Consider the following 57,671-nt stretch of genomic DNA (forward strand, 5'->3'; position numbering starts at 1 on the left):
AGAATTCCTATTTATTTATTCCAGATCACGATATATGTGAAGAAGATACTTATAAGATTAAAAAAGTCATTGAAAAGATCCAATGTATATTTTATGAAACATTTGGAATATCTATATCGTTTATTATCGGTAAAGGTGCTACATTACCAATTGAAATTAAGAATCAAATGATTAAACTAATGGAGTCTAAAGTTCAAAAATTTTATCTGAAACCAAAGAGTATAGTGAACTTACAAGAATTACCTATATCACAAGAAAATATTTTTAGTTGGTATAATGAAGCATCTAGGGAATTCAAAGAAACCATCGTGCTAAATAATGTGGAAATGGAACAAAAAGTAGCAATGATAAAAAAATGGATCCAATTTATTATAGACCATCAATTTTCACCAGACTCGGTTAAAGACTGGATGTTGAAGATATTACTTGATATTAAAGTAAAAATTCAAGCGTTGACAAATTTTAAATTGTATGGAGTACCTGAAAATCTATATGATACGATTTCACAAATCAACGGAATTTTTGAAATGGAAAATTGGCTAATCGAGTTCTTTAATAAAAGTAGTAATCAAGCAATCTATGAATCAATATCAAACGTAGAAATTGCAAATGCTTGCAGGTACATTTCTGAAAATATTCATAGGAAAATAACACAGGATGAAGTAGCGAGTTACTTACACCTTAATTCTAGTTATTTTAGCCGCTTGTTTAAAAAAGAAGTAGGGGAAAATTTCGTTAAGTACATTGTAAATTTGAAAATGAAACGTGCGAAAGAATTATTGGATCAAACGAATTATACAGTAATCGAAATTAGTGAACTGTTGGGTTATGAAAATCAGAGTTATTTTAACAAAACTTTTAAAGCGTTTGCAGGGATTGCTCCTATAGAATATAGAAAGGGAGATTATGCAAAATAGGACATGGGGTTAAAACGGCTACCTTTTACCATGAAGGGGTCATTCTGTAGCAGGCTACATTCACCTAATCACAATGATGGCGGTTGGAGACCGGATTTTGCAGTAATTTCTTAAAAAGTACATATATTTTCTAAATAGTTTGGCTAGAAACTTCTGATCTACGAACTGGATAAGGACAAGTTGCAAGACTAGATTGATTGGTATGTCTGAGATTTCTAACAGCTTTTAAGTTGTAAGGAAATGGGACAGGCGCAGAAAATTTAATGCAGCAATCCACTTTCATCAGGTGATACTGTTTGAGATCCAGGACCATTTTCAACGAATGAATCAGGTCTTGTTCGTCAATGGCTAGATACAGTCAAAGCGATCGCAGAAGATCAGGAACTTCCTGAACCGATTATCAAAACAAGAAACCTAGAAAAATATGAACTTTCATATAAAGCAATTGGCCTTCATCTTTTATTTTTATATCGTTTAGATAAAAGGACAGAAGGTATTTATTAGGAACGTGTCCTTGAAGAAATCAGCGATGGTGTACTGGATCATTTAAAAGATGAAGTAATCAATTATCAAAAAAATGCAAGCGTTGCGGCAAAAAACTGCCTGACGACTTAAAATTTCCAATTTGTGAATCTTGTTACCAAAATGGGAAAAGAAGAATATTCCGATCTAATAATCGTCGGTAGTAATATAGATTTAGACTTAAAGTCTGGATTCTCAATATAGTTAGGAGATATCTTTTTATCAGATTAATTTACATAGATTATTCAGCTAAAACCACTAATTGGAGAATGAAATAACCTTCAGTAGGAAATAAAAGCCTCACTGATGGTTATTTTATTTTTTTTAAATATTTAATGAAAGTTGTGCGCAATAGTATAAAAAATTTTATTAAGAATGAATTTTGGTTGTTGAATTTTCAGAAACAAATGACTATAATAAAATATATTATTCCGATTGATTTACATTGGATAAACAATTGTTATGAATGGAAGGGGGCAGAAGCATGCGAGGAATCATACATAATAGTGAAATTTTAGCATCTATATATAGTGATCTTGATAATAGCTTCGAGCAAATTAAGAACTGGAGAAGATATTTGCACCAACATCCTGAACTTTCTTTTCAAGAAATACAGACTGCTGAATTTATTGCTGAAACTTTGAAAAGCTTTGGTCTAGAAGTTAGGACGCAAGTTGGTGGGAATGGAGTTATTGGGATATTACAAGGAGAAAAAGAGGGGAAAACGATTGCATTAAGAGCTGATTTCGATGCCCTTCCAATTTTGGATGAGAAGGACGTCGTGTTCAAATCACTTAATCCGGGCGTTATGCATGCGTGTGGTCATGATGGTCATACATCCGCTTTATTAGGTGTAGCCCAAACATTAAATAAATTTCGCCATAACATAAATGGGAAAATTTTGTTTGTTTTTCAACATGCTGAAGAACTTCCACCTGGTGGTGCGCAAGCAATGGTTGCTGAAGGAATTTTAGATGAAGTAGACTATGTATTTGCAGCTCATTTGGCAACAGAACTTCCTTTAGGAAAAATCGCTGTAGGCGAAGGTTATAAAATGGCAGCGGTTGATAAATTTGCAATTACGATACAAGGAAAAGGGGGCCACGGGGCAAAACCGGAAGAGTCCATTGATTCGATTGTAATTGGGAGTGAAATCGTTAGTTCCTTACAAAAAATCGTAAGTCGAAGAATTAGTCCTTTACAATCAGCAGTTGTGACGATAGGCGTTTTTCAAGCGGGAACAGCGTTTAATATTATCGCTGATTCTTGTAAATTAGAAGGGACAGTACGTACATTTAATCGTCAAGTAAGAGACCAGGTTGAAAGTGAGATCAATGCGATAGTTAACGGAATTACATCTGGTTTTCATGCTACTTCTAAAATCGATTATCTAAGAGGTTATCCTGCTTTATATAATCACAAGGTGGAATCTGAAACAGTAAGGGAAATTTTATCTGAAACCTTTTCAAATGATGCAGTAATTGAATTAGAGACGTCTATGGGAGCAGAAGATTTTTCTTATTTTTTACAAGAAAAACCGGGGACATATTTCAAAGTTGGTGCTCGAACGGATGAAGAGTACACACAATTCCCACATCATCATCCACGTTTTGATTTTGATGAAAGAGCATTGTTAATGATTGAAAAGAGTTTCGTGAAAATTATTTCGCATTATTTATTTTAGTAAGAGAAGGAGGAGACGTCATGGCGTTTATTTTTGACCACTTAGTTCATTTTGTTGAAGATCCGAAAGTAGCAATTGAAGAATTAGAATCTTATGGGATCCATGCAGTTGAAGGTGGGGTACATGAAAAGCGAGGAACATACAATACTCTTAGTTATTTTGATTTAAGTTATATAGAGTTTCTTGGTACATATGATCGAACTTTAGTTGAACAAACGGAGCATCTTCCAAATAGCCTGCAGGAGACAATCGTTTTAGACCGATTTGCAGAAGGGTTCTCTCGGTTTGCAGTACGGACTACAAATATAAATAAAGATGCAGAAAAATTTCGTGAAAAAGGATTGAAGGTCAATGGCCCTGTTCCTTATAGTAGAAAAAGACCTGATGGCAGTTTAATAGAGTGGCAATTATTATTTGTAGGAGATGATCAGAACGAATTACAATTACCGTTTATCATTCAATGGCATGATAGTGATGAGGTAAGACGAAATGAACAAATTAAAAAAGGGGTAATTGTAGAACACCCAGCTGGGATTGCTTTTTCCCACGTCATGTTTGCCGTTAAAGATGTAGATTATGCGATTGAAAAATGGTCGAATTTATTAGAGTTGAAAGCTGGCGATGTTTATATCGATGATAAACTGCAAGCTAAATGTCAAACATTAGAACTTGAAGGCGGTAATTTAGTGTTCTGTAGTCCGATAGGTGATGGGATTGTTTCTGAAACATTAGAGAAAAGAGGCGAAAAGCCATTTCAAGTAAACTTTTCAGGTGGAAGCAGTAATCTAACCTTTGAGTTATTAGGTGGAGTATATAACATTATCAATTCATAAAAATAGCTATATTGCTAATATGATAGGAATGTTGGTTACAGTGTAGCTAATCACTTCTTATTAGGGACTGTTGAGCATTTCAATTGAAATATTTCTTTAACTATAAAACCAAGTAAACAGATATAAATAAATAGTATAGGAGTTTAGAAAATGAAAATTAAAAGAAATTTGTTTTCCTTCATTAGTTTGATGATCGTATTGGCTGTCGCGTTAGCTGGCTGTGGTTCTTCACCTAATTCTGATAAAACTTCAGGACAAAACGAAAATGGTAGCTCAGATAAAATAATTCGTATGGGCTACCAAAAAGGAAATACGATCAATATATTAAAAGAAAGTGGCATATTAGAGGAAAAATTGAAAGAAAAAGGCTATACAGTTGAATGGAAAGAATTTGTCCATGGAAATGCAGTAGTAGAGGGACTCGTTACAAAAAATATTGATTTTGGTCATGCAGCTGATGGAGCAGGTATTTATGCTCAAGCAGGTAATAAACCATTGGTTTATGTTGGGGCTGATTTACCGAACCCTGAAGGTGTTGGTGTATTAGTTCACAAAGATTCTGGTCTTACATCGATCAAAGATTTAAAAGGCAAAAAGATTGGTGTATTACAAGGTGGAAACCATCATTATTTAGCAGTTCTTGCCCTAGAAGAGGCAGGGATCAGTGCTGAGGATGTGGAGTGGGTGTACTTAAATGATGCAGCTCAAGGTCGTACAGCATTTGAAACGAATAAAATTGACGTACTTGCTTCATACGATCCATTTTTAGCGGGGACGGAAATAGACTTAGAAACGATTAATTTGACAGAAGGAAAAGATTACGGTTATCCAAATCGAACATTTTATTATACGAACGAAGAGTTCAATCAAGAACATCCTGAATTAGTAGAGCTAATCTTAGCAGCGACAGATGAATCTGATAAATGGGCTAATGAAAATAAACCAGAAGTAGTGAAGTTAGTATCTAAAATGTTAGGAATTGATGAAGCTATTATCGCTAAGGCTATAGAACGTCGTGAATATGGTGTCAATAAAATAAATGAAGAAATTATTGCTGCCCAACAAAAACAAGCAGATGTTTACTATGAACTTGGTTTAATTCCAGCAAAAATAGATGTTGCTGAATATATGCCGATTAATTAAGCTAGGAGAATATAATGAATAAAAAAATGGTACTCAAGATTATCCCATGGATTATCCCAATTGGAACAATTCTCATATGGCAACTTATTGCCTCGAATGAATGGATATCGACTCGACTTGTACCAGCACCTTTTACCGTATTAACGAGTTTTTATCAATTAGTCATGTCGGGTGAATTATTTTATCATATGGAAATGAGCTTAACGAGAGCTCTCATAGGATTGCTCATTGGTGGGGGTATAGGTTTTATACTTGGGATTGCAAATGGTCTGTCTAAATTTTCATACTTGTTTACAGATACATCTTTACAAATGATTCGAAATATACCGAACTTAGCGCTTATGCCGCTTGTCATCATTTGGTTCGGCATTGATGAAGGGGCAAAAATCTTTCTAGTTGCTATTGGTGTAATGTTCCCCATTTATATTAATACACTTCATGGTATTAAAAATATTGATGCTGGGTTTATTGAAATGGGAAAAATGTACGGATTGAAAGGGTGGGCATTATTTAAAGAAATCTTATTACCAGGGGCATTACCATCTATTTTCGTTGGCTTGCGCTATGCTTTAGGTATAATGTGGATTACTTTAATTGTCGCTGAAACGATAGCTACCTCAAGAGGTGTTGGATACTTAGCTATGACCGCTCAACAATTTATGCAGTCAGACATTATCCTAATTACGATTATCTTATATGCCGTATTCGGAAAAGTAGCCGATTTAATTGCTCAATGGGGAGAAAGAAAAGCACTGCGATGGCATAAAAGCTACATTAAGTAATGTCTGGAGGGATCAATTATGGGTGTGCCATCTTTAGCAGAGAGATCTACACATCAAAAAAAGGCTGTACAAATTCTTCTACAGCAGATTGATAAATCATTTGGAGATAAAACGGTATTAAAAAATCTTAATTTAGAAATTGAATCAGGAGAATTTGTTGTCATCGTTGGTAAAAGTGGAAGTGGAAAAAGTACTCTTTTACGTTTAGTGGCTGGTTTAGAGGAACCAACATCAGGACAAATTACCTTTAATGATCAATCGATTAAAGACTCTAAATTAAGCGCTACTATGATGTATCAAGATTCTCGTCTTTTACCTTGGAAAACAGTTATAAATAATGTAGGTTTAGGGTTAAAAGGGGACTGGAAGGAAAAAGCAGAAAAAACATTAGATTTGGTTGGCTTGTATTCTTTTAAAGATCAATGGCCATCGACGCTGTCTGGTGGACAACAGCAGCGGGTTGCACTTGCTAGAGCATTAGTGCACAAGCCATCCCTATTATTATTGGATGAACCATTAAGTGCATTAGATGCGCTAACTCGCATGGATATGCAAAATTTAATAGAAAAGCTTTGGCTAAATCAAGGTTTTACAGCATTACTCGTCACACATGATGTTCGTGAAGCTGTGAAATTAGCAGATCGAATTATCTTAATTGAGGATGGAGATATCACTTTAAATATCAAAAATACAGTAAAGAGACCGCGTGATTTTTCTGATGTGATGTTAGCGCAAATGGAGAAGAAGATTCTTGAGAAAATTATGGAATCGTAAAATGGAACTTTGAATCATATGGTCTGTTAAAGAAGAGAGCAAACATTGCTCTCTTTTTTATAGTTTTTCTAACAGGTCTATGGTCAAAGAAAGAAAGGTCGTCCCCGTTACGAATAATGTTCTCTCTGTTGTAAAACAGTACCACGTTTGCAACTCCATCTCTTTCATGCAAATCTATATGTATCTGCCCACTTCCATGTGAACGATACTCCAATAGACAAATAAATAGCTCCATAATTCACGCACAATTTTGTCATGCACCTAATCTTTTGTTATCTTATAAATATAGGAGATGATTTATTTGAAAATTACAGCGATTAATGCAGCGAATATTGATGAGTTATGTATCGCATTTGAAGGATGCCTTATAGAACATGATATATCATTTACATATACTGATATGATAGAAGAAAACGGCATTATATCGTTTATTTTTTGTAACGATCTTGAGAAGGCTAGATCTGTAGAATTTGATGGACAGCATTGTATTGGTTTGGACTCAGATTACATTGCTAAGGAAGTATTGGAGCCCGTTCTTCCAAGATTAAAGGCTTACGCAAGAGTAAAACCGTTTTAATCAGTTATTTGATTTCTAACAAATTACCACAGAGTATTTTCGTAGTTGTAATTTATAAATACCTTGTTAAAGAAACAGGGGCGATATGAAAGGTTTTATGAAATTAATTATAGGAGTGTTATTCTCTTTTTCATTAACAGGTTGCTTAGGAGAAGATTATGATTTTACTCCTCCTACTGTTACACTTTTGAATACTGATTCAACATTCAAAGACGTAATAGAAGAAAATTGAAGGAAATTCTTGTACATGGTAAATACAGCAACTTATAATTTTACAAAAAAGGAAATAAGACTATTCCATTAGGAGAAAAGTCTTATTTCCTTTTTTTCATGGGAGTAAAACCTCCGCTGTTTGAAGTTTCATTTTATATCTTGGTTTTTTTAATAAAATTACATTTCACTGATTCCAAAGTTGAATTGCCAACCAATGCCAAATTTGTCTGTTAATTGGCCGTAGCATTTACTCCAAAATGTTTCTTGAAGTTCCATACCAACGGTGCCGCCCTCTTTTAGTTTATCAAATTGAGATTTAATTTCATCGATGTTCTCGCTTACTATTGAGAGACTAATGTTGTTACCTTCAATAAAAGGCATACCAGGAAAAACATCAGAAAACATAACATTACTACCACTAATGTTAAGGCGTGTATGCATGATTAAATTTTTTGCTTCTTCTGGAAGAGGATATTCTGGATTAGGCGGCATCTCTCCAAAAGTCATAATTTTGGGATTTTCTGTTTCAAAAACCTGTGCGTAGAATTCTACCGCTTCACGACAGTTTCCATTAAAATTAAGATAAACATCAACAGACATTTCCTTCACTCCTAAATGTTTACTTGTTAATCACTGAAAAATGATTACATTTTATATTGTATCATTTACCAGTTCAATAGCAAAAATACTTACCCAGAAAAAATCGCTTTTCCAATGTTGATTAAAGCAGCGATTCCTGGAGTACTGGCCGGTGTGTTAAATATTCAAGGAATATCTTATAGTGCTGGTTTCGGTTTATCTGGCCCGTAATTTATATCAAATAGCTGAAGGTGGATGGACATCTAAAAATGTTTCAAATTATGCTAAGCGAATTCTTTATCCTGCCGATTGTATTGAATCTTGGTCTGATTTATGTTTTTTCTAGAAAAAAATGATTAAAGTGGAAGATTATCAACTACATTTTGGTTATCACACAAACGATCCACAAATTGAATAGTTAATAGCTGTTTATGGTGTTTTTTATTGGGAACGTGTAAAGTATAGTAAACAAATTTGAATTAATAATTTCTACTATATTAGAGATCTATGTGAAAAATAGTCATCATCTCATAAATCGAAATTTTAAAAAAACTACTAGAAGTAGGATGTCGAAATATGTATAATTAAGTCTTACTAATGATTTTGTGTTCGTTATAAAGATAAATGGATAATCAAAGTACAAAATGGAAGATGTTATCAAAGAGTCTGGTCTTCTCATTAAGAGGAGGCTTTACATACATATATACTTTTGCTCTTGGTGCTTGACTAATTCAATAAGATATACTGTAAATGGTGGGATAATAAGAAGTTTTTTTAATAATTAGTGGTAGCGATTACATCGATTTGGGGGAAATTATGTTTAAATTTAGCAAAAATAAAGAACTTGCTCAGGGGAATTATTCCGAAAATCAATTGATTGTTGAATTAGAAAGAATTTACGAAATGAATGCAAACTATGAATTATCTGGTGATGCATACTTACAAGGGAATAATGAAGTAGAAATCATGATTAATAAAATACTAGAATTAAAAAATACTCAAGTTAGAGAACAGTTTTTACTAAATAGTGAATTGATTGAATTTGTTACTCAAATGGACTATGTGAAAGATATGGTAGACCATATTTCTATTCAAAAAGAATCCGTGGAGGAGGTAGCAGCTAGTAGTGAAGAAATGAGTCATGCGATTGAAGAAGTAGCAAATCATGTTCAAACTTCATTAATCACAACTAAAGAAGCGGTTTCGATCTCAACAAATTCTCTTGAAACGATTAATCAATCATTTACATATATTAATGAATCTTTCGAACAAATTAATCAAGTACAGGATAAAATGCAACTTGTAGTAGAAGACACAAAAGAGATTGATACAGTTGTTAATATAATTAATGATGTAGCAGAACGAACAAATCTCTTATCTTTAAACGCAAGTATTGAAGCAGCTAGATCAGGAGAAGCAGGTAGAGGTTTTGCGGTAGTTGCAAATGAAATTAAAAAATTAGCGGAAAATACGAAAAATTCCGCGAATTATATAAAAGAAATGGTAAAGAAGCTAAGAACAGAAATTGGTGTTTCCGAACAAGCAATTTCTGAAGCCGTCGGTGTATTTTCAAAAGGGAAAGATCATATTAATCAAGCGGTAGAATCTATGGATAAGATGGAAGTGTCATTAGAGGGAATTAGTTCAGTCTTTGAAAATATATCAGCCAATGTAGAGGAACAATCTGCTACTACTCAAGAGGTCACAGCAAGATTAAGTGAAATTAATCATCAGACTCAAATGCTTAGTGACATATGTATGAGAACAGGCCAGGGTATTTATACAATTAGTACGATGGCAGAAAACCTGAGAAACACAGCACTTCCTTATTTTAAGGATTTTAAGGGAAATCAACATTTTAAACCTGTTGCGGCCGAACATCTCTTATGGAAATGGAAAGCTTATAATGCAGTATGTGGTTTTGTAAAACTTGATGAAAATAGTATAGGGGATCATACTTCGTGTACACTTGGAAAACACTTAGAAAATACGAAACAATCTAATCCTTTTGATGATATGGTCGTCAAAATGTATGAACCGCATAAAAAAGTACATACTCTTTCAAAAGAAGTAATTCGTGCAGTAAATAGTGGGAATAGAACTAATATTGCAAGTTATTTAAGAGAGCTAGATGAAGCCACAGGCGAATTAATGAATGGTTTGAAATAATAAAGATTTAAGTGGTATATCATTTATAGTAGAAGGAGAACAAATATGGAATACAATGAAAAAGAATATGAAATATTAATTGAAAAAGCCATCGAGTTTACCCCAATTTGGTTGAAACAGGATATTGAAAGCATTATACAAAAAAAAGATGAGACAACTAGAATAAGTTATGTCATTAGCGAGCTTTATAAAAAATATACGTTTAATGCTACACATATTTTAGCTGCTATGGGGCAAAATCCAGAATGGACAGTTGTTTCTCGTGAAAGATTGAATTTTATTGATAATAATATCGACTTAATCCAAGCAATGTTAAAGAGAATTTGGTAAATAACGAATGAAGAACTAAAGAGGGTGTCCATAAAAGGGGGACTTCATACTCCTATATATCGTTTATCGTGTGATGTATACATCGTATAAACGATATATAGAAGAGATGAGGTCTGACTCTTTCATATTGGACATCCTCTTTAATTTTTATTGAGATATCGCAAACCAAGAGTAGTTAAAAAGGTAGTGGGAAGGGAAATAATAATCTCTGCTTACTTAGGTTGTCATCTATTCTGGATGATCATTGTTGAATTTTCAATATTATGAATGTATTTCTTAAGACTTTCCGATTGCGTTTATGTATTCAGAGTCTAGAGCTAATATAAATGGGTGATAAGAATCTCTACTTCAAAACTAGGAGAAAACATTATAGAAACAAGTTCTTTTGGAATAATACATGAGGAAGATATAAATAGCATACAAAGCGAGGGAGTTTTATGAAAAAAGTTATAGTGATATTTTTGTTTCTACTTATCTTATTTCTTCCATCACAAATTTTTGCAGAGCGGAAAGTTCCTATCTTAGTTTATCATTCAATCGACGAGTATAAAGGCATAGGTACTAAAGATTTATATGTAACTCCGAAGAATTTTGAAAAACAAATGATGTATTTACGAGATCAAGGCTATACATTAGTAACTTTTGATCGGTGGCAAGATATATCTAAAGTAAATAAACCCATTTTTATTACCTTTGATGACGGATACAAAAATAACCTTCATGCATTCGAGATATTTCGTAAACTAGAAAATGAACAATTTAAACCTACCGGTACCATTTTTGTTATTTCTGACTTTATCGGTCGGACTCATCGATTAACGAAATCGGATTTAAAAATGTTGACTGATTCTGGTATATTTTCAATTCAATCTCATACTGCTACTCATCCTGATTTAACGAAAATAAAAAATTATGAATATGAATTGAAAGAATCTAAAGATAAAATTCAAAAAATAACAGGAAAACCTGTTATTGCTCTTGCGTATCCGTACGGAAATTCCAATGAAAAGGTCGTAGCAGAAACGAAAAAGTACTATTCGTTTGGTCTAACGACAACTCCTGCATTATATTCTGGAGTTGGTTTAAAAGACGAACTTTTTCTCTTACCCCGAATTTATGTTAAGTATTCAACGTCTATTAAAGAATTTGCCGAGTTGCTTGACGGATAAGGAAAGGTCAAAAGTTAATAGCTTCTGAAAATGCAAAGTAGTACAAGAAAGAAAAGTATTAGGTGAATGTTAACAGTTGAACAACAGGGAAACATAGTGGCTAGGTGCTGATTGAGATGGTGATATACGGAAGAAATAGATATGGATATGAGCTAGATGCCAAGGTAGTAAAATTGAATTTAAGAAGTGATCCGTAACAGAAGGATTTTAATAGTTGAAGATAAAAATGAAAACCAAATATTTAATTTAACACGATGGTGGGTTAAAAGGGATACTATTATGTCTAGAGAGAGAAATAAACAAATAGAGAAGAGGACAGCGACCACCCGATCACACTCGGTGGTCGCTTATTTAGTTAAGTTGATTCTCTTTCCTAATTTTCACAAGTAATTCTCTGCAACCGTCCATGATAAGGTCATATGTTTCCTGAAAATCACCTGTGTAATATGGATCTGGCACATCCGCTTTATGTGTTGTTAAGTCAAGAAGTCGGATAATCTTCGGATGAATAGGCTGTCCAGTCATTTCATAAATGTTTTTAATATTGCTACTATCCATACCAACAATGAAATCAAACTTCTCAAAGTCTTCTTTAATTAACTGACGTCCAGCAAGACCTTTTGATGAGATATTGTATTCTTCTAAGATTGAGAGTGTACCTTTATGCGGTGGCGCTCCAATATGCCATGAACTAGTAGCTGCGGAATCGACACTAACTTTTTCAAGTAGATTTTCTTTTCCGAGTAAATCACGGAATAATGCTTCAGCCATCGGCGAACGACAAATGTTTCCTAGGCAGACGAATAAGACTTTAATCATATATATGACTCCTTTTTTCATTTAATAAAAATGAGGATGGTTTTTAAGAAGCAATCATCGTCTAAAATAACTTTTTGTTCAGAATATTATACCATAATTTGAAAAAATAAGATATTAATCGACATCTAACTAAAAATTGATAATGATTATCAATTTCAATACAGTGAGTTTTGTGCTTTAAGTAAAAATAATACAAGGGAGTGAGATTAATTGAAAAAGTATGGGCTATTGGTGCACCTTCTTTATTAGCATTTGCTTTAGCAGGTTGTGGAGACAAGAAAAGACATCGAAGGAAACTAAAGAGAAAGTAGTTTAAGAAACAAGCGAAGAAAGCAAAGCAGCTGAGAAAAAAGCGGCTATAGAACAATCTATTACATATCTAGGTAATGAATAATGTCTTACCAGCAAAAGTTGAATACATTGTAGTTGCAAGATTAGAATCGATGGAAGATGCTGTTATTAAAATATAATTATGGTCCAGTAGCTGAATGGGAAATAGTAATGCAAGATGATGTAGCAATTGTGAATGGTAAAAGGTAAACGAATATTCCTGTAGTTTATGGAGCAGGAGATTTCATTGATCATAATAGCAAGGTAAGGTTGATTTCAAGGGTCCTTTCAGATGGCGTACTATTGAATAGCGAAAAGCTATATATTGAGCCAGATGCACCGATAGTGGCGTACGTATCTTCACATAATATCCTGTTTACGGAGCGAAACAAAAAGTTTCGGTTAGATGACGATAATTATAGAGAAGTGAAAAGATAATCGTAAATCAAGCTGGAGTGCGAATCGAACGTGTCGACACATAATATCTTCATAACAAATATTTTTCCCGAACAACTTTAATGTACTACTGTCTCAAAAAATTTTTCTTTACTAGTTACCAAGAAGAGAAAAATAAAGAGTGTTTCGATCATCAATGTTATAATGTTGAAGTGAAATTGAAATAAGTGACTAAACTGGGTTGGTAATACTAAATGGAGGTAGCTATGAAATACGAAATCATATTGTTCGATGTTGATGATACATTGTTCGACTTTAGTATGTCGGAAAAAAGGGCATTACATAATACTTTTGTAGAATTTGGATTACCTACAGGATTTTCGGATTATGGAGTCAACTACAAAGAAATAAGTAACATATTATGGAGTGAATTGGAACAGGGGATAACCACTTTATCAGAACTACGAGTTGAGAGATTTAGGAGGTTGTTCCTTGCCTATGATCTTGAAATCGATGCAGATACGTTTAGCAGTGCATATCTTGGGTATTTGGGAAAAGAAGTGCATCTGGTATCAGGAGCTGAAGAATTATGTGGAAATCTTGTCAGTTGTCGGTTAGCTATTATTACAAACGGATTCAAAGATGTGCAGACAGCAAGAATCGAAAGTTCTCCTCTCTGTAATACTTTTGAACATATTATTATTTCTGAAGAAACAGGATTTCAGAAACCCGAAAAGGGGATTTTCGATTATGCATTTTCTAAGCTACAGATATCAGATAAAGCTAAAGTGTTAATCGTGGGCGATTCTTTAACCTCTGATATTCAAGGGGGGATAAATTACGGGATTGACACCTGTTGGTATAACCCACATCTTAAGGAAAATAATATAGGAATTCAGCCAACCTATGAAATCCGTGAGCTGATGGATCTTATAGAAATTGTAGGCGTAGGGGAGAAGATGGGGTAAAACAAAAAACAATTCTTCCAAGCTAGGAATAAATGAAATTGCTGTACTGAAAGCGATCCCTTCAAACTAAAAGGTGAGCAAGTACCAAAGTACCTTGCTCACCAAATCGTAAAATAGACTATTCTAAATTCAATTAATTTCAAAATGATTTAGAATTATTAATATACTTTATCACCGTTAAATATTGAATTCTTAACTACGACATAATCCACATTGCGAATTGCATCTAACTTATTTCCACCAGCATAAGAAATAGAGGATTGAAGATCTTGTTCCATTTCTTTTAGCGTATCTTCTAAAGCACCCTTGTGCTCCATTAACATTTTCTTGCCTTCTACATTTTTCTTTTCGCCTTTTTGAAATTCCGAAGCGGAACCAAAGTACTCTTTATAAAGCTTTCCGTCTTTTTCAATTGTTTTTCCTGGCGATTCTTCATGTCCAGCAAATAATGAGCCAATCATGACCATTGATGCACCAAATCTTACTGATTTAGCTATATCACCATGTGTACGAATTCCTCCGTCAGCAATAATCGGCTTGCTTGCTGCCTTTGCACACCAACGTAGTGCAGCTAATTGCCACCCACCAGTTCCAAATCCAGTTTTAATCTTAGTAATACATACTTTCCCAGGTCCAATTCCAACTTTTGTCGCATCTGCACCAGCATTTTCTAGTTCTCTTACTGCTTCTGGAGTTCCAACATTTCCTGCAATAACAAAACTTTGAGGTAAGTGTTTCTTAATATGTTGAATCATCTCAATCACTGCATTGGAATGACCGTGTGCAATATCAATGGTAATATATTCCGGTGAAAGCTGTTCATCTGATAGTTGTTGGATGAAATCATATTCTTCATCTTTAATTCCAACACTTATAGATGCGAATAATCCACGTGATTTCATATCTTTAATAAAAGATAGTCGTTTTTCTGGTTCAAAACGATGCATTACATAGAAATAATCATTTTCTGCTAAATAAATGGCGATTTTTTCGTCTATAATAGTTTGCATATTTGCAGGAACAACAGGTAACTTAAATGTATGTCCGCCTAATGTTACAGAAGTATCACATTCAGAACGGCTATTTACTATACATTTTGCAGGAATTAATTGAATATCTTCATAATCAAATACATTTTCCATGGTTTACACCCCTAAATCCGAATATTGAAGTTTGGATAATTTAAAATTATTCGTCCAAATGGTAATGTACCTTATTTTTATCATTATGTCAAAGGTTTAATACCATATTATGTACATGGCATATAGAAATTTAATAAACTTCATGTAAAGAATGATTTCCTATTGAGATCTAGAGTAAAAATCTTAATAATGTAAAACTTAACTTAGTAGGTATTATGAAGGAAAAGGTGATGGCATGGAACTGGATAACGAAAACCGTACGTATAATGCTGGTGATATTGTATATGTTTTTTATCGGAACCCGCACACACAGGATGTAACAAATATTCAGGAAGCAGCGGTAGTAATGAACCCTGAGAATCCACAAGAGTTAGCTTTGTTTCTCTATGAAACATACTATCCATTATCAAATGAATTAGCTGTTTATACTTCAATCGAACAAGCTGAACAAGACTATCAGTATTATTTCGGAGATGTTTCAGAGGGGCCGTTGGAATGAAGCCGTTTACACCCAAGCTCATCTATTTTGAACCGAAGGCACTGGACTATCCATTAGGAAAAGAACTTAAAGAGAAATTTGAAAAAATGGATGTTGAGATTCGCTATACGACTTCCCATAATCAAGTAAGAAATCTTCCTGGTGAAAATGATTTTCAAAGATACCGTGTAGCAAAATCCACACTAGTCGTTGGAATTAGAAAAACGCTTAAATTTGACACATCAAAACCATCTGCAGAGTATGCCATTCCTTTTGCAACAGGTTGTATGGGTCATTGTCATTATTGCTATTTGCAAACAACAATGGGGAGCAAACCATATATTCGTACATATGTAAATGTAGATGAAATTTTGGAAGCTGCTGATAAATATATGGAGGAAAGAGCACCTGAGATAACGAGGTTTGAAGCAGCTTGTACATCCGATATTGTTGGTATCGATCACTTGACTCATTCATTAAAACGAGCCATTGAACATTTTGGCGAATCGGAGTATGGAAAATTGAGATTTGTTACGAAATTTCACCATGTAGATCATTTACTGGATGCAAAGCATAACGGAAAAACGAGATTTCGTTTCAGTATTAACGCAGATTATGTTATTAAAAATTTCGAACCAGGCACTTCTCCATTAGAAAAACGTTTAGAGGCGGCAGGGAAAGTAGCAAGAGCTGGGTACCCACTTGGGTTTATAGTTGCCCCGATATATCTTCATGAAGGATGGCAGGAGGGGTATTATCATATGTTTGAGCGTCTTGAAGCGGAACTGCCATTAGAAGCTAAAAAAGATTTAACTTTTGAATTCATTCAACATCGATTTACAAAGCCTGCCAAGAAAGTAATCGAAAAAAATTACCCCATGACAAAATTAGAATTAGATGAAGAAAAGCGAAGATATAAGTGGGGGAAATATGGAATCGGAAAATACATCTATCAAAAAGAGGAAGAAGAGGATATAAAAAATCATCTTTATACTTATATGGAAAAATTTTTTCCGAATGCCAAATTGGAATATTTCACCTAACAAATGATTTTTCCTCTGATTTTAGTTTACTAAATAGAATATAGTAAATTCCCTCAGAACAAGTTAATTAACATTTTACGTGGAAAACGTACAGAACTTTTGTTTTGAGGGTATTTTTGTTCCGAATATCATTTTAAAAGGATGTTCTCTTTTCTTGCAGGTATTACGCTATCAGAAAACATTCATGATAGGCTCGCTTGTCTGATGAAACCACTACTTTAGCCATTTAAGACAAATTGTACCCACAGAGGCTCCAAGTCAAGGTTTTAAACGCTTATCAATGGATACAAATAAACAAAGATAAAAGGTCCACTATCCCAAAAATTCGCTGGCGATGCTGTATATAGTCAGTTTTAAGTTCAATAAAAGAAAAGTTATTGACAAAAAAAATGATAAGTATTATTATTATCTCATATTCAAGATAATTTAATTCGAGATTCTAGGGGGAGGTTCAATTAATGGAGGTTAACTGCGATAATTTGCCTTTTCTGATATTAATGCAAACATCTAAAGCAATTCATGATCGTATAAAGGAAGAAAAGGCAAAAAAATATGCTTGGTATTACAGAATTTTCTGATTTCCTATTTTAGAGGTACTTTATCAAAAAGGAAACAAACAATTCGACAAATTGGAAATGGCATACCGATCTCAAGTGGTTCGATGACCTATGTTATAGATAAGCTAGAACAAAAGGGTGTATTAAGCCAAAATGCCTTTACAGTTGACCGCAGTAAGATACATGTTAGATTAACTGATGATGGAAATGAATTGATGAATGAAATCATGCCGAAATATCATGAGTTAGTTGATAATATGTTTGATTCATTAAATTCTGATGAGGCAGAGACATTGGTGAATCTTTTGAAAAAAGTAAGGAATAAAGTTAAAAATGCTTTTTGGTATCTCGAATTCAAGATAAAATATTTTAGGAGGATTTTAATATGATAAACATTGGTTTATTAATAATTCGTTTGGTAATTGGCGTATTGTTCATCGGGCACGGTGCTCAAAAATTGTTTGGTTGGTTCGGTGGTTATGGGTTGAAAGGAACCGGTGGATGGTTTGAATCCATTGGCATGAAACCAGGAGTAACAATGGCTCTTTTCGCAGGGTTAGCAGAACTTATTGGAGGACTTTTGTTTGCTTTAGGACTATTAACGCCACTTGCAGGAATTATGATTGCAGGAACTATGTTAATGGCTATCGTAAAAGTGCATGCCCCAAATGGATTATGGGCAACAGTTAATGGATATGAATACAACTTAACTTTGCTTGCAGTTGCTATTGGTATAGCTTTGGTTGGTCCCGGTCAATATGCTTTAGATGCACTCTTATAATAAAATATCTCAAATTAAAGATTATATACATGTAAAATGAAAATACTCGACATGTGTTAGGCAATTTCAAATGGGCAAAATAAGGTAGATAGGTTAACTGGAACAAATATTTTACCTTTTGTAGTTAGTCTTTGTGAGGAGAGTATCTTCTTTGTTTTGAAAGGGGAAAAAATAATGAAACATATATTTCAAAAATGGACGAATCCATTAAAACCTACTTTTTTATTGCTTCATGGTACTGGCGGAAATGAGCTAGACCTCTTACCTATTGCAGGAAAAATTGATAAGGAAGCTTCAATATTAAGTGTCCGTGGGAATGTATTGGAAAATGGAATGCCTCGTTTCTTCCGAAGATTAGCAGAGGGAGTATTTGATGAAGAGGATCTGAAATTTCGAACAAAAGAATTAAATGAGTTTCTTGACGAAACAGCACAAAAATATAATTTTGACCGAAATAATATTTTTGCAATCGGCTACTCAAATGGTGCAAATATCGCCGCTAGTTTATTATTTCACTATCAAAATGCTTTAAAGGGTGCTATTCTTCATCATCCGATGGTACCGATAAAAGGCATGGACCTTCCTGATTTATCAGGAAAATCAGTATTTATTACAGCAGGAACCAACGATCCATTAATTTCACCATTGGAATCAGTTGAACTGCAATCGTTATTAGAAAAAGCTGAGGCAAGCGTAGAGCTTCATTGGGAAAATAGGGGACATCAATTGACCATTGAAGAAGTAGAATCCGCAGCTGAATGGTATACAAAGATTGTGACAGGAGTGAAATGAGATGGAACTTTTAGGACTACATCATGTATCAATATTGACAGGAAAAGCGGAAAAAAATTATGAATTTTATACAAAAATTTTAGGAATGAGATTGGTAAAGAAAACAGTTAACCAAGATAATACAGAATCCTATCATCTTTTCTATGCTGACGCGGAAGGAACCCCAGGAACTGAAGTTACGTTCTTTGACATTCCTCATCTTGCACAAACATACAGAGGAACTTCAGATATTTCTACTGTATCATTAAGGGTTAGAAATTCAGATTCATTGTTATTTTGGAAAGAACGTTTTAAAAAATTTGGGGTTGAACATGATGATATTCAAAAAAGAGCAAATCGTGATACATTGGCTTTTAGAGATTTCGAGGGGACACGCTTAATACTGGTAGCCGATAACGGTGAAAAAGGTGTGAGAGCTGGGATCCCTTGGAAAAAAGATGACATTGCACAGGAAGATGCCATTATTGGTTTAGGGCCTGTAACCCTCACAGTCGCAATTGCAGAACCAACTATCGGTGTTTTAACAGAAGTTATGGGTTTTCGATTTGCCGGTTCTTATCCTTCACTTGAAGGGGAATATCCAGATATATTGATTTATGTAACTGGAGAAGGCGGCAGCGGTGCGGAAGTTCATATTGAAACAAGACCCGATTTGCCAAGAGTCCGCTTAGGTCGTGGAGGTGTTCACCATGTTGCCTTCCGTGTTCCGAATGAGGAAGAATATGATCAATGGGCAGAGCGTTTGAAAGAATACAGGTTACCGAATTCAGGGAAAGTGGAACGGTATTACTTCAAGGCATTATATTTCAGGGAACCCAATGGCATCTTATTTGAATTATCAACGGATACACCAGGATTTGCGACAGATGAACCAATGGAAACAATGGGGGAAAAACTGGCACTTCCACCATTTTTGGAACCAAATCGAAAAGAGATAGAGGAAAAATTACGACCATTATTCTTAAAATAAATTTTGGAGGAATATATAATGAACCATCTAAAAGGAATACACCATGTAACAGCTATTACAAGTAGTGCAGAAAAGAACTATGAATTTTTCACTTATGTTTTAGGTATGCGTTTGGTTAAAAAAACGGTAAATCAAGATGATATTCAAACTTATCATTTATTCTTTGCAGATGATAAAGGTAGCGCAGGCACAGACATGACTTTCTTTGACTTTCCCGGCATACCTAAAGGCGTACATGGTACAAATGAGATTTCAAAGTCATCTTTCCGTGTACCGAGTGATGAAGCATTAGACTATTGGGTAAAACGTTTTGATCGTTTAGAAGTGAAACATACTGGAATCAAAGAGCAATTTGGCAAGAAAACACTCTCTTTCATTGATTTTGATGAACAGCAATATCAATTGATTTCAGATGAATTCAACCAAGGTGTGAAATCTGGCACACCATGGCAAAAAGGTCCAATCCCACTGAAATATGCAATTACTGGTTTAGGACCTATATTTGTCCGTATTTCGAACTTTGATTACTTTAAAGGAATGATGGAAAAAGTCCTATTATTTAAAGAGACAGATAAAGAAGGGTCATTCCATTTATTTGAAGTAGGGGAAGGCGGGAATGGTGCCTCGATCATTGTAGAATATAATGCCATTCTTCCTGAAGCCCGGCAAGGTTTTGGTACGGTGCACCATGCCGCATTACGTGTAGAGGATCGCTCTGTTTTAGAAGAATGGATTGAACGAATGAGTAGTTTTGGAATCCATACATCCGGATATGTAAATCGTCACTTTTTTGAGTCATTATACGCAAGAGTTGCACCGCAAATTTTATTTGAGTTTGCTACAGATGGTCCTGGTTTTATGGGAGATGAACCTTATGAAACGCTTGGGGAAAAATTATCTCTACCTCCATTCTTAGAGCCTAAACGTGCAGAAATAGAAAAATTAGTTCGCCCAATTGATACAGTGAGAAGTACAAAGGAATTCATCAAAGAATAAAAGGAAAAATATTAAACCAAGCAGATATTTACGAAGAAAAGTGGAAACCTTAAGTAGGAAATCCGTACATGAATATGGAAAGAATAAATTTAATCCCTTTTAAAACCATTATCAACGATTTAGTTACGGTAGCTGCACCTGTAACTATTATCCAGACTTTAGCGAAACTATTACTGTTAACATTAGCGTTCGCTATGCTTTCATTAGGAATTATAGTAAACAAATATAGAGTAGTTTTAACCATTTTTCTAACAACATTATTCATCGAAACATATCAACTTCTCGATAATTTCATCGTTTCAGGATATGTGTATTCTGAGGGAGGTTCTCGTGCTATTGATATCGATGAGATTTTATTGAATACAATGGCTGGATTAATTGGAATCGTATTGTTTATCATTTATAAAAAGTTGTTTTTACAAAATTCTTTATTAAAAAATTAGGCCCACCAAAAACCAGTAATGCAATTATGGAACAAGAAGTAAAAGAGTGATACATATTATACATGACTAATATGTATCGCTCTTTATTTTTAATGACTTTTCACAATTTAGGTCTTGATAATTATAAAACCAATATAAAGATAATTGGTGGAGTTAGGTTAAGAAGCACCACTAAAAATGATCAATCTTTTTTCAAAATGGATTCTCTTTGTTTGCCATCAAACATAGATTCAAACCATGTTTATAAAAAAGTTGCACCGTTTTACCTCTTTGGATATGGTTATCTAAAGGGGTGTTTTTTATAGTACATCTGAATTGAAAGGTGGATTAAGGAACTGTTGAATACAATAGAGTTGTTCCGTTAATTGGCCATTTAATTGAATATCAGTGATTGAATAAATATATAATTGTTTGTACATGAAGTGGGGAGTATATATGAACTTATACCTGAGTTTTCAGATTTGACCGATTATTTAAAGGAGTTAAATGTGGTTGACTATACACATGCCTTAATTCAAACAAAGGTCGATGAACTCTATGGAAACAAACCTTCAGAAATAGAAAAGGTTAAAGTAGTTTTTGAGATTGTATGAGATAATGTATGTTTTACTTTATATTGCTTTTGTATTTATCCTAGAATTTAATGAAGCGAACTACATTGCATTACATGAAAAAGGAAACTTTCATTCAAATGATTATAGAACAAGGCCTTTTGTCATTGGTATTTACAATAATACCAAGCGCCGTTTATCAACGTTAAGGCATTTTTCCGTATGGTGAGCTTCAAACATGTCAATAATTTCAAGGAAAGGTCTGGCTTCCCGAAAAACATGATCTGCTAATAAGAGGTGGATAATACTTTTTATCCTGTATTCATCAATTAAACTCCGTGTTTTTTTTGAAGTCTCTAAAAGAAACTACAGACCCATGATTCTGATCTAGAAATTAATCCAGAAGAGGAACAGTCTGAGAATGTGGCTTCATTCCCTCAAAATCTCTAGCTTGAAAAAGCAATTCATCAAAATTGTTGTTAAAGTCTCGTACCATATCTACAAGCTTTCTTTCGGATGGATCAAGAAGGTGAACGATAAATTTCGCATGATCGGCCATAATTCTTAAAAAGAAAACATTCTCTTTGATGATTGAATCAGCAAAGGGTTTCAATTTTTCTTCGTATAATTAAAATAAACGTTTTCTAAAATAATTGGCTTCCCTACTAATATAATCGATTAAGGGGGGAATTATTTGCACCAGGCAACTGGCATGAAAGAATTAATCCTAATGCTTTTCGTTTTACGCGTATTAGATCTTCTCATTTGTTTAGGATCTGTTTGATTTGTCAATGAATTAGATCGTTGTTCAATCTTTTCGAATTCATGATCAAAATGATTCGCTTCATCTATTAAATGTGTATCTCCGCACCTAAATCCTAATCTAAGGAATAAGAAATGTTCCTTCATTATTCTCGAACAAAACCTAATTACCTCTAAGGAATGTGTCACAAACATTACAGTATCTATTCGATTATTGGGATCTTGTGAATTTTCATTCCATGTTTTTAAACAGGGCGCTATAATCTTAATTGAGTATGTTTCTCCCTGAAAAAAACTTCTATTTCAATGTATTCAAAGAGAAGTAGTCCTCATTTCAAATATTTATTAATAGGATCTAACCATAAAAATCAGAATCAATAGTTATTACTTTTTAGGGTGGTTCAGTTCCTTCTATTCCATAATCATATCTTTCTGCATTTTTACTTGTATGTCCTGAAAGGTATCTTTTCCAATGAAAGTATGAGCTTTTTTCTCTAATCTATTTAAAATGATATCATTTTCCTTTAACATCTCCCTAATCCGTTGTATCAATTGAAGAGCGCTTGATCCAGTGACTTGTTTGGCTATACGTTCGAGAAGAACTTTCGCATCACCGGAGAATTTAGGGATGAAGCTAATACACATTACCATATTGATCTTAAGGGCATCGCCATATTCCTTTGTAAATGCACGGCGGACACCACCTCGAACACCTGCATAACCATAGGATATCTCGGAGATAGCTCGGTAAAAAAGAATCATTCCATCTGCATGACTTGATTCCGGATTTAACCGAAGTTCACTCACTAAAGATATTAACCGATGGACTACTGGTTTGGCCGATTCCATTGTTTGCCACCATTCCAACAATCGATGCTGGTCCTCCTCACTTAAATTCAAATGTCGTGTGTTTGGCATTGTTACTTTCCTCCTTAGTTTGCCTATGCATGGGTAAATGAAGCAAAAAGAATAATTTTATTAATATAAACCAATTAGTAAAATCTCTTTTGTCCTTATATACTATTTTTAAATTATCCATTACATGTTATTTGGCATGTATTTTTTTAAGATGACTATGGAATTCCAATTTATCCTGAGTATAACACTCATCCCTATTCATTTAATTTCATAGTTTCTACTTTACTCACAGACGTGGAATTGCTTGTATATTCTCGATTCGTGTACGTATGGTATCCCAATCAGGTCCAAGTAGGGCCTTACCAAGACTTATTGCTTCCTTGATTCTTTCCGAAATTTGATAATTTAAATGGCGACTTTGCTCTATCAGATAAAAAACATCAGGGTTTGCTTTTCTTACAGCGAGTTCAAAGTTAGGGCATAGTTGTTTTACACTGATACCAAGTGTATCAAGATCAAACACCAGCATTTCCTTTACTAGAGAAAAGGATTCACCTTGACGGATTCGATTAATCGTTCCTTGTACTGCATCGAATCCATAGCCGATATCTGCAACAGAAGCATGATAGGGATTCAAACCAGGTGCAACGCGCATGGATGGAATTTTTCGAAAACCCGTAGTAATGGAACATACTACTTCTTTTGCAGCCATCCCTTTCTCTAAGGCTGTAAGAATGGCTTCAAGATAAGCATCTCTTTGACCGTTATCTACATCCATAAAGATAGATGTCATTGATTGTTCCCTCCTCTTTGTAATCTATAATTATGTACTAAGATATTCAAAATGAAATATATAGGTGTATGACCTTCTCAGTCTATATGTCGTGTATATCTGTTCAACAAACTGAATAATGATTAGGAAGGTGGGTTTGAATGGGGGAAGGATTGTGATTGAATATGAATGATTATATGCCGAATGGGATGTTGGAAAAGGAAATGCGCTGACCAATTCAAAACCGGTTCTTTATGGCGAGTAAAGAAGGATAGAAGACAGTAACTTTTAATTCAAATGACTGTTTACTCTAAATTTACCCCCGTTTTATGATCGACTTTCTTACTAATCTTTTCTAGAGTGTCAGGTGAAAATGAGTGACGGAATAATGGTGACTATTTAAGTCTAAAAGTACTGAGAAAAAGGATAGAGACCAATAAATCGCATGTTCTGTATGCATAGAGAAGGAGGAACTTATGCGTTGGTTTAGCATTTTATCACAAGAGTCATACAAGCTTCACCATTACTTTAAACCATTTTCTTATTCTAAAAAGCTCGTACTAACCGCCTTACTATCTACACTTGCAGCTATCCTACAGTCAAGTGGAAACTTTCTCCCAGGGATCGGGTATTTAATTAGTCCTTTTGCCACCGCTCCTATTTTGATTTGTACTATGATATCTATTACCTTTGGGATTCAAAGTTACGTTTTAACGTATTTTTTACTGACTCTGATACAACCAGGCGAATCTTTTGCTTTCCCTTTTACAACAGGGATATTAGGTTTAGGAATGGGGATAGCGTTTCTCATTTTAAAAAGAAGGATCGAAATCATTGTTGTTACGTCTTTATTATTGCTAGGTGGAATTTGTTTCCTTCTGTATATTGTCCATTTCCCTATTTTAGGTCCAATTGTCAGCACATCTCTTTCATCAAAGCTAATAGGATTTATTTACATTTTTTCTTTTATATATAGCTGGATATGGGTTGAATTAAGTAGGGTAATCTTTAAGAAATGTTATCAAGTGATGGGGACAAAATAAGTATACAAGTTTAAATTTATAAAACGTCGACCTCTCTCAGAGAAGCAAAAAAAGGTTGAGTTATGAAGAAATTTGGTTCATTGATAGAAATGGAGAACCTTGCAAAAGATGGGGCAGTCCGACACCACATTGTTTTATATTAGTTATGAGGACTGGATTCGAGGGAAAGAGACTGGGCGTGACCCAAAGAGGTCTCATCTTTTCCACCTATGTGGTATGTATGTTTCAAACCCGGATGGACAAGAAACATGTTATGGAAGGTGAGAAGTCTGAACAGGGGATATTAGTGAATAAGCTTACCGGAACGGCCACAATGGTAACTGACCTTTATCTTCTAATTGATAAGGCAGACATTGCTCCAAAAGACAATGTTATGACGCGAAGCCCGTCTGACTTTGAATGATAAGTGGAGCGCTTTTAGACTCTACATGTACTAAACAGAAGTCGATGAGGCAGATAACCATAGAACCCAAAGGAAGTAGGTTGTTTAGGGCGGAGTACTAACATTATGACTATCCAATGATATATCTACTCAGATAGTTGTAAAGAATAGGAATGAAACGACTACATGAATGAATCTGAAGGATGGAAAAGCCATCAAAATCGGCGTCAAATGGACGGTCCAAACTTCATTTCAATTATTGCAAGACAAATAAAAAAGCGAATGCGTAAAGCAACCATTGAAAATTCTGCACAGTAAAAATGAAAATTCAATGTATAAAAAACTATATAATGTCACACATTAGGAAAAAAACCTGGAGGTTTTGGGAACAAAAAAGGGTGGGCATCATTTAGATACCCAATCTTTTATATGTTTAGTCTTTTGATGATATTCAAAAGATTGATTTTTGAACATTGATTTTACTTTGAAAATCTTGATAGATGTGGTTTGTCATCAAGTCATACACTGTAGATTCCAAGTCTCGAAGGACCTCTTCTTCAAGATTATTTTCAGGTTGAGGGTGGAACCACTGGATTTCTTCATCGTGGAAAATTCCATGATAATGATCTCCTTCAAAGTTTAGTGTAAACTGATGACGTTCATGAACTTGATCTTCGAACAATGGTTTTACTTTAAAATCTTGATTAGTATGTTTTGTCATCAAGTCATACACTGTAGATTCCAAATCTTGAATGTCCTTTTCTTCAAGATTATTTTCAGGTTGAGGATGAAACCACTGAATGTCTTCATCATGGAAAATTCCTTGATACGTATTCCCTTTAAAGTTTAGCGTAAATTGTTGTCGTTCATGAACTTGATTTTTAAATAATCGTTTTACTTTAAAATTTTGAAACATGATAAAACCTCCTAAATTGGTTATTCATTGAATTTTTCTTGAAATGAGCTTAAATCGTTCGTACCATGGTCCTATCAATCTTTTGTGTTTTGATCAATTTTCAAAATGTCACCTGTTGATGCATCAATATCCACGACATATTCTGTATCTTGATTTACAATAGAAATTTCGTATTTTTTAATCCCGTAATTCTCAATGGTTTGAGTGTTCGTTACTAGACCGCCTTTTCATGTGTCTAAGGCGATAGTCTTTGCTTGTAATTCATTAATAGATTGTGAGGGTGCAATGGTTGATTTCGCTATTGGCTGGTTATCAAGCACTGCATGAGCCCCTAGACCACCTGCGATTAAAGCACCTGTTAAAAGCATTGTCATCAAGTTCATTTTGATAACCTCCTTGTTTTGTTGATAGTTGTATCATAACCACTCGAGTTTAAAGAAATAGAAGAAGTACCTTAAAATTTCCTTAGAAAAATAAAAGAATATCAAGTTTGCGTTTTTTTGACTATGATCTAGTAGGTGAAACTAATAGAAACCCCCACTCGATTAATTGAGTGGGGGTTTCAGCTTTCCATTCATTACGCAAAGCATATTGGAGTTCATACTGTGATGAATGTATGAAACTAGCCAAAATTCATACATTTATAATATAAAATCAAAAACAAACTTTTGACTCGCACTTTTCTTGTATTTGGGGATAGTACCTACATTTTCGTGGATATTCGCCGTTAACCTTATGATCGAGCATGGAGTTAAAGGTGTAGAATTTATTGTTGTTAATACAGATGCACAAGCTCTTAATTTATCAAAAGCAGAGATCAAGATACAAATCGGTGCAACATTGACAAGAGGTTTAGGACCAGGGGTAAATCCAGAAATAGGTAAAAAGCAGTTAAAGAAAGCAAAGAGCAGATCCAAGAAGCATTAAAAGGTACAGACATGGTATTCGTTACAGCCGGAATGGGCGGCGGTATTGGAACAGGTGCTACCCCCGCTATTGCTCAAATTGCCCGTGAGCTTGATATACTAACCATTGGCGTTGTAACACTTTCGTTTGCGTTGGAAGGCTATAAGCGTGCAACACAAGCAGCAGTCGGAATCGCCTCAATGAAGAAAGCAGTGGACACATAATTGTTATTCCAAACGATCGCTTATTAGAGATTTTACATAAAAATACACCCATGCTTGAAGCATTTCGTGAAGCGGATGATGTTCTTCGCCAAAGTATCCAGGGTATATCGGATTTAATTGCTGTACCAGGTTTAATCAGCATTGATTTTGCTGACGTGAAAACAATCATGTCCAATAAAGGGTCTGCCTTAATAGGCATTGGCTGAGCAACAGGTAAACATCGCGCTGCGGAAGCTGCAAAGAAAGCCATTTCCAGTCCGTTACTTAACACTTCCATCGACGGAGCCCAAGGTGTGCGTCCTTCTTGTAAATTCTAATTTGGATATTCGAGATGCTCATGATATTTCAACAAGAGTTGAAAATGAATTAATGAAAATACATGATGTATATGCTGTCCATGTTCATGTTGAACCTAATTGAAGAGGGGGGCAACATAAGAAGGTGATCTCACGTCCAAAGTAAGGATATAGAGAAAAACAGAGTCAAAAATAATATTCATACCTTACTTTACATAGTAATATATGTATATTATGTATAATTATACCGATTCTTAAAGGGAAAATTCATGAATATGTTTAGTCGTTATAGTGCTGGTTATCTGTAACATTTATCTGGAGTAGTATAAAAAATCCTTTCAGTTATAAGACTGGGAGGATTTTTTAGGAATTACTTCATTTGTTATATCCAAAACACCGGATAATTTCTTTCCTTTCGCAAATTATTAATGAATAATGCGACGAGCACAATGACAATAGAGCCTATTAATACTGGTGTAAATAAAAATTCCCAAGTATAAGTACCAAGGATCACAATAATCGGATCAGCTCCTGCTGGAGGATGTGTTGTTTTGGTTAACATCATCAAACTGATTGCTAATCCGACTCCTAAGGCGAGAGACCAAGGTTCATTTCCAAATACATGATAAACAATTAATCCGACTAAAGTTGATATGAAATGTCCGCCGATTATATTTCTTGGTTGTGATAAAGGAGAGTTCCAAAGAGAAAAAGCTAATACACAACTTGCTCCAAATGAAGCAATTAATATTGGTGACGATGTAAACATTGATAATAAATACAGAATAATAATTGTGAAAGTCCCACCAATAAAACCAGTTATAACATCTTTCACATTTACTTTCAAAGGACTCCGCCCTTTTCCCCTCATTTTCATTAGGTAGGAATGCGTCTTGTACTGAGTGATTTTTTCTGGCTGCTCTTTATTCGCTAGATTTCCATCTGTAATCAAATTAATTTTCCTCATCTCTAAAAAATTTTCTAGATTATATTACTATTTTTTTAAAAGAATTGAAAGTGGCATATTGGTATTGGCCGGTCCTTTTCCGGAATTTCATACAAAGGATTTACCCGTATACCCATCAGACTTGTTCATAGAATGGATAAACATTGCAATTGAGGAAGGTGTTTATGAACCCCATACGATGACATTATCCACTATTGACGAGTCCGGTGCACCTGATGCAAGAATATTAATTCTAAAAAATGTAACACGAAATAAATGGTACTTTGCAACATCAGCCACAAGTAGAAAAAGGGAACAATTGAAATCTAACCGGAGAGTTGCCTTAATGTTCAATTGGTCAACAATTGACAGACAAATTCGGATACGTGGAGTTGCTTCCAAAATGACAGCAGAAGCAAGTTCAAGAGATTTCTTAGAAAGATCGAGTGAGGCTAGGGAAATTGCTTTATTGGGAAATCAAAGTAAAGAAATGATACATCGTGAAGACATAGATAAAGAATTATTGAAAACGAGGGTATTGCTAAAACAAACACCAAATATTGTAAGACCTACCTGGACGTTGTACGAAGTCGATGCAAACGAAGTTGAGTTTTGGTAAGGAGATTCAGAAAGAAAACATATGCGAGTACAATATCAGCTAACTTAAATGGCTACTTAAAAAATTTAAGGGTGTATATTCCTGAAGGAGAAATCCGTCTATGAGATTTTCGGAACGAGCAAAAATGGATTAGTTCAAACTATAAATTTGGAATGCCCGGTATTAGAAAAAATTTAAAGGAATTTATTTGGAATGTTGAGATAAAGCCATTTTATCTTGCAAAATATACGGTTACAGAAGAACTTTATGCGATTATTATGGGGAAGAAATTTTTAACGACGACTGAGGCTTGAAAACCAGTTGTTAATGTTTCATGGATAGATGCAATAAATTACTGTCTGATGCACTGGGTTATGACAGGTTTTACGATTTTGATAATGAAAATAAAGCAGTTATTTGCAATTATGGTACTAATGGTTTTCGTTTACCGACAGATCCTGAATGGCAATATGCATGTAAGGCGAAATCAAAAGATTATCGGTATGGTGAAATTGATGTAATTGCTTGGTATAAAGATAATTCTTAGGAACGACTACACGAAGTTGGTAAGAAGAAGCCTAATGTATGGGGTTTGCATGATATGATTGGAAATATTTGGGGTGTTACTGAAACTTATACGATGAAGAGACATTTGGTAATTACAGAATAATCCGCGGAGGAAGTTGGGCAGAAGAAGAACGTGGGTGTGGAGCTACTTGTCGTAGCAAGAGTATGCCTGATTTTTATATAGATGATATCGGATTTAGAATTGCTAGATCAATCGTCTAATAATTTGAAATTCTGAATTGATATACGAATTATAAGGTAATTCACAAGGTTCATAGAACCTAAAAGGAGGTGTGGAAAGGTAATTTTACCTAAACTATCCAGTGCGCTTTTCCGCAATAACTTACGTAAGCAGCAGAAGGCTCTTAATAATGATGAACGATCTTCCTTTAAAGGGCATTTTCCTTAAGGAAGTCTTTTTTTCGTTTTATGATTGTTCCATTCCTATTCAAGTTGGTTTATCTACAACTCAATGGGCATTGATTCCTTACAGAATAAAGTATCACTAATTATAAGGTGTTTAGAAATATTTCATACATTTTTTAGAAAGTTTTAAGATTTGTGTGATATGGTTCTTTTAATATCTTAGAAAAATGAGCTTCTTTTATCTGAATAGTGTGGTTTACAAAAGTATCTTTCATGCTAAGAATAAGGAATGATCTGGTGAAAATTTTATAACAAAGCGAGTGAAAAAGATGTCAATTAAGATGAGGTTTCTGTTGTCTTACGTTGGGGTGATCCTTTTTTCTATCACTTTATTATTGGCAGCTGGTTTTTTAATTATTTTTGCCATAACAGGTGATGTAAAATCTATAGAACATCTTTACAAAAAAACGTATGTACAAAAACCTTTGACAACAGTAGAAGAAAGTGTATTTCTCGATTTAAAGCTTTTTGCTAAAAAAAATCCTAAACAGCTCCTAAATGAAAAGGAGCTCAAGGGGATTGAGCAGGAGGATATCGAGATTGTTGTTAGAAAGGGCACAAAAGTTGAGTACGCTTCCCCTGCTCTTGACAAACCGGCATTGATTAAATCCCTTCCCGGGTTTGAAGAAACAAACATCAATACGCGAGATACGATTAAAATCAACGACTATTTTTTTACGTATGTGAAGTTTGATTTTTATTTTCCGGATAAAAGTGAAGGAAGTATTTTCGTATTAAGAAAGGCAAGTTCCTATGCTGAGCTCATTCGAGAATTGTTTCCAATTTTATCGGGACTTTTGCTATTTCTGTTTATTATGATTATTGGTATATTGAACTATTTAGTTTCACGAAGCATTATTAAGCCTATCTCAATTCTTAAAGAAGGTGCCGAAAGAATAAAATCAGGAGATTTAAATTTTGAAATCAAGGCCATTTCGAATGATGAAATCGGACAATTAAATCGGGCGTTTGAGGAAATGAGAATAAAATTAAAAGAATCCGTTAATCTTCAGCTTCAGTATGAGGAGAATCGAAAAGAGCTCCTGTCTAATATTTCCCATGATTTAAAGACACCTATTACTTCGATTATTGGATATGTAGAGGGGATTAAGGATGGTATAGCAAATACCCCTCAGAAAATGGAGAAATATTTATCGACTGTGTACTTAAAAGCAAAAGATATGGATTCATTGATTGATGAGTTGTTCTTATTTTCCAAGCTGGATTTAAAAAAGGAACCATTCCATTTTGAAACTGTCGAACTAGATAAATATATGAGAGACTACGTAGAAGAACTTTATTTGGATTTACTTCAGCAAGGTATTCATATTGAGTTGCATCTTTTGAATAAGCCAATCTACGTGACAGCGGATAGAGAGAAATTTAAACGAGTATTGGCCAACTTAATGAGCAATTGTGTGAAATATATGAACAAAGACAAAAAGAACATTTCTATTTCTCTCCATGAACAATTATATGATGTAGTTGTACAAGTAACAGATAATGGGCAAGGGATAGAACCTTCTGCTTTACCATATATTTTTGATCGTTTTTATCGTGCAGAACAATCGAGAAATTCTCAGACAGGCGGAAGCGGTTTAGGACTTGCGATTGCAAAGCAAATTATTGGGGAGCATGATGGGGAAATCTGGGCTACTAGTGAGTTAGGTAAAGGTACGAGTATATTCTTTTCTCTAAAGAAAGGTGGAAAAATGTGAAACAAATATTACTTATTGAAGATGATATTAGCATTGCAGAATTGCAAAGGGATTATTTGGAAATAAATGGCTTTTGCGTCGATATTCAACATAATGGTGATGCAGGACTCCAACTGGCTCTTCAAGAACATTATGATTTAATTATTTTGGATATCATGCTTCCAGGAGTAAATGGGTTTGAGATATGTAAACAAATACGCGCAGTTAAAAATATTCCTATCTTGTTTGTATCGGCTAAAAAAGAGGATATCGATAAAATTCGGGGTCTCGGTTTAGGGGCAGACGATTATATTACAAAGCCTTTTAGTCCAAGCGAACTGGTAGCTAGAGTGAAAGCACATATAGCGCGCTATGAACGTTTAGCAGGGAACCCAACCAATTCAAATACGATTTTCGTTCATGGAATTTCAATCGATAAGTCAGCACGCAAAGTTTATCTTAACGGAGAAGAAGTTCCGTTTACGACAAAGGAATTTGATTTGATCGTGTTTTTTGTGATGCACCCGAACCAAGTATTGAGCAAAGAACAGCTTTATGAAAAGATTTGGGGGCTGGAGTCAGCTGCAGATGTTTCAACGGTCACCGTTCATATCAGGAAAATACGTGGGAAAATTGAACGAGACCCTGCACAGCCGAAATTATTGGAAACCGTTTGGGGAGCCGGATACCGATTCAATGTTTAAATTAAATAATGTGTTTTAGACCCGTCACAAAGGTGGCGGTTATTTTTTTATAAACATGAAGAAATTTTAAGAATAAGTTTATCTTTTTTAAGAATTTATTTAGAGGGAGTTTACATTTGGGTACTAACATAATAGAAGTAGTAACTAAGTTCATTGAGGGGATCTGAGCCTTTTCATTTCAAGTTAATAGCAAAAAATAATAAAAGAACGATAGGCAGGTGAATTTGATGTGGAGGTAGTTAACAATAGTTATTGGAGGCATTATCCTCCTTCAGGGATGTATCTCAGATAATGTTGCAGAACCAAATACACAGGAAAAAGAGATAAGGGTAGAAATAGATATAAATGAACAATTAATTCAAGCTGCAGAACGCAAGGAAACAGAAACAATAAAGAGATTGATTGAGGAAGGTGTCGATATAAATACAAAGGACTCAGAAAGACGAACTGCTACTATGATCGCAACTTATAATAATGATGTCGAAACCGCTAAAGTCTTGATTAAAGCGGGGGCTGACGTCAACATTCAAGATAACATGTAAAAACATTCCTTTTTTATATGCCGGTGCAGAAGGATATGTTGAAATTCTTAAACTTACGATCGAAGCAGGTGCGGATCCGGCGAAGATTAACCGTTATGGAGGAACTGCATTGATTCCTGCTTCAGAACATGGTCATATAGATGTCATCAAGGAGCTTCTCACCAAGACTGATATTGATGTAAATCATGTAAATGATCTCGGTTGGACCGCATTAATCGAAGCTATCGTGTTGTATAACGGTGGTGAAAGACAACAGCGAGCCATACAACTGCTAATCGATCACGGGGCGGATGTGAACATTCCGGATAGAAATAATGTAACTCCTTTGCAATATGCACGTGAGAAAGAGATTAAAGTTATTGAACAAATTTTGTTAACAGCAGGAGCAAAATAGCCAGATTGTATAAGCTTCCAAGTAAAATCAATACCGTATTACTGCTTAATTATTAGGATAATCTAAAATATACCACAATAAGAAAATGAGGAGACGATAAAAATGAACAAAAAAGCAAAAGCAATAACATCAATAATGCTCGGATTCACATTATTTTTAACAGGTTGCAACGCTAACGCCCAAGAAAATCATAGTGAACAGAAGCAAGAACGAGCTGTTAAGAAGACTAAAAAGGAAGATAAGTTAACCAAAGGTCAGGAAATGGCTAACATTCTTAGTAGTACAAATTGGCAAGGTACAAGAGTGTATGACAAAGATAATAATGACTTAACAAAAGAGAATGCAAACTTCATTGGCCTTGCGAAATATGATGTGAAAACAGGAAGATATGAATTTTTTGATGCTAAGACAGGTGAAAGTCGTGGCGATAAAGGAACATTCTTTATCACAAATGATGGGAAGAAGAGAATATTAATTTCAGAATCAATGAATTATCAAGCTGTTGTTGACATAACAGAAATAAATAAAGATGTTTTTACTTATAAAAGAGTGGGGAAAGATGCTAATGGTAACGATGTAGAGGTATTCGTTGAACATGTTCCATATAAAGAAAAAGAGCTGTCTTTCACTGATCCGGACAAGCAGTTGAACACTACTACAGGAGATATTGTTAAAGACGTTGATGGAGATAAAATTTTAGGTAGTACCCTTTGGAACGGAACAAAGATATTAGATGAAGACGGCAATGATGTAACAAAGTATAATTCGATGTTTATAAGTCTGGCAAAATTTGATGACAAAACGAATAAATATGAATTTTTCAACATTGAAACAGGAAAAAGCCGCGGTGATTATGGCTACTTCGATATTGTACACGAAAATAAAATTAGAGCCCATGTATCAATTGGAGATAATAAGTATGGTGCCGCTCTTGAACTTACAGAACTTAATAATAATAAATTTACGTATAAAAGAACTGGTAAAGACAAAGATGGCAAGGACATAATTGTATTCGTTGAGCATGAACCTTATAAAGGTGATCTTAAACCAAAATTTACTAAATAAAAAACGTCAAATAAGATTAGCGTCTAGTAAAAAAGGGAATGGTGAAATCCATCCCCCTTTTTTTGCGACGGGCAGTCGCATCGTTCCACGTGCCATTTTTGAAGTATTCTGGCTCAGGGTTCTTGATATAAATGCGTGTATTCAGCTTCAACCGTGAGATATAGTAAGCCTTTTTATCATGAATGGCTTGTAAGTCTCCTAAATCGAAGTAACCAAGATCGCGCAAACATTAATCGCCTGCCTCTACGGTTTCAAGGCAGATGGTACCGTATGTTTTATCATTATTCTTTCCTGGTCCAAGCTGCACGTTAAGAAAATGACCACTGAGTAAATCATATTCCAATTGGATTTTCACGCCTTCCGTATTACTGCTCCCACCTGAACCTTGATAGTCTGCGACGAATTGATCAGGCAGCTGAAATACTGTCGCATCTAAAATACGGATACGATTGAAAGCAGACATTATGTGTGCAGAAAGCGATTGAATGGAACAGAATTTTTGTGTGAGAAGAGAAGTAAAAACTTCTCGAAGAAATGTGATGGCTGCTGGATTAAAGCGTTGATTCAGTCCTTCCAGGCTCATCAGTACCCCTGTAGAAGCTTCTTAACCGTGATGTGCTAGAGACTTCCTGACTGAGCCATCTGCAAAGGGCGATGAGTTCGTTTGCTTGATACTTACTAGATCGTTTACAAAGCCAACTTGTTTGGCAATGTCTTGTAGGACTACTGGAGATAGAAAGCGTTGTAATTCTTGTGAGAATAGATGTAATTCTTCAGATAGCGAGAGAATCATGAAAAAACGTCATCCTTTTCGAGTTTTTTACTGAAAGAATAACGTTTATTCATTTTGGGGGAAATTCATTTCTTTAGCTTGATGGGCATGGGGTAGCGTCAGGAAAATGTGATTTTCTTCCAGGGCCCATTATAATGAACGCTAACATTATCGTTTTTTGGGCCACACACAAAAAGCTAGGGCACATTCATTCATTTTGTTGAATTTACCCAAGTGTGGGACAAAGGGCCAGGCTCCGTATGCTAAAAATTTACGTCCCAACGATCACTTCCACCCCATGCCTTTCAAGTATTTCTTGCATGTTTTCTCCTACTTCCTTTTCCGTTATAACGATATCAATAGCATCCAAATCACATACTTTTTGGAAAAAGGTTTTATTAAACTTTGTTGAATCTATTAATACAATTACCCTGTCAGAGCGTTTGTAAAAGTATTCTAATAAGGAATTTATCCGTTCATAAAAGTACACTTTTTCGAATGGGTATTTTTTGTTTGAATTCTTTCAATAATTACGTTCGTAAACTTTAAAATTAATTTACGAACGTCTGTTTAGTTATATCTACTTTTGTGAACGCCTATTGATAGAATTATAGAAAAAGAACCAAAATGAAGGAGATTAAAATGACGTTCGAAAGTTTGGATACATACGAGTTAGCAGCAAGGATCAAAACGAGGGACGACAACTTGAAGCCATGAAAGAAAAGGGAATAGGCGAACGAGATATTTTCATGGACAAACAAAGTGGAAAGGATTTTAATCGAACTCCGTATCAGTTGCTTAAACGAATGTTGAGAAAAGGAGATGTCTTATATATCCATTCCTTGGATCGCTTTGGACGAAACAAAGAAGAGATTTTACAGGAGTGGAATGAAATCACTAAGAACATCCAGGCTGACTCTGTGGTGTTGGATATGCCACTGCTTGATACGACTCAAATTAAGGATAGCCTAGGGACTTTCATAGCCGATCTCGTTTTGCAGATTCTTTCCTGGATTGGTGGAAGTAGAGCGGGAGCGAATTCGAAAACAGCAGAGGGTATTGATTTGGCTATGCAAAATGGAACAGTATTTGGTCGACCTAAAGTTGAGGTGACTGAAGAATTCAGAGTAGTCTATGATCGTTGGAAAGCAGGGGAGATGACTGCTGTTAAAGCGATGAAGGAAAAGGACGACTTTTTATAAGTTAGTCAAGGAGTACGAGGGATCATTGAAATAAATCATATGTATTAACTCGTCAAAGACGTGACCTACCGTCGATGGTAATAGTCCCATTTTTACAAATTGGTAATGCTTTTTGGGATCATAGGTTACCATTTGGATAAATTGGTTAGGGGTTTATAAAGACAAATTGCAATAAGATATACGTCCAAAGAGGGGCTTTTGTATGTGTATCAAAGCTTGTTCTGAAATAAGAAGAAATAAGTATTCGGCTCAGCTGCAAAACTGGGCTTTTTGTATGCAAACTTTTTTAAATATTTCTTTGGGAATTGCACGACAAAATTCGTCATACTTTCAAGCATCTAAAAATTGGAAAATAAGAATAATCTTCACAGATTGTGCAAAAAATACACTTAAAACGTACTAAGGAGAACCAATTAATGAAATTTTCGGGGATATGGAAAAAGAAGAAAGATCATTTTCAAAATATACAATTGAATGAATCGTTGGATACATTACCAAAAATCCCTCTACATACGGAGTTAAATCAAAATATAGAAGTACTAAAATCAGCATATAAAGATTGCTCTGATGTGGTATTTCGTGAATTTAGTATCGGCGGCAGCATTAATGCGGTTCTTCTTTACATAGATGGTCTTTCAAATACTGAAGAAGTCGATCAGCATGTGCTTAAGCCGCTTATTCAGATGAAAAACCATGAACATGGTGCAATATTTGAGAAAACAAAAAAGGAAATATCGGTTTCCGATATTAAGGACATTTACTCGATTAATGATATTTTTAAACAAATTTCAATTGGTAACTCGATTATTTTAATTGAAAATGAAACAAACGGAATTTCCATTGGGTTGCCGAAGTGGGAAAAACGCAGCATTATGGAACCAGACGCGGAATCAGTCATACGGGGACCAAGAGAAGGTTTTATTGAAACTTTAAGAGTAAACACCTCCCTTTTACGCAGGAAAATTCGTCATCCGTTATTAAGAATGAAACAAATGGATATTGGTCGTTACACAGAAACACAAGTCATCGTTGCTTATATCGAAGGGATTGCCGACAGCACATTAGTTGATGAAGTGACAAGCAGGCTAAAGCGAATTAAGATTGATGGCATTTTAGAAAGCGGATATATTGAGGAATTGATTGTAGATCACCCGTTTTCTCCTTTCTCACAAGTTTTAACAACGGAACGGCCGGATGTAGCAAGTGCCTGCCTTTTGGAAGGGCGTGTTGTAATCTTGATTGACGGCACCCCTATTACATTAATTGCTCCTTGTACGTTCGCAAGTCTGATGCAGGCACCTGAAGATTACTATAATCCGTTTTACATCAGTACCTTGATCCGTTGGCTGCGATATATATTCTTTTTTATCGCTTTGCTCGCTCCATCAGCATATGTGGCAATCTTAACGTTTCATCAAGAAATGCTTCCAACCACACTGCTCTTAACCATTGCTCAAAGCCGCGAACAAATCCCTTTTCCGGCATTGATTGAGGCGTTTATTATGGAAATCACTTTTGAGGCGCTAAGGGAAGCAGGTGTGAGATTACCAAAACAGGTTGGCGCTGCTGTTAGTATTGTCGGAGCCCTGGTCATCGGACAAGCAGCGACTGCGGCAGGACTGGTTTCATCACCGATGGTCATGGTAGTCGCCATTACAGGTGTCGCATCGTTTTTAATGCCAAGATATGCGACCGGCATATCGATTCGAATCCTGCGCTTTCCTATCATGATTTTTTCCGGAATGTTAGGTTTATTAGGTGTCATGATCGGTATTACCGCTATTGTCGCACATATGTGTACCCTAAAGTCCTTTGGTGTACCATATTTCAATTCGACAGCGCCTCTTAAGATTCAAAATTTGAAGGATGTCCTGATTCGAGCCCCTTGGTGGGCCATGGATACACGTCCTGAATTTATTTCAAAGGATACTAGTAACCTAAGGCGTCAGTCCAGTAACCTAAAGCCCGGTCCAAGCAAAGGTGGTGGCGAAAGTTGAGTTGTATGATCAGACCTATTAAGAAGACTATGACCTTAATGCTTCTGCTTTGCTTGACCTCGATTTTCCTAACAGGATGTTGGGACCGCACTGAGGTGAATGATTTAGCTCTCATTTTGGCAGCAGGTATAGATAAGGGCAAAAACAAAAATATCGAATTATCGGCCCAAATTTATATCCCGGGAGGCTCACAAGGCGGACAACAGTCCGGGATGTCCAGCGGTTCCAGCAGTGGTCAGTCATTTGTTAGGTCAGCTGAAGGAGAAACCATTGCGGATGCGATGGCGCGACTCCAGGAAGAACTCACAAGGGAGGTTTTTTGGGGGCAAAATGAGGTGCTCATTATTGGTGAAAAATTAGCAAAAGCAGGAATAAGTGATGAAATTGATTTTTGGATGCGACATTCGGAACCTCGTATACGTGCCGATGTTTTTGTTTCGAAAGGAAGGTCAAAGTCTGTTTTGGGGGCCAAGCCTGAATTGGAAAGAGACGCCGCAAAACAACTACGTAAAATCGTAAAAACACATATAGGTGTAAAAGTGACAGTGAAGGATTTATCCCAGATGCTAGCAGGTGAATCTGCTCCAGCCGTACTTCCTTGGGTTGAAAAACTTCCCCCATCCCTAATGGATAAGAAAAAGGAAATTCCAATCATTAATGGGGCAGCCATTTTTAAGGAAGGAAAAATGGTAGGAAGATTAGACGATAAAGAAACAAGGGGTATTCTTTGGCCTAGAAATGAGATTAAATCTGGTATGATTACGATTGCTATTGACGACGAAAATGGCTACATCTCCTTGAAATTATTAAGAAGCCATACTGAGTTGATCCCTTCCATAAAGAATGGTCAATGGAGCATGCACATCAAAACAAACGCAGACCTTGAAGTTGTACAAAATACGACAAAACTAAACTTATTCAATTCAAAGGTCATAAAAAGGTCTAAGCAAAAGGTTGCTGATGAAATTGAACAAAGAGAGCGGTTAGCTTTCTCGGAAGTACAGGAAAAGTTAAATTCTGATATTTTCGGCTTTGCTAATGAATTTCAGAGTAAATATCCACAAATATGGAAACAAAAGAAAGACGAATGGAATGAAATTTTCCCACAAGTAGCCGTTTCTTTTGAAACGAAGGTAAAGATCAAAAGAACCGGTTTGGCAACTGGAAAACGTCAAAGAGGTGTTGAACAATGAAGATTGGAGGGATATTAGGGGTAACAGTTATATTGGTGCTTATCTTTTTATACCAATGGCCCAAGTTGAATAAAAATGGGAGAAAAGTAAAAATTACCTTTTTTTTGTTGATGTTGCTTAACTGGGTTCTTGCTGTTTTGCTCGTTATCTTTCCAGAAATGCCGGGACCTGGACAATTAATTGATTTCATCTATAAATCATTTGAAACGTTTTGGTAAATAGACTCCTTTTAGAAAAGGAATGAACAAATATGATTGAAAAAGGTAGAATTTCTTACTTAGAGCTAGCCCTCATTATGTATGCAACAGTTGTAGCCACGGCCATTCTTTACATCCCATATGTCACATCACAGCATGCAAAGCGTGATTTGTGGTTGTCTCCCATATGGGGTTCTTTGAGCGGCTTTCTCATCGTCATGATTATTGTAAAGCTTTCTAAGTTATATCCAGGGAAAACACTAATCGAATATGGTGAACTTATTCTTGGTCGGACCCTTGGCAAAATTATCTCGTTCATTTACTTGTTTTTTCTATTACACGATACTGCTATCGCATTTAGGGAATATGGTGAGTTCATTGAAAGTGCTTTTTTGCATAAAACGCCAATCATTTTTGTTACCGGTAGTATTGCCCTTTCTTGCGCGATTGCTGTCCACGGGGGCATTGAAACGATTGGAAGATGTGCTACAATCTTTTTGCCGATTGTTTTAGCTCTCTATATACTGATTTATGTCTTTCTTATTCCTGATTTAAATGTAAAAAATATATTTCCAATCATGCAAGATGGGATAATGCCCTCTATTAAAGGATCCATTGCACCACATGCCTGGTTAAGTCAATTTTCATTGATGTCATTCCTGATTCCGTTTTTAACGAATCAACAAAAGGTTATGAAGTGGGGAATGTTTTCTGTCATTGCCAGTGTCTTAACCATGGTATTTATTAATCTTGGGAATCTTTTATTATTTGGAGGAATTATTTCTAACCTATATTTCCCTGTGTTTGAGGCTGCAAGATTTATAAGTGTCGGTTCTTTTTTTGAGCATATTGAGTCAATGGTCATCGCCTTTTGGGTTCTTGGTGGTTTCGTACAACTTTCCTCCTTTTTTTATATGCTTACACTTGGCACTTCACAATGGCTAACACTGCCCAGTTATAAACAGTTTGTATTACCAATTGGTTTTTTAATTATTATCTTTTCAGTCTGGTCAATCCCCTCGTTTGAGGAAATGATTCAAGGAATGGGTACAACTATGCCCTTTTATTTTTTAACGGTTCAGTTGCTCATTCCTGTTTTACTCCTAGGTGTTGCGGTCATACGGCGGAAGAGATCGAACTCGTTCTTGCCGTAAGTTTTTGGGGTGCCAATATAGCAGTCGGCATTCAATTACAAATGCAAGGTTTGAATGCAAATCAGCTGCGTGAATCCGCAGACCATTTGTTAAATCAGTCATCATTCCATAAAGCTGCGGCAAAAATGAAAGAATCCTTGCAAAAATCGGCGAGGTATCAACAGGCTGTTGATGAGATTTTTGAATTTAAAAGACAATATAACATCTAAAAGAAGAAACTCGTCAAAAAATATAGCCTTTGCTCATGATAGCAAAGGCTAATATAACGAGGAATAAATTATCACTATCTCTAAAACAAGCTCTAAATATAGTTTACTGGGGTAACGTCAGGAATGTGATGTTATACAACGATTAGATTGGTACACGTTTTATTAGTCAACATAAGACCTTATATAGAGATAATTTGATTGTGTATCATTAGCTAATGAACATTGACTATCATCGCTGATATAAGGAGTTATTCTGTTTCTTCTCCAGAAGGCCGAGTCGTTTGGGTTGGAAGGGTATTCCAAAAACTTGTATCCACATTTTCAATTGAACCATTAGCGATGGCTCTAGTTGCTGCATCAAGGGTGGTTATTGTTTGCTTAATCAAATAACCATTGCTTTTTTGTCCAAGCACGTAAGACTCATAGTTGTGATCAGACATGCCGCGCATTTCAAAAAGAAGTGTTGAAATATCATATTGAACTGCGGCACCATTACGGCCAATTGTTTCCTCTGAACCGCCATTGTATTTTCCAATATTCCCCCATCCCTTAGAGTTAATAGCATTGAACACGACAGCTCCTAATTTTTTTGAACGTTCTAGGACTTCCGGCTTTACATTCCGGTTTGTCGGATAAAGGATGGACCCTGATACATATTTCCCGTCTATTTCACTTTGAGTTCCTTGATGATGGAGATCAATCATATAATTTATTTTGTACTTTTTTAACACATTATTGTGCAATGCTTGAGTTTCTGGATGTATTTTGGCAACATGGTCACGGTTCAAATCTGCGCCAACAGCATTATAGCGAGTCAAATGCCTTCCGCCGTCAGCGACATAGTCATCAAGGGAAAAGTTGACATCACCCATTGCTCCGTCAGCATTTAACATTGGTACGATAAGGATGTTTACATGATCAAGAACACCTTTCATTTTGTTCGTTCCTAAGTGTTTTATAAATTCTAGAGCGCCTTCCGTCGTCAGTTGTTCATTACCGTGCTGTTGGGTTAAAAAGAGGATGGTAGGATTGCTAGGGTTAGAAATATATTTCGCGAGGTAAATATCACGGCCTTTTACAGTTTGACCAATCACTTCTAGTTCCATATCATTTTGTTTTGCATCTTGAGTTTTAAGAAATTCAACTAGTTCATTGTATGTATGTAGGATAGAAGTCTGAATCGATTCATTTCCGCCATAATTCGGCCCTTCACCGACTGCTCCAACAGAATTGGGAGCGCTTACAAATCCTCCGACTACCATTAAACCAGATAAAGATAACGCAATGACTTTCTTTTTCATTTTATAACCTCCATTTAATATAATTGTAACAATATTCGATAAATTCACTACAAGGAAAATATTACAATTAAAATGGGGGCATGTACATAGTGATTAATTACTAAATTTGTTATCCTTAAATTTTCCTATTTAGGTTGATTTTAGGAATAAAAATAACCGATTTGCTCTTCAGTTTTCACAAAATTAAACAGTTATTAATGGCCAAAAACAAACAGGCAGAATTAGAGGAAAGGGTCCCAGAAGGCCGGAATTAAAAATTGATAATCAATTTCGACTTCCCCTGAGGATTGGTCACTACTAGGGGACGATGGATTTGATGTATTTGCCTGGAGGGGAAGTCTGTTATTAAGGTAACGGGTGCTTTCCTGAACAAGATTAAATAAAAAAGGTCGATTCCTACAATTGACCTTTTTTAATGGGGTGGATCAGGACCAGGGAAAGCTTCACGGATTGAGGGAAAAAACATTCGTTTTTTTTCTTGATTTAAATCAGGTATCGAACCTGCTTGATAGTTGCTGAAACAGCCTAAAACGTATGAAAGGTTATTCGGGGAAGAAAGGAATGCATTTGGAGCAAATGCTTACAATCATTAGCTTATCTAGCTTTTGACTTAAATATAACGTTTTTGGTGCAGTTAAGCCGAGTTCAAGACCGGCTTTTATTAGTTCTTTTCTCATCAATTCTATTTCAATAGGTGCATCGTTCAGAGTGGTAGTTTTCAAGAGACTTACCTCAAATCTATATATCTTTAATTAAATGAATTATTACATAAAATGGAAATTAATTCTATGATTAGTATTGGAGACATAATTGGGTTCGCAACACTACAGAATGTAAGAAAGGGAAGAGCGTCCTTTCTTACATTCTATACGGCTTTAAGTGGCCCGATGACCACAGTCTGTGGCTTATGCATACATTTTTGCAAGCAGATGTGCAAGATTGATATTTATCCTTATCACTGTCAAGAATCCGTTGTTCTTTACGGTTAAGAGCAAGATTGATTCATGCCTTTTTTGCTTCAGCAAAGGTGTCCTAATGCGGTGAAAATTGCACGTAGGGTGTTTACTTCAGTTGTAATCAGGGACAAGTGGATAGATATCTCAATAAATTTCTAAATTTTATGAACATTTAATATTGGACAAACTATGAAAATCCATTTACTATTTATATAGGTGGTAAATTTTGAAAATAAAGGAAATGAAAAGGGGGTACCACATTGATAAGAAAAACATCCTTATCCATTTTACTTGCAGCTAGCCTTTCCTTTGGGGGAACTGCTGTATGGGCCGCACCAGCACAGAAAGCAAATCTACAATCGGATCAAGCGTTTGACAACAAGATTGTCAAACGGATTAAGGAAGAAAACATTTACAATCATATTGCTGAGCTTTCAAAGAATCCACGTGTTGCTGGAACACCAGGTGAGGACGTAGCGGTGGAATACATAAAGCGCCAATTTGAGTCTTATGGATATGAAACGGAAGTGCAAGCATTCGATATTAATAGTTATATAGAACCTAGTTTAATTGAATTAAGTGTTGATGGTATGACCTTCGAACCTGCACCGATCAGCTTTACCTATGGTGTAAATGGGGAGGTAACTAATGAGCTAGTTTACGTTGGTTTAGGAGCACTAAGTGATTTTGAGGGAAAAGATGTAAAAGGGAAGATCGCTCTGATCAAACGTGGTACCTATACCTTCGCTGATAAAATCTTGAACGCTACGGCGGCAGGAGCTTCTGCTGTCATTATTTATAACAATACTGATGGCGTAATCAGTGGAACACTCGGTGAACCCAATGATGATTATGTTCCATCTCTAGCCATCACTTACGATCAAGGATTTGCTTTAGAGGAACGTCTGAAAAAGGGTGAAACCGTAACGGCCACCTTGAAAATAGAGGGAGCTCAAACAAATAAGGCAATTTCTCATAATGTGATAGCAACAAAAGCAGCGACTCAAAAATCGAAGAATCAATTGGTTCTTGTTGGTGCTCATCATGATTCTGTAGATGGAGCGCCGGGAGCAAATGACGATGCTTCGGGTACAGCTACTGTGCTTGAGTTGGCACGAGTATTTGCGAATGCTCAAACCGATACCGACATTCGTTTTGTTACCTTTGGGGCTGAAGAAAATGGGTTATTAGGTTCATATGAATTTGTTAAAAGTATGACTGATGAAGACTATTATCGCACAGTCGGAATGTTCCAAATGGATATGGTTGGAAGTAAGGATGCTGGTCCATTAATTATGTACACAAATGCCGGTGAGAAAAATATCGTGACGGATTTAGGAGCATCAGCAGGTGCTCGTTTAGCCAAGACGGGAGAAGCAACTCCTTACGGTATGGAAGGGCGAAGTGATCACGTTCCATTTGCGGAAATAGGACTTCCTGCTGCATTGTTTATCCATGCGCCAGTAGAACCATGGTATCATTCGCCACAAGATACCTTAGACAAAATTAGTTTAGATAAGCTAAAAGAAGTATCTAATATTGTAGGTGCTGCTATATATCAAATTGCTCGCCCTGATACTCCAGCATTAGAAAAGGCTAAAGTTGCACCAAAAGAAGTCGATTACAATTTTGAGGAAAGAGAACTGGATTAATCGATATTAGCCCTGCGGGTTTTCCGTATGGGCTTTTTTAGTTTTTATTAACTTATCGACTAACGGTGTAGTTAAAAGGAGGTACTGCAATTTAAGTAGTGCCTCCTTTACATTTTTAGATTGTACATCTACCATCTATGTTCCAAAACTCGTCCTTTTCTGAACACACTTAGATTCCCGTTGAAATGAATGTTTTTATGGCTATATCTGTTACAAAACTCTGTTCATTATTCTATGTTCAATAACATATCGAATTCTATCTTATGTTTCAACTTGAACTTAAAGGAAAAATGAGAAAAGAGTGATTACTGGTGTTAATTGGATATGCGCGCGTTTCGACAGGGTTACAAAATTTAGATTTACAAATGGACGCGTTAGCGTAACATGTCTGTGGAAAAATCTTCCACGATAAGATGAGTGGAGCGAAAAAGCAGCGTCCGGGTTTGGAGGAAGCACTTCAATATGCACGTGAAGGCGATACCATTGTTGTTTGGCGATTAGATCGTCTTGGTCGTAACTTGCAAGACTTAATACAGATTGTGAATACTTTGAACGAACGAGGTGTAGGCTTTCACAGCCTGCAAGAAAACCTAACGATGGATAAAAGCAACGCAACGGGACAATTAATGTTCCACCTCTTCGCTGCCTTTGCAGAATTTGAACGGAATCTGATCGAGGAACGCTCAGCCGCAGGACGAGCAGCAGCTAGAGCGCGTGGTCGTCTTGGGGGACGTCCGGAGAAACTGGAAGCGAAAGATATTGAAATGATGAAATCGCTCATTGAAAATGGTACATCAATTAAAGATGTGGCGGAAAAATGGGGCGTATCTCGAATAACCATTTACCGCTATTTAGAAAAACCTCTAAAATAAAACATAAAGCGCTTGTTACCAGATCACAACTTGGATAAGTGGTTTTATTGTTTAGAATAGGCGTATTTTGAAGTGAAAAATTGCAATTTAAACAGTTGCAAATTACCCAATAAAGTGACAGAAAAATTAGCACTATTATTCACTGTGTCTATAAAGTTTTAACTTCTGGACATACAAGCTATGTGTCGACTTTTTTAAGTTTTCACTTAGCCTTCATATTGATATTAACCTATCGAAAGGAGAATATAAAATGAAGTGAGCAAAGAGAATAATAAATTATGTTTGTTTTAGTGTTTGGGAAAGTAAGTAATTTTTCTATAATAAACTCCTCCTAATAAAATTGACTGGAAAAGGGCGGATTAAATAATCCGAGATTACCCGTTACTCAATTATAACAAGATTTTCTGTAATATCTTAAGGCTAGAAGCTCTTAATACTGTTGAACGATCTTCCGTTAAACCAGCTAATAGTTTGTCAACATTTTTCAATAAAGACTTAAAATATTTCATACTATTCTAAAAATATGCATACTAATTCATCCTGGGACTAATTACCCGTTTGTTAAACAAGAAAAGCAATACCCTTACTTAAGCATTACGACCATTCCATTAATAAAAAAGAGTCTTATATTTGTTGGTATTCAAAGTGACCTGTCACTATCAATTAATCCTCAATAACTAGTTTTTCCTTACCCTACTTACCTACAAAATAATGTAATATTTACTATATTTAAAAGAGATCTAAAATGCTCATTACATTATTTTTAAGATAAAGTATAATTTTGGAAGAGGAAGATAAACATCCGAATATTCTGAATGAATTTAATATTCTATTTACTATGACCTATATCAATAGAGTTTAATTGGGGGAGGATGGAAATAGTGGCTAAGAAAAATTTAAGTAGACGTAAGTTTTTAGGTTATCTAGGAGCTGGTTTAGTAACTGCGACAGCAGCTAGTTTACCTATTAAAGCTTTAGCAGGATTAAACGAAACGAAAGCTACATCTGAAGTTAATTCAGAAGATTTACCTAAAGAACCTGGTACATGGGGCGATACAATTTTAGAAATGGAAATTGAACTACCTCAAGACCCAAATGTTCTCCTGATGGATGTAGAGACCATTTATAATTTAAATCAATGAAATTGAATAATAAATCAGGGGGGAGTTTTTATGTCCTTACGAATTAATATGGTCAACACAGCCATATCTCAGATTGGCACATTAGAAGGGAATAATAATGACAATAAGTATGGGAGATGGTTTGGTCTAAACAATCAGCCATGGTGTGCCATTTTTGTGAGCTGGTGTGCTGCTAAATCAGGAAATATGGAATTCAATGGGGAACACCGTCCACTATTTGCTCGCAGTGCTGCAGTAAGAGAGCATCGATGGTTTCATGATACTTTTGGTGAATATTTTACTAAATCAGGATTCATCAATTATATCGGGAATGACTCCAAGAAAGTTGCCAGAGCGACAGGATGCCTTATTTTTTTTAGTGGTGACTCTCATATAGGCATCGTTGAGCAATATTATCCTGGGGAACAAGCAGTTCTTACAGTAGAAGGGAATACTTACACCCCCTCTAAAGGAGAGGAAATTCAAGGCGTGTTTCGTCGTTATCGCCGTCTTTCTGATTCGAAAATAGTGGGATTTGCTCTTCCTTACTATGAATTTTATAGCAGCGGATCCCCTGGGGGCGTTAAGCCGGTACCACCTCCTTACGGTAACAGTGGAACTGTGGATAACCCCACTTCTTTCCCAGGAGCAAGGTATTTCTATATTGGTGCCTACAATAACTATGTCACGCTATTAGGGAAAATGCTAATAAAAGCAGGATATGGTAATTTTTATCAAGTAGGAGCAGGTCCTCGCTTTACGGAAACAGACCGGCAAGCATGCGCAGCTTTTCAAAGAGCACAAGGCTGGAGTGGAAGTGGCGCAGATGGTATTCCTGGAACATCTACATGGGAGCGGCTTAGTGCCATCTATTATGGTGGTGGCGGAAGTGGTGGAAGCGACTGGCCGCCAGCATTTCCAGGTGCACAATATTTTAAGGCTGGAGCCTCTAACCAATACGTTAAATTATTGGGTGTTCAGTTAGTAAAGGCTGGATTTGGTCGACACTATACCGTTGGACCAGGTCCAGCGTGGAGTGAAGCAGATCGCCTAAACTGTCAAGAGTTCCAAAGAGGACAAGGTTGGACAGGCAACGATGCAGATGGATATCCAGGTCCTACGACATGGCAAAGATTGTTTGATATAGTTGGTAGCACCCCAAATGTTTCGATATTTCCCGGAAGCCATTTCTTTGGCCCTGGAGCAAATAACGAATATGTTACAACCCTTGGTAAACGATTAATTAACAAAGGGTATAGTCGGTATTATTCTGTCGGAGCAGGTCCAAAGTGGAGTGAGGCAGACCGTCAAGCTTGCGCTGCTTTCCAACGTGCTCAAGGTTGGTCTGGAAGTGATGCAGATGGCATTCCTGGTCCTTCAACATGGCAAAAGCTCTTTGCATAAAAAATATAACAGAGAGGAATTGATAAAATCCCAAACATGGGGGTTCCTGGATTAATACTTATATTAGTAATTGCCCTTATTATTTTTGGGCCGTCAAAACTCCCCGAAGTTGGATGTGCCTTTGGTAACACATTAAAAGAATTTAAAAACGCAACCAAGGATTAATGGAGCAGGGATCATAAAAATTATCAAACTTTTTTATTGATTCAATTGAATTTAGAAAAAGCGTGTATTGATCAATCTTTTTTCAAAACACGCTTTTTCTATTTGATTTTATATCAAGGTTTTTTAAATTAAATTAATCAAACTTTATTCCAAAGTTACGCCCTAAAGCCGCCCTGGTCCGATTCCTTTCAGAATCAGACCAGGTGACAACATACTATTAGTTGGGTGTTATTGAAGAGAAAGTTATGTTTCGACTTTCGTTTAGGTCTTCCCTTAGCTATATATAAATGCTTTCTTTAGGAATATAAAATTAATGTAGCTTTGGAATAAGTTAAAAGGCACGTGGTGATGTGGATTTAAAATAAAGTTCGATCGTTTAAAACAAAGTTTAACCGTTTGTAAAAAAGTCTGATCAAAAGTTCTGAATGAAAGCAGAATTCTCCTTGTTCCGCAATCGGGCCATTTAACGGAATAAAGCAGGAGAATTCAAAAGAGCACCGAAATAGAAAAGATATAATTAAAAGGGAGTGTGACTGATATGTCACATGCTAAAGATGTTTTGGTCGATCAGTTGTTAGCAAATGCAAACGACCCTAGCTTTTACGTTCCGTTTTCGGAATCAGTAGCAAACTTGTCAGAGGAAGAAGCGTTTTGGAAACCCAACGATGAAAGTAACAGTATCGCTGAAATTGTGCAACATCTACTTTACTGGAATGAGACATGGCAAAAGAGGTATGAAAAATCTCATGTGAATGCTGTTGCGCCAATAGGTGATAATAATAAAAGCTTTATTGTTCCGGAAAATAAAAGATTTGCTGACTTAAAAGAGTGCCTCCTAGAGGTTCTGCTTCAGTGGCAAGATCTACTAACTGAAGAAAAGGTAGAAAGTGAAGTGAATGGTTTACCAGAGACTGCAAAGTGGTGGGGGTTACTGGGGAATATGTCCACGCATAACGCTTACCATATTGGACAAATTGTTTACATCCGAAAACAACTACAAAAAGGCTGGAAAACCAATATTAAATGAGAAAGTAAGACAACTTACATTTCTCGTTCAACAAAACCAGCCAATAGTTGTCAATATTTTTCAATAAAAATATTAAAAATATCATGTTATACTAAATTTGTGCATACCAAATAACCGTCCAAATACTATATTTGGAAAGTTCTGGCCCACTTGGTTAAATTGTTAAATTAAGCTAAGTCTAGGAAAGAAGTTTTGGTTTTTAAAAGTGCATAAATCCAATGTAAGAGTTTGTTTGCACAAGCTATCACAGCTACTCTAAAAGGTTTTCCTTCTTCCCGTTTTTTATCATAAAACGCTCGTAATCTCTTATTACGGGGAAGGATTTCATCCGTTGTTTTCTGTTTACGACAGTCACGAATAGCACATTTAACAGCCATATACAAAGCTTGACGTAGTCTGCTAGAGCCTCTTTTGGTAATTCGATTGTAAGTACCTTTGAATGTGCCAGATTCAAAGACACTTGGATCAAGACCGGCAAATGCGACTAGCTTCTTAGGGTGATTAAACCTTTCAATTTCCCCAATTTCAGAAATAATCGTGGCTGCGATTTTTTCACCGATACCGGGAATTGATCGGATAATCTTAGATTCTTCAATACTTTTTGCTAAAGCATCTATCTCATTTTCAAGCATGGATAGATGTTTTTTGTGTTCAAAGAGCATATTAATATACATATCTAAGCTTAGGGCAAGACTAGAGTATAAAGCCTTCTGAAATGGGTTTTGAGCCGCGGCAGTCATTAGCTTTTCAGCCTGTTTGTTTGCCCATTGTAGTGAACGAGTATTACAGAATTCTTTTATTTTAGTTGTTAATGTTTCAGCATCGCTTTTCAAGACATCTTCTGAAGTAGGAAATGCTTGTAATGTTTTTAAAGAAACGTCAGAATATAAATCTCCAAAAACTTTACTATATTCAGGAAAAACTTGATCCAAAACTGCCTGAAATTGTAGCTTGGTTTGTACAAACATTCCTGTAATATTATCGTGCTGTCTCGTAAGATGACGTAAGTTCACAAGTTGGATACCACGCTTTTTATAAGGCTCTAAATCCTCTTTATAATACAGCTCGCAGAGGTGATTGGCATCAATGATATCTGTTTTTACCTTTCGCAAACTAGAACTTTTTGCTTTATAGGAGATGAGTGGATTTACAATAATGATTAAATAGCCTTTGTCCTCAAAATATTGAACAACCGGTGTATGATAATGACCCGTTGATTCCATTACAAGAGGGGGACGTTCTCCTGAAATATATTCTATCTCTTTAATAAAATCTAATAAACTAGCTAACCCATCAAGATCATGTTTTACTTTGAAACTTTTCTTGTAGGGCTTCTTTCTTTCCAAGTATGCTTGAATTTGACTTTCACCTTTTGCAACATCCAGACCAACGACTGGATTCATTAAAATTCCTCCTTCAAAAATATAATTGCCGGTAACCCCTAAATCCTCCTCATAGTGTCATAGCTTCGCTTGTTATACGAGATCATTGTCCCAACCAGCCTCAAACATGTTTCTACAAGTAGGGGGCGAACTGTTTTGCAGACGGGGTCTTAGCCCCACGGGCGCGAACGTTCTACCCCGGTTACCGTTATCATATATCGATATAAAAAATGGTCAACCAGAAATATTTTCTGGCTGACCTTATAATACGATCGGGCGCGATTCTTCAATAAAGAAGATCGCTTTTTTCCGTTATAGGGCCATATTGTTGAATAACGTTGAGAGAGATCATGTTAATATTAGGAATGGGTTGTGAAGAAAAAATAATTAAACTAAAGAGCAAGTTAGCCATGAAAATTATTTACAATGAAAAGGGTGTTGAAATGAGGTTCCTTATTGAATTTAAAGACTTCAAAAGTAAAGAATTAGAAAATGTATCCTTACGTTTATTGGATACTTTTTTAAATGAGCATTTGATAGGTAAATTTCATGGACACTCTTATGAGTGTATACTTGTTAGATTTATCAATAATCGTCCAACTTCAAAAAAATTAAAGCTAAAAGTACTCTATAAAACAATAGCCGAGGTAGAGTTATCTGGGACTTTTATGAATAATAACCAATTAAATATTGAAGTTTTTCAAAGTGGATTAGAAAAAATTGAGGAAGCAATCAAAAATGTGTATTCTATCGAAGCTAAAGAACCGCTGGATTATCATGTGGAAGAATTACTAGCAGACTTTAAGGAGTGTAAAAGTTTTGCGCCAATATCTTTTGAGGAACTAAATAAATACGCTAAGAATCAACAGAATATAAAATTCCAAAATCGTTCAAAAAGATCTGATTGCTTAATGTACAGCTATTCAATTAATCCACAGCCATTAACTAAAAAAATAGTAGGTATTAGAGTATATGACCAATTTGTTGATGGGACTTTAGTACCTTATAATTATATTTATTCAGAATTATTCAGTAATTTACTACGGAGAAGAGAAGTTAAGCTTCCGAATTATGATGAAATATATATCAATATTGGCGAAACAATGGAACAGGCAAAGCAGGAACTTGCATTAGAAACTTGGCACAAGTACACATATGCGACATTAAATTTATCTACATACTTGTCAAGCGATGAAGAGACTAAATCGAAAATGTTGTTAGAGTGTATTAGTAATGGATTAAGACTAATTGCTGATTTTGATCATTTAGAGAAAGAAAAAATTGAAAAAATAATTCAACATATAAAGGAAAATGGAGTAAATATAGAACTAATATATACTTCAAAACAAAACAATAATTTCCTAGCTGAAATTATTTACAAGGTCCCTCAATCCCACTTGTCAAAAGCAGAATATAAATTAAGATTGACAGATTTGAAAAATGGAAAATCTGGTGAAGCTCATATCGACTTTATACATACATATTGGGCTCCTTATAGCTTTGGAAATATTTTAATAAAAAAAGAAGAAATATTAATAAAAGGGAGAGGGAGCTTGAGAGCAGAGATTTCACGTCAGCGTGATAAGTTGCCAGATGAGTATATATTTAAAATTGGAGATATAATCAAATAGTCAGAAAATAAGGGTTTATACTAACAGCGCTTTAGTTAAATACCGATTTTCAACAATCGGGCGCGATTCTTCAATATAGAAGATCGCTTTTTTCCGTTATAGGGCCAGATTGTGGAGGAACTCCTTTAAAGAAAATAGGATATGTATGTTAGAGCTTAGAAGAGATTGTGAAGCTTTGTACTTAAAGTAACGTTGCAGGTTAATGAAAAAGGGTATCTACTACTATTTGTGGAATTGTTATTTAAGATAAGTAATGGTAAAGGAGGTAAACATGATGACAAAAAATAATACTCAAGTTTCCCTTAGAACAGGAAATTTAGATGATGCAGAATCCGTGAAAGAACTTCAAAGGGAAGTTCTTTCAGAAAGCGAGTTTATGATTTCTGTTATAGAAGAGTTTGAAGAGACAACTGAGCAACTAAGAAACTGGATCCAGAGAATTTTAGTGAATGAAAGAGAAACGTTAATTGTAGCGGAAACTGAAGGAAAAGTTGTTGGTTTAATTGTCTTTCGCTCAAAAAATACCAAAAGGCTTTCTCACACTGGTTCTTTTACGGCAATGGTCAATAAAGCGTATCGTGATAGGGGTATTGGTAAACTCCTGATTAAAGAACTTTTAAACTGGACGGAACAGAACCCATTAATAGAGAAAATAAGTTTAGGTGTTTTATCAACAAATCAGCGGGCTATCGGCTTGTACAAAAGTATGGGATTTGTTGAGGAAGGACGTAAAATTAAAGAAGTAAAGTTTAAAGAGGACTTATATGTAGATGACATTCTTATGTATAAATTGGTTTAACAAGACTTAGTAATTAAGATTTTCAACAATTAAGGATCGAAAAAACGCTAAACCTTGATATAACAAGGATCGTTTTATTTCGTGTATCTTCATATTATATGGACACATAAAAGAACGTAATTTATTTGCATGTCTTGTGATGAAGCATAGCAACATAGATGATGCGATGCTTCAATAGAGAAGGGGCGCTTTTCTTATTCAACAAACGGGCCATTTAGTTGAATAAGACTTTAAAGAAAATGGGATATGTATGTTAGAGTTTAGAAGCAGTTTGTGAAGTTTTGTACTTAACTGTTTGTGAAGGAATTGAGAATGTTTATTATTCGAAACAAAAACTTATAACTCACCGTGAAGTAAACACAGGTCTTCAAGACTTAATTAAACCTACAAATGAATGGAAAAAGAGAATGGCTGATGGTGATGATATATTCACTTTAAAAAACATTGAAGCTACTAACAAGGTTCTTGACTCCTTCATTAATAATTTTAAAAAACTTGGAGTTAAGCCAAAAAAGGGAGAAATACTGGAAAATGTTAAAGAAGTCGTAATTCAATTAAATGAATTAAATGACAAATACAGTTACTTTATTGAGACGATGGAGAGAGAAGAACTATATGAATTTATTACTGAAGCTGACCGTATAGCTGGTTTAAAAGTCGAAGGAGACATAACCGAAGAATGGAGAGAGTGGTAAAAACTAAACGGGTACTTAAACCAACTTTCTCTTAATAAGGAAAAGTTTGTGAAATATTGTACTTACACTAACGGGGGGCTTTACTTGAAAATGAGTAAAGCCTATTTCTTATTGTAGTAACGGGCAGAATAGTTAAAGAATATAAAATAGATTTAGTCTGGTGTATGTCAAAAAAACTACACTCTATTTAGAATGTAGTTTTTCGAACGAGACTATTTTTACTTTACTTCACTGTTATAAAAATCAAATAACTTTTCTATGGATGAACTTGACAAAAGAGGCACTGCTCTTTCAATTATTTTTCGATCCCAATCAAACCAACGCATTTCCATTAACATATTAATTTCTGAATCGGTGAATCTTTTTTTTATTTCTTTTGGAGGATTTCCACCAACAATTGTGTATGGTGGAACATCTTTTGAGACGACAGAGCCTGCTGCAACGATTGCACCTTCACCGATCGTAACACCTGGCATTATTATAGCGTTCATACCAATCCAAGCATCACTTTTTATGACTGTATCACCTTTTGGTTCATATGATTGTTCTAATTGCTCAACAAATGGATAAACCGTAACCCATTCAGAGTGGTGGTTATGGTTGCCTCCCATTAAAATAACTACTCCACTAGCAATACAAACATAATTTCCAATAATAAGTTTATCTAGTTGCCAACCATATTGTTCAATAGGATTGAATAGTTCCCGAGATTGAATATCACCCCATAGATACCTTACACAACCATCTTCAAAGTTTTGATCTCCATAATACCCTGAATAATAGGAATACTCACCTACTTCAATAAGTGGATTTGTCACTATATCTTTTAAATACTTTATTTCAGACCAATGATTAAATAAATGTTGTTTCATAATTATACCTCGCTTCTAAGTATTATAGATTATACGATTTACTTAGAAGCTTAATCCCACAGCTACATTTTTAAACTTTTTCAAACGACGAATCATTATCTTCAGCCTTTCTTTTATAGTAACAAAAGCGTAACTCAATAAATCATGGTAGTCAAATTGTGAAAATATTCACTTCAACTAACGGGTGCTTTCGTATTATAAGGTCAGCCAGTAAACGGAACAGGAATACATCCACAGAAAAATTGTTGAAGAATTAGAGAATGGCATTGTGAACAACGAAACAAAAATAGGTTTTTTAAATATAATCAATAAAATGATCGATAGAGACGGAATACAAGGAATCGTATTGGGTTGCACAGAACTTCCTATGATCATTCAAAATGAGGATTTGAATATCCATCCATTAAATACAGCAGAAATTCACATTAATAAGATTGTCGATACTATTTTTACTGACAATACAAATTGACTTTATTGAACTATAGATAAACAAAGGATAATAGCTGCGGCACCTCCTTTTCTTATACCAAAGATAGTTTGTGAAGAATTGTACCTAAACTAAAGGGGAGCTTTACTTGAAAATGAGTAAAGCCTATTTCTTATTGTAGTAACGGGCTGTTTAGTTGAAGAACCAAAATATAATATAATGGGCATAAAAGGTTAGAGAATCTTAATTTAGGAGTATTAATTCAATGAAAAAGGTTAAAGAATTAAAAACCTATGCAATAACTGATGATTTTAAATTCCAGGTTACTCAAGTTGTGATAAGTCATAGTAAAGAAGTTGCTATTTACTGGTTAAGAGATATTGCAGGGTATTCCAATGAGGAAATGGAGAAATTTAGAGTACGAGACTTTCCTTTGGATGAAAAGGTAGTTGTTAGGGATTTTGGAGAAACATCTGCTAGAGAAATAATTGACGACGTAGTTCAAATTGAGACTGTTCGTGGTTTTCCAATCGTTGCATTTTGGAAAGAAGTTGAAAATGATTATTATGAAAATTGGCATTCCTATTTCGAGGCAGAAGAACCAACTGATTAGTTTAATACTAGACTAACCGGGTTTGAGTGAAGGAGGAAATATACAATGTCTCATCCATATAAGCAATTTGAAAATACTCCATTATGGAACATCATTAATAAGGCTATTGAAGACCTTGTTGACAACAATGATATTGAAGAAAAAACTCAGAGAGAATACATAGTGGGATATATAAGTAAATTGATTAATGATTCAAATACGGTAAGAGATTCATAAATTATTATAAAATTAACGGGTACGTTTCTGAAATCAGCAGTAACGATTTTTAAAGGAGTTGAAACTCTTATGATTATTAAAATCGATTTTGGTGACGATTTTATTCAATACATTTCTTGTTCAACTAAAGTAGGTAGGAAAATGAACTGTATTCAGGAGGGCTTTCTAAATTGGATTTTTGATGAGGAAAAGAACACAGAATATTGGGCTTTAGAAAATGGAAAAAAAATTCACCCTAATTATGAGGCAAATGCAATGGTTGAATGGTTAAACAATGTAAGATTTAAGAGAGGGATTGCTAAAGCTAAATTAATCACGAATCCTCAATTAAGAGTGAAAAAGTCATTATATTATTAGTTTGATTCTTTAAATGTTTAATGTATAACCCATAATAATGTGAAAAAATGAACTTAAACTAACGGGGTGCTTTAGTGAAAGAAGAATTTGCATAAAACACTCCTTTTTTATGTAGCTACCAGGCTTCTTCAGAAGCCGAAAATGTTGATTCATCAACCATGTATAAAATCATGTATAACCGATAAAAATGGCCCATTCGGAACCCCTTGACCACCAAGGGGTTTTATGTGTCGGAACTTCCGAAAAATGACTTTATGTTAACTAGATTTGTATAGATCATTCATATGCCACAAAAAAACATATAGCTAAATATTTGTGCTAAATAGACAATTTTTTAAGAAGAAAAATAAATATTTGTCCTAAATGTATAATAGTAAATGTAATTAGTAAAATGTTAGTAT

General features: G+C 35.2%; 55 protein-coding genes and 10 pseudogenes (1 of these 65 only partly in view). 50 read left to right on the forward strand and 15 right to left on the reverse strand.

Annotated features, from left to right (window positions below; genetic code table 11):
- The 7 genes from HNP81_RS17405 to HNP81_RS17435 all read left to right on the forward strand — a co-directional run.
- On the forward strand, positions 1–917 hold the 3' portion of the coding sequence (locus HNP81_RS17405) for a response regulator transcription factor (protein ID WP_182503439.1). 694 nt of this gene lie to the left of the window's left edge; only the last 917 of its 1,611 coding nucleotides appear in the window; its start codon lies off the left edge, out of view; the stop codon is at positions 915–917.
- A 1,006-nt stretch (positions 918–1,923) separates the two neighbouring features.
- A complete protein-coding gene (locus tag HNP81_RS17410; RefSeq protein ID WP_182503440.1) occupies positions 1,924–3,123 on the forward strand; it encodes an amidohydrolase in 1,200 nt (399 codons plus the stop codon).
- Positions 3,124–3,143: 20 nt separating this feature from the next.
- On the forward strand, positions 3,144–3,956 hold the full coding sequence (locus tag HNP81_RS17415) for a VOC family protein (RefSeq protein ID WP_182503441.1): 813 nt from the start codon (positions 3,144–3,146) through the stop codon (positions 3,954–3,956).
- 150 nt (positions 3,957–4,106) lie between these two features.
- Positions 4,107–5,099, forward strand: a complete 993-nt coding sequence (locus HNP81_RS17420; protein WP_028390912.1) for an aliphatic sulfonate ABC transporter substrate-binding protein — start codon at positions 4,107–4,109, stop codon at positions 5,097–5,099.
- A gap of 14 nt (positions 5,100–5,113) precedes the next feature.
- On the forward strand, positions 5,114–5,881 hold the full coding sequence (locus HNP81_RS17425) for an ABC transporter permease subunit (protein ID WP_182503442.1): 768 nt from the start codon (positions 5,114–5,116) through the stop codon (positions 5,879–5,881).
- 18 nt (positions 5,882–5,899) lie between these two features.
- Positions 5,900–6,655, forward strand: coding sequence for an ATP-binding cassette domain-containing protein (locus HNP81_RS17430; protein ID WP_182503443.1), 756 nt, complete (start codon positions 5,900–5,902; stop codon positions 6,653–6,655).
- A 301-nt stretch (positions 6,656–6,956) separates the two neighbouring features.
- Positions 6,957–7,232 carry a hypothetical protein gene (locus HNP81_RS17435; protein WP_182503444.1) on the forward strand — a complete coding sequence of 92 codons (276 nt, stop codon included), beginning with the start codon at positions 6,957–6,959 and terminating at the stop codon, positions 7,230–7,232.
- A gap of 390 nt (positions 7,233–7,622) precedes the next feature.
- On the opposite strand, the gene HNP81_RS17440 is transcribed toward HNP81_RS17435, so the two are convergent.
- Entirely contained in the window at positions 7,623–8,045 is a 423-nt protein-coding gene (locus HNP81_RS17440) for a VOC family protein (RefSeq protein WP_028390916.1), read from the reverse strand.
- A 795-nt stretch (positions 8,046–8,840) separates the two neighbouring features.
- Here HNP81_RS17440 and HNP81_RS17445 point away from each other — a divergent pair.
- From HNP81_RS17445 to HNP81_RS17455, 3 genes are all read left to right on the forward strand, one after another.
- Positions 8,841–10,193 carry a methyl-accepting chemotaxis protein gene (locus tag HNP81_RS17445; protein WP_182503445.1) on the forward strand — a complete coding sequence of 451 codons (1,353 nt, stop codon included), beginning with the start codon at positions 8,841–8,843 and terminating at the stop codon, positions 10,191–10,193.
- A gap of 45 nt (positions 10,194–10,238) precedes the next feature.
- Complete coding sequence (locus tag HNP81_RS17450; RefSeq protein ID WP_028390918.1) at positions 10,239–10,523, forward strand: hypothetical protein; 285 nt, start codon at positions 10,239–10,241, stop codon at positions 10,521–10,523.
- A gap of 437 nt (positions 10,524–10,960) precedes the next feature.
- Positions 10,961–11,692: a polysaccharide deacetylase family protein gene (locus tag HNP81_RS17455; protein ID WP_182503446.1), complete on the forward strand. Its 732-nt coding sequence runs from the start codon at positions 10,961–10,963 to the stop codon at positions 11,690–11,692.
- A 351-nt stretch (positions 11,693–12,043) separates the two neighbouring features.
- Here HNP81_RS17455 and HNP81_RS17460 read toward each other — a convergent pair whose 3' ends face one another.
- Positions 12,044–12,511 (reverse strand): low molecular weight protein-tyrosine-phosphatase, encoded by a 468-nt coding sequence (locus tag HNP81_RS17460; RefSeq protein ID WP_182503447.1) that lies wholly within the window; start codon positions 12,509–12,511, stop codon positions 12,044–12,046.
- A 459-nt stretch (positions 12,512–12,970) separates the two neighbouring features.
- Here HNP81_RS17460 and HNP81_RS24720 point away from each other — a divergent pair.
- Together HNP81_RS24720 and HNP81_RS17465 are read left to right on the forward strand one after the other, a co-directional pair.
- A pseudogene (locus HNP81_RS24720) lies at positions 12,971–13,279 on the forward strand (thioredoxin reductase); the annotation flags it as partial.
- A gap of 224 nt (positions 13,280–13,503) precedes the next feature.
- Positions 13,504–14,205, forward strand: coding sequence for a YjjG family noncanonical pyrimidine nucleotidase (locus HNP81_RS17465; protein WP_182503448.1), 702 nt, complete (start codon positions 13,504–13,506; stop codon positions 14,203–14,205).
- A 158-nt stretch (positions 14,206–14,363) separates the two neighbouring features.
- On the opposite strand, the gene guaC is transcribed toward HNP81_RS17465, so the two are convergent.
- Positions 14,364–15,347 carry a GMP reductase gene (guaC, locus tag HNP81_RS17470; RefSeq protein WP_028390922.1) on the reverse strand — a complete coding sequence of 328 codons (984 nt, stop codon included), beginning with the start codon at positions 15,345–15,347 and terminating at the stop codon, positions 14,364–14,366.
- 235 nt (positions 15,348–15,582) lie between these two features.
- Here guaC and HNP81_RS17475 point away from each other — a divergent pair, with 235 nt between their 5' ends.
- From HNP81_RS17475 to HNP81_RS17515, 9 genes and pseudogenes are all read left to right on the forward strand, one after another.
- Positions 15,583–15,846 carry a transcriptional regulator SplA domain-containing protein gene (locus tag HNP81_RS17475; RefSeq protein ID WP_182503449.1) on the forward strand — a complete coding sequence of 88 codons (264 nt, stop codon included), beginning with the start codon at positions 15,583–15,585 and terminating at the stop codon, positions 15,844–15,846.
- The gene (gene splB, locus HNP81_RS17480) at positions 15,843–16,868 is read left to right on the forward strand and encodes a spore photoproduct lyase (protein ID WP_182503450.1); all 1,026 of its coding nucleotides are present in this window, start codon (positions 15,843–15,845) and stop codon (positions 16,866–16,868) included. Before HNP81_RS17475 ends, splB begins: the two co-directional genes overlap by 4 nt.
- Positions 16,869–16,982: 114 nt before the next feature.
- A pseudogene (locus tag HNP81_RS23955) lies at positions 16,983–17,060 on the forward strand (hypothetical protein); the annotation flags it as partial.
- A gap of 469 nt (positions 17,061–17,529) precedes the next feature.
- Positions 17,530–17,814 (forward strand): MarR family winged helix-turn-helix transcriptional regulator, encoded by a 285-nt coding sequence (locus HNP81_RS23960; RefSeq protein WP_246399410.1) that lies wholly within the window; start codon positions 17,530–17,532, stop codon positions 17,812–17,814.
- Positions 17,811–18,206, forward strand: a complete 396-nt coding sequence (locus HNP81_RS17495; RefSeq protein ID WP_182503451.1) for a DoxX family protein — start codon at positions 17,811–17,813, stop codon at positions 18,204–18,206. Before HNP81_RS23960 ends, HNP81_RS17495 begins: the two co-directional genes overlap by 4 nt.
- Before the next feature lie 174 nt (positions 18,207–18,380).
- Positions 18,381–18,998: an alpha/beta hydrolase gene (locus tag HNP81_RS17500; RefSeq protein ID WP_182503452.1), complete on the forward strand. Its 618-nt coding sequence runs from the start codon at positions 18,381–18,383 to the stop codon at positions 18,996–18,998.
- A 1-nt stretch (position 18,999) separates the two neighbouring features.
- Positions 19,000–19,968 (forward strand): ring-cleaving dioxygenase, encoded by a 969-nt coding sequence (locus tag HNP81_RS17505; RefSeq protein ID WP_182503453.1) that lies wholly within the window; start codon positions 19,000–19,002, stop codon positions 19,966–19,968.
- An 18-nt stretch (positions 19,969–19,986) separates the two neighbouring features.
- Positions 19,987–20,964: a ring-cleaving dioxygenase gene (locus tag HNP81_RS17510; RefSeq protein WP_182503454.1), complete on the forward strand. Its 978-nt coding sequence runs from the start codon at positions 19,987–19,989 to the stop codon at positions 20,962–20,964.
- Positions 20,965–21,032: 68 nt separating this feature from the next.
- On the forward strand, positions 21,033–21,407 hold the full coding sequence (locus tag HNP81_RS17515; protein WP_182503455.1) for a VanZ family protein: 375 nt from the start codon (positions 21,033–21,035) through the stop codon (positions 21,405–21,407).
- Positions 21,408–22,132: 725 nt separating this feature from the next.
- On the opposite strand, the pseudogene HNP81_RS17520 reads toward HNP81_RS17515, so the two are convergent.
- From HNP81_RS17520 to HNP81_RS17530, 3 genes and pseudogenes are all read right to left on the reverse strand, one after another.
- Positions 22,133–22,915 (reverse strand): annotated as a pseudogene (locus HNP81_RS17520) (DUF2935 domain-containing protein).
- A 216-nt stretch (positions 22,916–23,131) separates the two neighbouring features.
- Positions 23,132–23,638 carry a hypothetical protein gene (locus tag HNP81_RS17525; protein ID WP_182503456.1) on the reverse strand — a complete coding sequence of 169 codons (507 nt, stop codon included), beginning with the start codon at positions 23,636–23,638 and terminating at the stop codon, positions 23,132–23,134.
- Positions 23,639–23,864: 226 nt separating this feature from the next.
- Complete coding sequence (locus tag HNP81_RS17530) at positions 23,865–24,371, reverse strand: hypothetical protein (protein WP_182503457.1); 507 nt, start codon at positions 24,369–24,371, stop codon at positions 23,865–23,867.
- Positions 24,372–24,826: 455 nt separating this feature from the next.
- Between HNP81_RS17530 and HNP81_RS17535 the strand changes: the two genes are divergently transcribed.
- The 3 genes from HNP81_RS17535 (at position 24,827) to HNP81_RS24365 (ending at position 26,093) form a co-directional block, all read left to right on the forward strand.
- Positions 24,827–25,393, forward strand: coding sequence for a YybS family protein (locus HNP81_RS17535; RefSeq protein WP_028390934.1), 567 nt, complete (start codon positions 24,827–24,829; stop codon positions 25,391–25,393).
- Between the two features lie 220 nt (positions 25,394–25,613).
- Entirely contained in the window at positions 25,614–25,796 is a 183-nt protein-coding gene (locus HNP81_RS17540) for a hypothetical protein (RefSeq protein WP_182503458.1), read from the forward strand.
- Between the two features lie 165 nt (positions 25,797–25,961).
- Positions 25,962–26,093, forward strand: a complete 132-nt coding sequence (locus tag HNP81_RS24365) for a hypothetical protein (protein WP_281384521.1) — start codon at positions 25,962–25,964, stop codon at positions 26,091–26,093.
- Between the two features lie 133 nt (positions 26,094–26,226).
- Here HNP81_RS24365 and HNP81_RS17545 read toward each other — a convergent pair whose 3' ends face one another.
- The 3 genes and pseudogenes from HNP81_RS17545 to HNP81_RS17555 all read right to left on the reverse strand — a co-directional run bounded on the left by HNP81_RS17545 (position 26,227) and on the right by HNP81_RS17555 (position 27,074).
- On the reverse strand, positions 26,227–26,691 hold the full coding sequence (locus tag HNP81_RS17545; RefSeq protein ID WP_182503459.1) for a DUF5342 family protein: 465 nt from the start codon (positions 26,689–26,691) through the stop codon (positions 26,227–26,229).
- A gap of 74 nt (positions 26,692–26,765) precedes the next feature.
- Positions 26,766–26,897: pseudogene (locus HNP81_RS24725) on the reverse strand (PepSY domain-containing protein); the annotation flags it as partial.
- Positions 26,898–26,918: 21 nt separating this feature from the next.
- The gene (locus HNP81_RS17555) at positions 26,919–27,074 is read right to left on the reverse strand and encodes a hypothetical protein (protein ID WP_182503460.1); all 156 of its coding nucleotides are present in this window, start codon (positions 27,072–27,074) and stop codon (positions 26,919–26,921) included.
- Between the two features lie 340 nt (positions 27,075–27,414).
- Between HNP81_RS17555 and ftsZ the strand changes: the two are divergent.
- Positions 27,415–28,117 (forward strand): annotated as a pseudogene (gene ftsZ / locus HNP81_RS24460) (cell division protein FtsZ); the annotation flags it as partial.
- The gene (locus tag HNP81_RS24730; RefSeq protein ID WP_376766763.1) at positions 28,113–28,241 is read left to right on the forward strand and encodes a cation transporter dimerization domain-containing protein; all 129 of its coding nucleotides are present in this window, start codon (positions 28,113–28,115) and stop codon (positions 28,239–28,241) included. The pseudogene ftsZ and the gene HNP81_RS24730, both read left to right, overlap by 5 nt.
- Before the next feature lie 258 nt (positions 28,242–28,499).
- Here the strand turns inward: HNP81_RS24730 and HNP81_RS17570 are convergent, their stop codons facing one another.
- Positions 28,500–28,994, reverse strand: coding sequence for an HPP family protein (locus HNP81_RS17570; RefSeq protein WP_152534758.1), 495 nt, complete (start codon positions 28,992–28,994; stop codon positions 28,500–28,502).
- A 154-nt stretch (positions 28,995–29,148) separates the two neighbouring features.
- On the opposite strand from HNP81_RS17570, the gene HNP81_RS17575 reads away from it, so the two are divergent.
- The 6 genes and pseudogenes from HNP81_RS17575 (at position 29,149) to HNP81_RS17600 (ending at position 35,056) form a co-directional block, all read left to right on the forward strand.
- Complete coding sequence (locus HNP81_RS17575) at positions 29,149–29,682, forward strand: pyridoxine/pyridoxamine 5'-phosphate oxidase (protein WP_246399415.1); 534 nt, start codon at positions 29,149–29,151, stop codon at positions 29,680–29,682.
- Positions 29,683–29,834: 152 nt separating this feature from the next.
- Positions 29,835–30,450, forward strand: a pseudogene (locus HNP81_RS17580) (formylglycine-generating enzyme family protein).
- A gap of 473 nt (positions 30,451–30,923) precedes the next feature.
- Positions 30,924–32,372, forward strand: coding sequence for a sensor histidine kinase (locus tag HNP81_RS17585; protein WP_182503461.1), 1,449 nt, complete (start codon positions 30,924–30,926; stop codon positions 32,370–32,372).
- Positions 32,369–33,055 carry a response regulator transcription factor gene (locus HNP81_RS17590; protein ID WP_182503462.1) on the forward strand — a complete coding sequence of 229 codons (687 nt, stop codon included), beginning with the start codon at positions 32,369–32,371 and terminating at the stop codon, positions 33,053–33,055. Before HNP81_RS17585 ends, HNP81_RS17590 begins: the two co-directional genes overlap by 4 nt.
- A gap of 245 nt (positions 33,056–33,300) precedes the next feature.
- A pseudogene (locus tag HNP81_RS17595) lies at positions 33,301–33,991 on the forward strand (ankyrin repeat domain-containing protein).
- Between the two features lie 102 nt (positions 33,992–34,093).
- Positions 34,094–35,056, forward strand: coding sequence for a DUF4822 domain-containing protein (locus HNP81_RS17600; protein WP_028390940.1), 963 nt, complete (start codon positions 34,094–34,096; stop codon positions 35,054–35,056).
- 73 nt (positions 35,057–35,129) lie between these two features.
- Here the strand turns inward: HNP81_RS17600 and HNP81_RS17605 are convergent.
- A pseudogene (locus HNP81_RS17605) lies at positions 35,130–35,849 on the reverse strand (IS4 family transposase); the annotation flags it as partial.
- 644 nt (positions 35,850–36,493) lie between these two features.
- On the opposite strand from HNP81_RS17605, the pseudogene HNP81_RS17610 reads away from it, so the two are divergent.
- The 5 genes and pseudogenes from HNP81_RS17610 (at position 36,494) to HNP81_RS17630 (ending at position 41,571) form a co-directional block, all read left to right on the forward strand.
- A pseudogene (locus HNP81_RS17610) lies at positions 36,494–37,064 on the forward strand (recombinase family protein).
- Between the two features lie 382 nt (positions 37,065–37,446).
- Positions 37,447–39,027, forward strand: coding sequence for a spore germination protein (locus tag HNP81_RS17615; protein ID WP_182503463.1), 1,581 nt, complete (start codon positions 37,447–37,449; stop codon positions 39,025–39,027).
- Between the two features lie 5 nt (positions 39,028–39,032).
- Positions 39,033–40,220: a Ger(x)C family spore germination protein gene (locus HNP81_RS17620; RefSeq protein WP_246399430.1), complete on the forward strand. Its 1,188-nt coding sequence runs from the start codon at positions 39,033–39,035 to the stop codon at positions 40,218–40,220.
- Positions 40,217–40,438: a hypothetical protein gene (locus HNP81_RS17625; protein ID WP_182503465.1), complete on the forward strand. Its 222-nt coding sequence runs from the start codon at positions 40,217–40,219 to the stop codon at positions 40,436–40,438. Before HNP81_RS17620 ends, HNP81_RS17625 begins: the two co-directional genes overlap by 4 nt.
- Before the next feature lie 32 nt (positions 40,439–40,470).
- Positions 40,471–41,571 (forward strand): GerAB/ArcD/ProY family transporter, encoded by a 1,101-nt coding sequence (locus tag HNP81_RS17630; protein WP_182503466.1) that lies wholly within the window; start codon positions 40,471–40,473, stop codon positions 41,569–41,571.
- Positions 41,572–42,028: 457 nt separating this feature from the next.
- On the opposite strand, the gene HNP81_RS17635 is transcribed toward HNP81_RS17630, so the two are convergent.
- Both HNP81_RS17635 and HNP81_RS17640 read right to left on the reverse strand, forming a co-directional pair.
- Positions 42,029–43,081 (reverse strand): M14 family zinc carboxypeptidase, encoded by a 1,053-nt coding sequence (locus tag HNP81_RS17635; protein ID WP_182503467.1) that lies wholly within the window; start codon positions 43,079–43,081, stop codon positions 42,029–42,031.
- A 542-nt stretch (positions 43,082–43,623) separates the two neighbouring features.
- Positions 43,624–43,803 (reverse strand): aspartyl-phosphate phosphatase Spo0E family protein, encoded by a 180-nt coding sequence (locus HNP81_RS17640; RefSeq protein ID WP_246399416.1) that lies wholly within the window; start codon positions 43,801–43,803, stop codon positions 43,624–43,626.
- Between the two features lie 497 nt (positions 43,804–44,300).
- Here HNP81_RS17640 and HNP81_RS17645 point away from each other — a divergent pair, with 497 nt between their 5' ends.
- The 6 genes and pseudogenes from HNP81_RS17645 (at position 44,301) to HNP81_RS17670 (ending at position 50,278) form a co-directional block, all read left to right on the forward strand.
- Entirely contained in the window at positions 44,301–45,689 is a 1,389-nt protein-coding gene (locus HNP81_RS17645; RefSeq protein WP_376766764.1) for a M28 family peptidase, read from the forward strand.
- 311 nt (positions 45,690–46,000) lie between these two features.
- Positions 46,001–46,561 (forward strand): annotated as a pseudogene (locus HNP81_RS17650) (recombinase family protein).
- A gap of 881 nt (positions 46,562–47,442) precedes the next feature.
- Positions 47,443–47,703, forward strand: coding sequence for a twin-arginine translocation signal domain-containing protein (locus tag HNP81_RS17655; RefSeq protein ID WP_182503469.1), 261 nt, complete (start codon positions 47,443–47,445; stop codon positions 47,701–47,703).
- A 30-nt stretch (positions 47,704–47,733) separates the two neighbouring features.
- Positions 47,734–49,086: a peptidoglycan-binding protein gene (locus HNP81_RS17660; protein WP_182503470.1), complete on the forward strand. Its 1,353-nt coding sequence runs from the start codon at positions 47,734–47,736 to the stop codon at positions 49,084–49,086.
- A 36-nt stretch (positions 49,087–49,122) separates the two neighbouring features.
- Complete coding sequence (tatA, locus tag HNP81_RS17665; protein ID WP_182503471.1) at positions 49,123–49,251, forward strand: twin-arginine translocase TatA/TatE family subunit; 129 nt, start codon at positions 49,123–49,125, stop codon at positions 49,249–49,251.
- Positions 49,252–49,789: 538 nt separating this feature from the next.
- Positions 49,790–50,278 (forward strand): DinB family protein, encoded by a 489-nt coding sequence (locus tag HNP81_RS17670; protein ID WP_182503472.1) that lies wholly within the window; start codon positions 49,790–49,792, stop codon positions 50,276–50,278.
- 167 nt (positions 50,279–50,445) lie between these two features.
- Here HNP81_RS17670 and HNP81_RS17675 read toward each other — a convergent pair whose 3' ends face one another.
- Positions 50,446–51,681, reverse strand: coding sequence for an IS110 family RNA-guided transposase (locus HNP81_RS17675; RefSeq protein ID WP_182503473.1), 1,236 nt, complete (start codon positions 51,679–51,681; stop codon positions 50,446–50,448).
- 329 nt (positions 51,682–52,010) lie between these two features.
- Here HNP81_RS17675 and HNP81_RS17680 point away from each other — a divergent pair, with 329 nt between their 5' ends.
- The 3 genes from HNP81_RS17680 (at position 52,011) to HNP81_RS17690 (ending at position 54,785) form a co-directional block, all read left to right on the forward strand.
- A complete protein-coding gene (locus tag HNP81_RS17680) occupies positions 52,011–53,291 on the forward strand; it encodes a hypothetical protein (protein ID WP_246399421.1) in 1,281 nt (426 codons plus the stop codon).
- 271 nt (positions 53,292–53,562) lie between these two features.
- A complete protein-coding gene (locus HNP81_RS17685; protein ID WP_312859697.1) occupies positions 53,563–54,090 on the forward strand; it encodes a GNAT family N-acetyltransferase in 528 nt (175 codons plus the stop codon).
- 407 nt (positions 54,091–54,497) lie between these two features.
- Complete coding sequence (locus HNP81_RS17690; protein WP_182503501.1) at positions 54,498–54,785, forward strand: hypothetical protein; 288 nt, start codon at positions 54,498–54,500, stop codon at positions 54,783–54,785.
- 218 nt (positions 54,786–55,003) lie between these two features.
- Here HNP81_RS17690 and HNP81_RS17695 read toward each other — a convergent pair whose 3' ends face one another.
- The gene (locus tag HNP81_RS17695) at positions 55,004–55,657 is read right to left on the reverse strand and encodes a CatB-related O-acetyltransferase (RefSeq protein ID WP_182503474.1); all 654 of its coding nucleotides are present in this window, start codon (positions 55,655–55,657) and stop codon (positions 55,004–55,006) included.
- A 268-nt stretch (positions 55,658–55,925) separates the two neighbouring features.
- On the opposite strand from HNP81_RS17695, the gene HNP81_RS17700 reads away from it, so the two are divergent.
- The 4 genes from HNP81_RS17700 (at position 55,926) to HNP81_RS17715 (ending at position 57,270) form a co-directional block, all read left to right on the forward strand.
- Positions 55,926–56,126: a hypothetical protein gene (locus tag HNP81_RS17700; protein WP_220478621.1), complete on the forward strand. Its 201-nt coding sequence runs from the start codon at positions 55,926–55,928 to the stop codon at positions 56,124–56,126.
- 223 nt (positions 56,127–56,349) lie between these two features.
- Positions 56,350–56,697: a hypothetical protein gene (locus HNP81_RS17705; protein ID WP_182503475.1), complete on the forward strand. Its 348-nt coding sequence runs from the start codon at positions 56,350–56,352 to the stop codon at positions 56,695–56,697.
- Between the two features lie 45 nt (positions 56,698–56,742).
- Positions 56,743–56,913, forward strand: a complete 171-nt coding sequence (locus HNP81_RS17710) for a hypothetical protein (protein ID WP_182503476.1) — start codon at positions 56,743–56,745, stop codon at positions 56,911–56,913.
- A 69-nt stretch (positions 56,914–56,982) separates the two neighbouring features.
- Positions 56,983–57,270, forward strand: coding sequence for a hypothetical protein (locus tag HNP81_RS17715; RefSeq protein ID WP_182503477.1), 288 nt, complete (start codon positions 56,983–56,985; stop codon positions 57,268–57,270).
- The last annotated feature ends 401 nt before the right edge of the window (positions 57,271–57,671 follow it).

Source organism: Peribacillus huizhouensis (assembly GCF_014138605.1).
Classification (GTDB): Bacteria; Bacillota; Bacilli; order Bacillales; family DSM-1321; genus Peribacillus; species Peribacillus huizhouensis.

Bases quoted from the DNA above. Each gene is read 5' to 3' on its own strand.
- HNP81_RS17410 (WP_182503440.1), top strand. From the start codon at position 1,924: ATGCGAGGAATCATACATAATAGTGAAATTTTAGCATCTATATATAGT.
- HNP81_RS17415 (WP_182503441.1), top strand. From the start codon at position 3,144: ATGGCGTTTATTTTTGACCACTTAGTTCATTTTGTTGAAGATCCGAAA.
- HNP81_RS17420 (WP_028390912.1), top strand. From the start codon at position 4,107: ATGAAAATTAAAAGAAATTTGTTTTCCTTCATTAGTTTGATGATCGTA.
- HNP81_RS17425 (WP_182503442.1), top strand. From the start codon at position 5,114: ATGAATAAAAAAATGGTACTCAAGATTATCCCATGGATTATCCCAATT.
- HNP81_RS17430 (WP_182503443.1), top strand. From the start codon at position 5,900: ATGGGTGTGCCATCTTTAGCAGAGAGATCTACACATCAAAAAAAGGCT.
- HNP81_RS17440 (WP_028390916.1), bottom strand. From the start codon at position 8,045: ATGTCTGTTGATGTTTATCTTAATTTTAATGGAAACTGTCGTGAAGCG.
- HNP81_RS17445 (WP_182503445.1), top strand. From the start codon at position 8,841: ATGTTTAAATTTAGCAAAAATAAAGAACTTGCTCAGGGGAATTATTCC.
- HNP81_RS17450 (WP_028390918.1), top strand. From the start codon at position 10,239: ATGGAATACAATGAAAAAGAATATGAAATATTAATTGAAAAAGCCATC.
- HNP81_RS17455 (WP_182503446.1), top strand. From the start codon at position 10,961: ATGAAAAAAGTTATAGTGATATTTTTGTTTCTACTTATCTTATTTCTT.
- HNP81_RS17460 (WP_182503447.1), bottom strand. From the start codon at position 12,511: ATGATTAAAGTCTTATTCGTCTGCCTAGGAAACATTTGTCGTTCGCCG.
- HNP81_RS17465 (WP_182503448.1), top strand. From the start codon at position 13,504: ATGAAATACGAAATCATATTGTTCGATGTTGATGATACATTGTTCGAC.
- guaC (WP_028390922.1), bottom strand. From the start codon at position 15,347: ATGGAAAATGTATTTGATTATGAAGATATTCAATTAATTCCTGCAAAA.
- HNP81_RS17475 (WP_182503449.1), top strand. From the start codon at position 15,583: ATGGAACTGGATAACGAAAACCGTACGTATAATGCTGGTGATATTGTA.
- splB (WP_182503450.1), top strand. From the start codon at position 15,843: ATGAAGCCGTTTACACCCAAGCTCATCTATTTTGAACCGAAGGCACTG.
- HNP81_RS23960 (WP_246399410.1), top strand. From the start codon at position 17,530: ATGACCTATGTTATAGATAAGCTAGAACAAAAGGGTGTATTAAGCCAA.
- HNP81_RS17495 (WP_182503451.1), top strand. From the start codon at position 17,811: ATGATAAACATTGGTTTATTAATAATTCGTTTGGTAATTGGCGTATTG.
- HNP81_RS17500 (WP_182503452.1), top strand. From the start codon at position 18,381: ATGAAACATATATTTCAAAAATGGACGAATCCATTAAAACCTACTTTT.
- HNP81_RS17505 (WP_182503453.1), top strand. From the start codon at position 19,000: ATGGAACTTTTAGGACTACATCATGTATCAATATTGACAGGAAAAGCG.
- HNP81_RS17510 (WP_182503454.1), top strand. From the start codon at position 19,987: ATGAACCATCTAAAAGGAATACACCATGTAACAGCTATTACAAGTAGT.
- HNP81_RS17515 (WP_182503455.1), top strand. From the start codon at position 21,033: ATGAATATGGAAAGAATAAATTTAATCCCTTTTAAAACCATTATCAAC.
- HNP81_RS17525 (WP_182503456.1), bottom strand. From the start codon at position 23,638: ATGCCAAACACACGACATTTGAATTTAAGTGAGGAGGACCAGCATCGA.
- HNP81_RS17530 (WP_182503457.1), bottom strand. From the start codon at position 24,371: ATGACATCTATCTTTATGGATGTAGATAACGGTCAAAGAGATGCTTAT.
- HNP81_RS17535 (WP_028390934.1), top strand. From the start codon at position 24,827: ATGCGTTGGTTTAGCATTTTATCACAAGAGTCATACAAGCTTCACCAT.
- HNP81_RS17540 (WP_182503458.1), top strand. From the start codon at position 25,614: ATGTTTCAAACCCGGATGGACAAGAAACATGTTATGGAAGGTGAGAAG.
- HNP81_RS24365 (WP_281384521.1), top strand. From the start codon at position 25,962: ATGAATGAATCTGAAGGATGGAAAAGCCATCAAAATCGGCGTCAAATG.
- HNP81_RS17545 (WP_182503459.1), bottom strand. From the start codon at position 26,691: ATGTTTCAAAATTTTAAAGTAAAACGATTATTTAAAAATCAAGTTCAT.
- HNP81_RS17555 (WP_182503460.1), bottom strand. From the start codon at position 27,074: ATGAACTTGATGACAATGCTTTTAACAGGTGCTTTAATCGCAGGTGGT.
- HNP81_RS17570 (WP_152534758.1), bottom strand. From the start codon at position 28,994: ATGAAAATGAGGGGAAAAGGGCGGAGTCCTTTGAAAGTAAATGTGAAA.
- HNP81_RS17585 (WP_182503461.1), top strand. From the start codon at position 30,924: ATGTCAATTAAGATGAGGTTTCTGTTGTCTTACGTTGGGGTGATCCTT.
- HNP81_RS17600 (WP_028390940.1), top strand. From the start codon at position 34,094: ATGAACAAAAAAGCAAAAGCAATAACATCAATAATGCTCGGATTCACA.
- HNP81_RS17615 (WP_182503463.1), top strand. From the start codon at position 37,447: ATGAAATTTTCGGGGATATGGAAAAAGAAGAAAGATCATTTTCAAAAT.
- HNP81_RS17620 (WP_246399430.1), top strand. From the start codon at position 39,033: ATGATCAGACCTATTAAGAAGACTATGACCTTAATGCTTCTGCTTTGC.
- HNP81_RS17625 (WP_182503465.1), top strand. From the start codon at position 40,217: ATGAAGATTGGAGGGATATTAGGGGTAACAGTTATATTGGTGCTTATC.
- HNP81_RS17630 (WP_182503466.1), top strand. From the start codon at position 40,471: ATGATTGAAAAAGGTAGAATTTCTTACTTAGAGCTAGCCCTCATTATG.
- HNP81_RS17635 (WP_182503467.1), bottom strand. From the start codon at position 43,081: ATGAAAAAGAAAGTCATTGCGTTATCTTTATCTGGTTTAATGGTAGTC.
- HNP81_RS17660 (WP_182503470.1), top strand. From the start codon at position 47,734: ATGTCCTTACGAATTAATATGGTCAACACAGCCATATCTCAGATTGGC.
- tatA (WP_182503471.1), top strand. From the start codon at position 49,123: ATGGGGGTTCCTGGATTAATACTTATATTAGTAATTGCCCTTATTATT.
- HNP81_RS17670 (WP_182503472.1), top strand. From the start codon at position 49,790: ATGTCACATGCTAAAGATGTTTTGGTCGATCAGTTGTTAGCAAATGCA.
- HNP81_RS17675 (WP_182503473.1), bottom strand. From the start codon at position 51,681: ATGAATCCAGTCGTTGGTCTGGATGTTGCAAAAGGTGAAAGTCAAATT.
- HNP81_RS17680 (WP_246399421.1), top strand. From the start codon at position 52,011: ATGTTAATATTAGGAATGGGTTGTGAAGAAAAAATAATTAAACTAAAG.
- HNP81_RS17685 (WP_312859697.1), top strand. From the start codon at position 53,563: ATGATGACAAAAAATAATACTCAAGTTTCCCTTAGAACAGGAAATTTA.
- HNP81_RS17690 (WP_182503501.1), top strand. From the start codon at position 54,498: ATGGCTGATGGTGATGATATATTCACTTTAAAAAACATTGAAGCTACT.
- HNP81_RS17695 (WP_182503474.1), bottom strand. From the start codon at position 55,657: ATGAAACAACATTTATTTAATCATTGGTCTGAAATAAAGTATTTAAAA.
- HNP81_RS17705 (WP_182503475.1), top strand. From the start codon at position 56,350: ATGAAAAAGGTTAAAGAATTAAAAACCTATGCAATAACTGATGATTTT.
- HNP81_RS17710 (WP_182503476.1), top strand. From the start codon at position 56,743: ATGTCTCATCCATATAAGCAATTTGAAAATACTCCATTATGGAACATC.
- HNP81_RS17715 (WP_182503477.1), top strand. From the start codon at position 56,983: ATGATTATTAAAATCGATTTTGGTGACGATTTTATTCAATACATTTCT.